This is a genomic window from Marinobacter sp. B-21 (assembly GCF_056857895.1).
This window is the reverse complement of sequence record NZ_JBSXNZ010000068.1, coordinates 1-55,756: the sequence shown is the minus strand read 5'-3', so window position 1 is coordinate 55,756 and position 55,756 is coordinate 1. Positions and strand designations below refer to the sequence as shown.

The following is a 55,756-nucleotide window of genomic DNA, read 5'->3' as shown; positions in this document are numbered from 1 at the left end:
TGACAAAAATGGACGTCAATACCGCTGTGATCGGACTGGCAAGGGCAAAAAGTCAGAAAGCAGCCGCGGGCCGGATGCTTGAGGACCGGCGACTGGAACTGGCGGAAGTGCTTGGGGTGGATCCCCGGCTCCCACTTGATGTCAGGGGCGACTTCAGTCCGACATTGACCGATCTCCCGGAGGAGGATCGGTTGATAGAGGTGGCCCTGCAACAGCGAGCGGACCTTCAGGCAGCCGCGAAACGAATTGCCGCCAACGAGTCAGCACTGGACATCGCCGAAAGCCTGACAATACCCAACCTGGAGGTGTTTGGCTTTTATCAGCGCGATCTGGGAGACAACGTGGTGGGTGGCGGAGTATCGATTCCGCTGGCCATCACGCACCGTTACAGGGGGGAGCGCATGGATGCCGCCGCCGGACTGCAAACCGCCGAGATTGAAGCGGAAAGCCTGAAGTTATCGATAAAGCGCAGCGTGTTGTCGGCAATCGCTCAGTACAAGGCGGCAAGAACTCAGCTTGAGCAGATGAGCGAATCGATCCTGAGGCGCTCCGAAGAGACCTTGCAACTGATGCAGCAAGCGCTTGCCGCCGGCAAGGTCGGCGCGGCAAGCCTGTTGTCTGCCCAGGATAACCTCCTCGCGGTACGCAACGAATACATCCAGGTTCAAAAAGATTACATCCGGGCAACGCAAGCTCTGGAGATCGGCACTGGCGGGGCGGTTTCCATGGGCGTATCACCTTAGCGGGCCCTTGTCGTTTACCCATCTCAAGTTCCAACTTTTCCCAAGGGATAATCTTATGCTGCAGAAAAAAATCGTTACCTGTCTGACGGCCGTCCTGCTGGCTCTGGGTTTGCCGGCGACAGGATATGCACAAGAAAGCAATCATCAGGATGCAAAAAGCGAGCAACACGAGCCCGCTGGCGCAGACGAACATGCGGGTGAGGAAGCCCAGGACAAAAGGCGCGTCCACCTGACCTCTGAACAGGCTGCGCTGCTTGATATTGAAACCATGCCGGCGCCCTCCGGCCGCGCCGAGTCTCTGGTTTCAGCTCCGGTTGAAGTTCAGTTTGTTCCCAGCCAGGTCGCAACCGTTGGTCCGCTACTGGAGTCCAAAGTGGCCGAAATCAAAGTCGATCTCGGCGATAAGGTCCGTAGCGGGGATGTGCTGGCGATCCTATCAAGTGTCGAACTCGCGGATATTCGTTCCAGGCTCAAGTCGCTGGAAGCCCGCAAAGTGACAGCCGAAGCCGAATTCAAACGGGAAAAAGAACTTGAGGAACGGGGAATCTCCAGTGAAGAGGACTACCTCTCGGCAAGAGCGTCGTACCTGACTACCGTTGCGGAACTTGAAGCAACCCGGGAAAAGCTGAAGATCTTCGGAGACAGTGCCGCGGGCAATGGCGGGCTTGCCGGCTACGCTCTCAGGTCTCCGATATCCGGCGTCGTTGAAAAGCTGGATGTCAGTATCGGCCAGACACTGACACCAACCGATACACCCTTCATGGTAGTGAATACCTCCTCTGTCTGGGCGATGATCAAAGTCAGCGAGACCGACATTGGCCAGGTGAGCCCCGGAGACGAAGTACGGGTTACGATCAGTGGCAGGTCGGAATCCCATCACCCCGGAAAGGTGACGTGGATTTCAAGCGTTCTGGATCGCGAGTCTCGCACCATAGCTGTCCGCGCCGAAATCAAAACCCCGGACTCCAGGCTACGGCCCTACAGCTTTGCAACGGCCGAAATCATGACACAGCCGGAAAGCACGGTCCCGCTGGTTCCCCGGGATGCCGTGCAGACCATTGATCAGCAGGACGTTGTTTTTGTGCCGGGAAAAGAGCGGGGAGAGTATGAAGCCGTCCCGGTCACGCTTGGCGATGAAGCCAATGGCTGGATAGAAATCCGCTCGGGAATTGAACCGGAAACACCGGTTGTATCCTCGGGTGCTTTCGATCTTATGTCCGCCATAACGTCCAGCGGTCGCAGCGCAAGCCATGGCCACTAAGCCGGAGAACCTATGATCAACGCTATTGTAAACTACGCACTGAACAACCGGCTGATGACAATCGTGGCTGCTTTGGCAGTTATCGTGGCCGGCTATTTTTCATTCAATAAATTACCGGTGGATGCGTTTCCAGATGCCACGCCAACCATGGTGCAAGTCTTCACAACCAGCCCGGGGCTGTCTCCGGTTGATGTCGAAACACTGATTTCCTACCCGATTGAAATCAGCATGTATGGCATTCCCAAACTGGAAAAGGTGCAGAGTACCTCTATCTTCGGCCTGTCCCGGGTGACCATCTATTTTGAGGATGGTACTGACATCTATTTTGCCCGCCGGCTCGTTATGGAACGCCTGGCGGAAGCAAAAAGACAGATACCCGAAGGGATGGGTGAGCCTGAGTTAGGGCCTATCACCACCGGGCTTGGCCGGATTCTGATGTATTCGCTTGTTGAAGAAGAAGGGAAAAACTTCAGCCTGCAGGAGATGCGCACGATTCAGGACTGGATTATCAAGCCCCAGTTACGGACGGTGCCGGGTGTGACTGGCGTACTGTCGATTGGCGGTGACGTCAAGCAGTATCAGGTCAATATCGATGCCAGGGCCCTGCAGGCACGAGACCTGACAGTCGCGGATGTGCGCCAGGCGCTGGCGGGCAACAACCGGAACGTCGGCGCCTCATTCATAACCCGGGGTGGCGAAGAATATATCGTTCGTGGCTACGGGTGGATCAGTCCCGGAAAGGAAAACCTCGACGACATCCGGAATATTATCGTATCGAGGCCTGATGACACGCCCATCTATATAAAGGATGTTGCCTCAGTCGCCCTGGGGCCGGCCATCCGCCGGGGCGCTCAGGTTTCCGGCGGAAAGGAGTCGGTTGGCGGCTATGTCATGAAGCTGATTGGAACCAACACGAGCAAGGTGCTGGAAGACGTCGACAAGAAGATTGCCGAACTGAACGAGTCGTTGCCCGAGGGCCTGTCCATAAAGCCTTACTACTCGCAGGCAACGCTGGTCGAAAAAGCTATTGGTACCGTCGAAAAGGCACTGCTCGAAGGCGCTATTTTTGTTCTGGCATTTCTCTATCTTTTCCTTGGCAACATCCGCTCCACGCTGATCGTTGTGCTGACACTTCCGCTCTCGGTACTGATCGCATTCATAGCAATGAGTTTTACCGGCTTGTCCGCAAACCTGATGAGCCTGGGCGGGCTCGCAATCGGTATCGGCATGATGGTCGATGGCGCCGTGGTAATGATCGAGAATATATTCCGGCACCTTGAGGAGCGATCAACCGAGCAGATCAGCATCGCACGCCTTGTGGGTGAAGCTGCACGGGAGGTAGCGCGGCCTATCGTTTTTGCCATTGGCATCATCATCATTGTCTTCCTGCCTCTGTTTACCCTGCAGGGTGTGGAAGGGAAGCTGTTTTCCCCGATGGCCTATACCATCAGTTTTGCCCTGATCGGCGCCCTGATCCTGGCGCTTACACTGGTGCCCGCGCTGGCGTCGCTTGCGTTCAAAATGGGTGTCGTACACAAGGAGCCACGTTTGGTGCAGGCCCTGGGCCGGCTCTATGAACCGGTGGTCAACACCGTGGTAAAGGCCCCCAAGCTGGTGATGGGCATTGCTGTTCTTGCTTTCGCCGGGAGCCTGTTTCTCTTTCCGTTCCTGGGCAGCGAGTTTGTACCAACCCTTCGCGAGGGCACGTTTCAGTTGCGCTCCACCCTGCCGCCAGGTGCCAGCCTGGACTCAGCCATCAGTTATGGGAAACGCATTCAGGAAGTTCTCGAGGATTTCCCCGAGGTAACGGAGAGCTACGCACGCGTGGGTCGGGCAGAAGTTGGTGGTGACCCGGAGCCGGTGAATGTTGTGGCAACCCTCATAACCCTTAAGCCCCTGGATCAATGGCCGGACGGTTTGAGCTATGAGGAGTTACAAGGCCGAATAGCGGAAGCGTTAAATGAGAAAATACCTGGCCTCGCGAATAACATGTCGCAGCCCATTCAGCTCAGGACAGACGAACTTTTGTCCGGTGTGCAGGCGCAATTGGTCGCGAGTATTTTTGGCGACGATCTCAATGAACTGTCCCGAATCGGCAAAGAAGTCGAGGCCCTGGCCAAGGAAGTACCTGGCGCAACCGATGTTCGATCTCAGCAGATGGCGGGGAAAAAGCAGATTGTAATCCGTCCGGATCGTAATGCCCTGGCGCAATACGGCATCAGCGTTGATCATGTGATGGAAACCGTCGAACTGGGTATCGGTGGCGGAACCTCCGGGCTGGTGTTTGACGGGGTTCGCCGGTTCGAGATCTATGCGCGCCTGCAGGAACAGTTCCGGGGTTCACTTGATGAGATTCGCGAGCTGCCTCTGCGGGGCGCCAGCGGCGAAATGATTCCGCTGAAACGTGTTGCAGACGTGACCACCTACGCGGGGCCGAAGAAAATCTCGCGCTCAAACGCCAGCCGCCGGCTTTATGTTCAGATGAATGTGCGCGGCCGTGATATGGGCGGGGTTGTTGAAGAATTGCGTGCCCGGATCAAACAGCAGGTTGAAATGCCCCCGGGCTATTTCGTGGAGTTCGGTGGCCAGTTCGAAAATCAGCAGCGGGCGATGGCGCGCCTCCAGGTTGTGGTGCCAATTACCCTGGCGCTGATATTCCTGCTGTTATACTCGGCCTTCGGCAGCCTGCGCTATGCCACGCTTATTTTTCTCAACGTACCATTCGCCGTCACTGGCGGAATCGTTGCCCTGTTTGTGACCGGACTGTACTTGTCGGTGCCGGCGGCGGTCGGCTTCATCGCCGTATTCGGTGTCGCCGTACTGAATGGCGTGGTGATGGTGAGTTACATCAACCAGTTGAGAGACCAGGGCTACGAAGTGATGGAAGCCGTGAAGCTGGGAGCCAAGCGCCGCCTGCGCCCCGTTCTGATGACGGCATCCGTCGCGATTCTCGGCCTGGTGCCGCTTCTGCTGGCGGACGGAATAGGCTCAAACGTCCAGCGCCCTCTTGCGACAGTCGTGGTCGGAGGGTTGATTACGTCGACCTTGCTGACGCTTGTCGTGTTGCCAAGTATCTACCAGTGGTTTGCAATGAAGCGTGAGGAAGTCGACCTTTAACGGCAAGGAGTGATTCAGATGTACGAAATAAAAGCTTATGTTCGTAAAGCCATGAGCGAACTTGTCATAGATGAAGTGGCTAAACTGGCCGGGGTTGCCAGTATAGCCGTTGTGTCACTGAGCGAGTTTGGCCACACTGTCAATGACGGCAGCGAAATGGCGAAAGTCGAGATGGTCAAGCTGGAAGTGGATGTTGATAGCGAGTCAGCCGCCGATACGGTGGCTGATACCATTGTTCGGGCTGGCCGCACTCAGGAAGGCCACCCCGGAGATGGCAAGGTCCTGATTTCCAGGCTGGCAAAAGCAATACGCATCGATGACGGTGTATCAGGGCCGGAAGCTCTCCGGGCCCGGTCAGTGTAGAAGCAGGACAGGGACTGAAGGCTGAAAACCTTCAGTCCCTGTATTTTAGATAGTTTCCGGTATTAATCCGCTTCCCTCCGTATTCATATGCAACACTCCTGAAACCCCATGCGGTGCTCTCCAATGAAACCCCCGAAAACTTATAAGCGCCTACAAGATAACATAAGCACTTTTCGTAACTGGTGGGGGCGCCGCTCAATCAGAAAAACGCTTTTTTCCTACCTTTTTCCAATGGGCCTTGCATTTATGCTTGTGGTATGGATCTCCCATCAGCTTCTCATTGGTTATTTACATGAAGAATTGCATCGAAGCAGGCTGGAAGCTCAACTCTCTCAGTTCACAGAGCTACTGGCTGGCTCGGGCCAGCTGACTGACAATAAAATAAAGCAGATCGTCAATTCGGGAGACCAGGGGAGTTATATTTTTTCAGTAAACTCCGGAGAGAGTATTGTTGTCTCTGAGAAGACATTCCTGGATGTTGTAAAAAACATCCTGTCAGGTGATGAGCGTGGAATAATACATTATAACGATAAAGACCATACATTGCTGGGGATCGCATCGGAAATCGACATAGGCGGCAAAAAAATACAAATTTTGGTTCTGGAAAAAGAAAATTATAAGCCAGCTATTTCGGATGATGTGCATTTAGTCATTGGGGTTGTCGCACTCGCATTGTTTTTTTCCATTATTTTTTTCATATATCTGAGCGTAAATACCGCCCTGAAACCACTGGGGGATTTGAGTGTTCAGTTGTCTGAGTTAAAGAATGGTCGCCGGACACGCCTGGCGGAGGATTCACCCGTGGAGTTCAGAGAGGTTGTAGTTGATTTCAATCATCTTCTTGAGGTTCTGGACAGGCGTCTGAAGCGCTCCAGAAGATCAATGTCCGATCTCTCGCACAGTATCAAGACGCCTTTAACCGTTGCTATCGCGATCACAGGCGATCAGGAAACCCCCATCGAACACGATGACCGGGAATTTCTTCATGCCAAATTATCCGAACTTCGGAAAATCATTGACGCCCAGATGAGAAGAGCCGAGATGTCGGGGCAATATTCAGGAAAGCCCATAAAGGTTGTGGAAAAGGTTGAGGCAATCATTGATGTTGTGCGGAGAATCTACCCACGGAAAAGCTATTTATTGAAAAAAGACTTGCCTGATGATTTTTTCTGGCCAATCGATGAGCATGACTTTAATGAAGTAGTTGGCAATATTCTTGATAATGCAGCAAAGTGGAGCGATGGCAGGATCGATATAACATTGGCCCAGGAAAAAAATATGTTTAAAATAATGATAGAAGACGACGGGCCGGGCGTTGCGCAGGATAATCTGGACCAGTTAACAAAGAGAAAACGGCGGCTTGATGAGCAAACACCTGGCTATGGCCTTGGGTTGTCCATCGTAGATGAAATCGTGGACAATTACTCCGGTAAACTGATTTTTTCAAAGTCGAAAATGGCAGGGCTTAGAGTGGAGGTAATATTTTCCGCCAGCAAGCTCAATCCGGCTTTCTCATAAGGGGGTAGAAATAACGCCCATGTTCTGGCGTATTACCATGAGGCATTGGCACCCCTCAACGGATGAACATTTAAGGAGCTTCTGGTTAAGGCTCATCCGGATCGAAATAATAGCCTTGTCCGCGAAGGGTTTTTATTTTCGATTTCCCAAGCAGTCTTCTAAGCCGCGTTATGTAGACCTGAATCACATTATTCCCCGGGGACCTGTCGATATTGTATAAAAGATCCACAAGGTCATCCTGGGAGAACACTCTTCCGGGCGAACGCAAAAAACACTGAAGCAGGCGGAACTCAGTGGCCGTCAACCGATGGTCCTCACCTGTTGGGGTCGATAATGTCCTGCAGTCGTTATTCAACTGGTATCCACCAACCCCAATCTCGTTTGTAGAGCGCCCTTCTTTTCTTCGGATGATGGCGTTCAGTCTGGCCTGCAACTCTTCGAACTCAAAGGGCTTTGGCAGATAATCGTCAGCACCGGCATTTAAACCCTGAACTCTTTCCGACCAGTTTGACCTGGCCGTCAGGATAAGTATCGCATCATCTCGTCCGGTTTTGCGCCACTCCCGCATAAGCGACAGGCCATCTTTATCGGGCAATCCGATGTCGAGGACTATTCCCTCATACAAACTTGTACCGACAAAAAAGTCGGCTTCTTCGGCGTTCCTCGCAATATCAACAGCATAATCAGATCTTTCAAGCCAGTTTGAGATTCTTTCTGCCAAAAAGGCATTATCTTCGACAATCAGAATTTTCATCTCGATCTCTCAAAGCCGGTATTTGGCCACGGCGGTTACTTTATATGCACCCAGGATAATTCATCAGGCTCCATTGTCCGATTTTACCAGTCACGGCCCATACTTATCAGTCGACAAGCGAAATTGATACAAATTATTTGCCAGGAAACCTCCGGGGAACCACTGATCACCACTCAGCCGTCCGGACTATGTCGGCGTTGAGGCATTGCTCAGCGACACGGAGGCGGGCCGACAGGCTTTCGGATTTAACGGTTACAGGCAGGAATCAGTGTGGGAGACCCGGAATCAAGGGACAGGTGCGGATCTGTGGGCGCTTACCCTGAATGATTTGGGGGGCCTTCGCAGGATTGGAAAACAAAATCCGGAGCCATCGGCTTTTCTGGCGTCAGGCTCCAGTGTGCAGGCTACTCACTCCCGGGGCACGGAAAAACGGCCCTAAAAATCAGAAGAGGTACGCGCCGCCTATATTGAGCTCATTATAGTCGGAATCGTAAGTGTTCCCCTCTTTGTCGTTACGACGGAGGGCTTCGACATACACATAAAGGTTGTCAGAAACGCTATGCAATGCCTGGGCAGTGATGTTGGTGGATTCCCGCTTGCCATCACCGGCTCCGTCCACATCGTCTTTTTCCATCTCGTAAGACAGGGTGAAGCGCGATGCACCAATAGCGTAGATACCCTGGACACCAAACAGGTTCTCACCCAGGCCGGTACTGCCTGCCACTGTCCCATACGACTCGAAAGACGTAACAGGGTTGTCCCTGACCCCTTCTCCGACAGCTGCCACGGCCTCGTCGCCTTTCTGGGTTGAATAGAAGGCGTTCAGCGACAATGCGCTGTTGACAGTGTAATCCACCCGGGCGCCATAGGTGTTCTCGTTGTTCGCGGCACCGTCATTGGAGTCCATGGCAAGCACGAGGGCAAAGCGGTCGCGCTGATATTTTACCCCAAGCTGATACGGATACCTGTTCTGGCCATCACCGCGCTCGGTGCTCCCGTCAATCTGTACAACACCATGAAGGGTAAGCCCCCCGAAGCTCGGTGACACGTACTGAATCAGATCATCTTCACCGGTCGTCCAGTTGGCATAAAAATTGGACTGAGCCACTTCGTAATACCAGTTGCCGTAATCTCCAATTAACACCTCGTACTGAGAGTCATCCGAGCCGACCCATACCTCGCCGAAATCTCCCCGGATGCCGAAATACGCCTCATCGACTTGAATGGACGTATTCGAAGACTTTTCCGTCCCTTCCGTCGGCGAAAAACGTTGCAGCTCCAGCTTCCCAAAAGCCTCAACACCAGGCAGAATTTCGTGGCTGTGCCGGACCCCGAGCGTCGAGTATCCGTAGTCCGTCAACTGGCTTCTGCCACCCCCGAACCCTTCTTGATCGGCATTGGTATACATCATCTGGACATTGCCATAGATTTCCGGCAGCGCATCCATGCGGGCAGTCAGCCTGGAAACTTCCGATCCGGTCTCCGGCACGACGTTGGCAGCCGATGCCAATGCCGGAGCAACCGCCATTGATGCGGCAATGGCCGATGCAAGAGCTGTTTTTTTCATGTTGCGTCTTCCTTTTTTTGAGTTAACTCAGGTTTTAGCGACGGGTTCTTATCCCGATTTTATAAGGCCTCATCCCGCCAGGCGGGTGAGGCCGGTTCTGCATTACCCCTATGTCATTTTTTTTGACACAGAGACAACTTTTCTTCTTTTTTTGAGAAAAACCATTCGCAATCGGATCTTTGCGGTTCAATCAGTTACAGAGCATTCTTAAAGCCCTGAATGATGAAGCAGTTTTAATACAACGATTCTCACTTTGTAAATTATTGGAGGTGTATTTTTAGTGCTTATGGCCCCAGAAACGCAGGTGTTTACGCTTTAAGGCGCTCACGGGCTCCGTGGCAGTTGCACATCAATTCCAAGGCCAGATTTACATTAACTCTTTATTATCAGATTGTTAAAGCCTCGGGGAAACAGACTCCTGTTTACACCCGCCGGTATTCGCCGGCATCTTTGCACCAGCAGGAATCGGGCGCGGAGCAGACGCCCAATACCAGTGCAAGCACTTATTCTGTTCCCTGCCCGCTCTCGAGCAGGAACGTCACCGGGCCGTCATTCACCAGACCGACTTTCATATCGGCACCGAATTTTCCCTCACCCACGTTTTCCGGCCCCAGCGCGGAAACAGCCTCTGCCACAAAGAGCCGGTATAGGGCGTTCGCCTCTTCAGGCCCGGCGGCAAGCGAAAACCCCGGTCGCGTACCGGATGAGGTATCGGCAGCCAGCGTAAACTGTGGAACAACAAGGAGGGAGCCCCCGACATCGAACAGACTTCGGTTCATCCGGCCGGCGGCATCGGGAAAAACACGATACGTGAGAATTTTTCGGCACAGCTTCCGTGCTTCTCGCTCGCCATCGCCCTTCACAACACCCAGCAACAGCAGCAGGCCGGTTTCTATCGAGGCTATCTGCTCACCATCCACCGCAACACTGGCTTTCGAAACTCGCTGGATCAGTCCTTTCATTCAATTCTCTGAGGACGCATAAACAGGAGGAAATTAAATCCGGGCGAGAGTTTATCCACGGTAATGGCACGCCGCAACCCTCAAAAAGGATTCAGCCAGCACTTTTCTCAGTTTTCGCGATCACGGATTCAACGCCACGAATCAGCGCATCGACAATCGCCGGTTCAGAGGCGGAATGGCCAGCATCCCGAATGATCTGCAGCTCCGCCTCCGGCCAGGCCCTGCTGAGTGCGAGCGCATTTTCCAGCGGGCAGACCATATCGTAGCGACCATGGACAATAATGCCCGGAATCTCCGACAGTCTGCCCGCATCCCGCAGGATCTGATCAGGCTCCAGGAACGAGGAATTCATGAAATAGTGGCATTCGATACGGGCCAGGGCGATGGCAACATGGGGATGACCAAAATGCTCAACCACCCTCGGATTCGGATGCAGGGTTGCGCACCTCCCCTCCCACACAGACCAGGCCTTGGCGGCCTGAATCTGCTCCAGCTCGTTGCTGCTGGTGAGCCGCTGATAATAAGCGGCGACCAAGTCGCCACGCTCCGCCCCGGGAATCTGTGCCTCAAAGTCTGCCCAGTAGTCCGGGAACACCCGGCTTGCGCCATCCTGGTAAAACCAATGAATATCCCGGGGGCGACAGAGAAAGATGCCTCGCAAAACCAGCCCCAACACCCGCTCAGGGTGGGCCTGGGCATAGACCAGGCTCAGGGTCGAGCCCCAACTGCCACCGAACAGAAGCCATTTGTCGACACCAAGGAAGGAGCGCACAGCCTCCATATCTTCAACCAGCTTTCCCGTGCTGTTGCCTTCAAGTTCCGCCAGGGGCGTCGACCGGCCGGCACCACGCTGGTCCATCAGAATGATCCGGAAACGCTCGGCATCGAAGAAGCGCCGGTGGTAATCCTCACAGCCTCCGCCAGGCCCGCCGTGGACCACAAGAACCGGGATGCCATCCGGGTTGCCGCTTTCTTCAACATAGAGCTCGTGCGGCGCATCAACCGCAATACGGTGCTGGGCGTTGGGTTTGATTTCAGGGTAAAGGGTAAGCATGGGGCGCTCCGGAACAGGGTTATCCCGGAATTCTGGATGAAGATGGGGTCAGATGAAAGCTTTCATCTGACCCCACGAGAGGCTTCGAGCCGAGAGGTAAAATCGGGGTCAGATGAAATCGGGGTCAGATGAACTTTCATCTGACCCCATGTTCAGGTTACTTCTTATTCGCACGCTTGCGATCATTTTCGGTCAGAAATTTCTTCCGCAGGCGAATCGATTTCGGGGTCACTTCAACCAGTTCGTCGTCATCGATGAACTCCAGCGCCTGCTCAAGGGTGAACTTGATGGGCGGCACCAGCCCGATGACTTCATCCTTGCCGGAAGCTCGCATGTTGTCGAGCTTCTTGCCCTTAGTGGGGTTAACCACCAGATCATTGTCACGGCTGTGAATGCCGCAAAGCTGGCCTTCGTAGATTTCCTGGCCCGGGTCCAGGAACAGCTTGCCACGGCTCTGCAGGGTTTCCAGAGAATAGGTCAGCGCTGTTCCGGTTGCCATGGAAACGAGGACACCATTCTGGCGACTGGTGACATCGCCAACCTTGATGGGGCCGTAATGACTGAAGGTCGAGGTCAGAATACCGGTACCCGAGGTCATGGTCAGGAAGGTATTGCGGAAACCGATCAGGCCCCGTGCCGGAATGGTGTACTCAAGACGCATCCGCCCCTTGCCATCCGGCACCATGTTGGTCAGGTCGCCTTTACGCAGCCCCATCTGCTCCATGATCGGGCCCTGGTGCTGCTCTTCAATGTCGACGATGACATTTTCATAGGGCTCCTGCTTGACGCCATCCACTTCACGAATGACAACTTCAGGCCGCCCGACCGCCAGCTCGAAGTTCTCGCGGCGCATATTCTCAATCAGCACTGACAGATGCAGTTCACCACGGCCGGATACCTTGAACTTGTCCGCCGAATCGCCTTCTTCAACGCGCAGCGCCACGTTGTGCAGCAACTCCTTTTCCAGACGCTCCTTGATGTTCCGGCTGGTAACGTACTTGCCTTCCCTGCCGGCGAAAGGCGAATCGTTTACCTGGAAGGTCATCGACACGGTCGGCTCATCCACCGTCAGTGCCGGCAGGGCCTCAACGTTGGCCTGGTCACACAGGGTATCGGAGATAAACAGCTCATCCATACCGCTCACGCAGACGATATCGCCAGCCTGTGCCTCATCCACTTCAACGCGCTGCAGGCCTGAGTGCCCCATGATCTTGAGGATTCGACCATTGCGCTTCTTGCCACTGGCACCAATCGCGGTCACCGGCGAATTGGTTTTGATCTTGCCGCGTGCGATGCGGCCAATACCGATCACGCCCAGGAAGCTGTTGTAGTCCAGCTGGGAGATCTGCATCTGGAACGGACCGTCCATATCGACGTTTGGTGCCGGCACATGATCAACGATCGCCTGGAACACGGCATCCATGTTGTCGTCCAGGTTTTCATGGTCCATGCCGGCAATGCCGTTGAGGGCACTGGCAAAAACAATGGGGAAGTCCAGTTGCTCGTCGGTCGCACCCAGGTTGTCGAACAGATCAAACACCTGGTCTACAACCCAGTCGGGCCGTGCACCGGGACGGTCAATCTTGTTGACCACGACAATCGGGCGCAGGCCGGCGGCAAACGCCTTCTGGGTCACAAAACGTGTTTGCGGCATCGGGCCATCAATGGAATCAACCACCAGCAACACACAATCAACCATGCTCATCACTCGCTCAACTTCGCCACCGAAGTCAGCGTGGCCCGGAGTATCAACGATGTTGATGTCGTAACCGTTCCATTTCAGGGCCGTGTTCTTGGCCAGAATGGTAATGCCACGCTCTTTTTCCTGGTCATTGGAATCCATGACCCGCTCGTTCTCCAGCTCTTTACGATCCAGCGTGCCGGACTGACGCAGCAGCTTGTCTACGAGCGTGGTTTTACCATGGTCAACGTGGGCGATAATGGCGATATTACGAAGTTTTTCAATCACAAAAATAATCCTGCGGCATGCACTCAATGACCTGAGAGGGTCGTTCGCAGGGAAATCCCCACACATGCCGTCTCAAATCCGTAAAATGAACTCATTTACCGGAACTGGCTGCCCGGCACCCTGCATGGAGCTTTTCGATCCGGGATCTGAAAATGGCAGGGTGAAAATGAAGCGGCGCGTAGTATAGCGAAAAGTCTGTGTCGTTAATATGAAGAAAAACGCCTACCCTATTTAGGTTTAGGCGATGCTTTGCACTTATTTAGCGCACCCAGTCAATTAACGCACCAATTGTGTGCGCCAACAAAGCGCAAGAACCAGCCTGGTAAAAATGCCTTTGCCCTGAACATGCCCCAAACCCTGGCAGTTGCGCCGTTCTGGAGCATGCCCTGAAAATTGGCAAGCGCCTTGCTTTATCGAAAGCAGCCGAAATTTGCAGGTAAGACGCACTGGCATTTGCTAAGCTGCGCAGACCTGAGAAACAGATCGGAACTCAGTACTCTGAGCGATCCGGCACCACGAACATGAATACAGCCGCCTGTGCGGTATAACTTACGGAGCATGCACAATGTCCAAGACAGTTGATTTGATCAAAGAACACGAAGTCAAATGGGTTGACCTGCGCTTTACTGACAGCCGCGGTAAAGAGCAGCACGTGACGCTGCCCGCCACCGAAGTAGATGAAGACTTTTTCGCAGACGGCAAAATGTTTGACGGCTCCTCCATTGCCGGCTGGAAAGGCATCAACGAATCCGACATGATCCTGATGCCGGACGACGCGACCTCTGTACTCGATCCGTTCACTGAAGAAACCACCGTTAACATCACCTGCAACATCGTAGAGCCTTCTACCATGCAGGGTTATGAGCGCGATCCGCGCTCCGTTGCCCGTCGTGCCGAGGAATACCTGAAGTCCACCGGCATCGCCGATGGCGCCCTGTTCGGCCCGGAGCCGGAGTTCTTTGTCTTTGATTCCGTTAAATGGAGCGTCGACATGCAAGGCTCTTCATACCACATTCATTCTGAAGAGGCCGCCTGGGTATCCGGCGAAGACTTCGACCGCAACAACATCGGCCACCGCCCGGGGGTCAAAGGCGGCTATTTCCCGGTTCCGCCGGTTGACAGCCTGCATGATCTGCGTGGCGCCATGTGTGCGGCCATGGAATCCATGGGTCTGGAAATTGAAGTTCACCACCACGAAGTGGGCACTGCTGGCCAGTGTGAAATCGGCGTTGGCGCCAACACCCTGACCCGCAAGGCTGACGAAGTTCAAATCCTCAAGTACTGCGTACACAATGTGGCGCACGCTTATGGCAAAACAGCCACCTTCATGCCCAAGCCGGTAGTTGGTGATAACGGTTCCGGCATGCACGTACACATGTCACTGAGCAAAGACGGCAAAAACCTGTTCGCAGGCGACAGCTATGCCGGCCTGAGCGAAGCCGCCCTGTACTACGTTGGTGGTGTTATCAAGCACGCCAAGGCCATCAACGCCTTCACCAACCCGGCAACCAACAGCTACAAGCGCCTGGTTCCGGGCTACGAAGCACCGGTCATGCTGGCATACTCCGCCCGTAACCGTTCGGCCTCCATCCGAATCCCTTACGTGAACAGCCCGAAAGCGCGTCGTATTGAAGTTCGCTTCCCTGATCCGGCTGCCAACCCGTACCTGGCTTTCGCTGCCCTGATGATGGCCGGCCTGGACGGCATCCAGAACAAGATCCACCCTGGCGATGCCATGGACAAGGATCTGTACGATCTGCCCAAAGAAGAGGCCCTGAGCATTCCGAAGGTTGCCGAAACCCTGTCTGAAGCTCTGGATTGCCTGGAAGCGGACCACGAGTTCCTGACCCGCGGAGGCGTGTTCACTGAAGACATGATTGCCGGCTATATTGATCTGAAGCGCGGTGAAGTTGAGAAGCTGAACATGACCACTCATCCGGTTGAGTTCGAGCTGTACTACTCCTGCTAAAACCTCTCTCCAGAGAGTTAAAGAGCAGCAAAGCCCCGCCCCGTGCGGGGCTTTTTTTGTGCGCAAAAGCACATTGCCTGCAGCCCTTAACGATATGTAACCAACATCCCGCCCCACAGGCGTTGAAATGCCCCCGGGCGCCGCCGATAATCGGGAAAACCCAATGACAGGTGAGCTTATGAATCCGAAGTCTGGATTGGTTGCCGGCCTACTGTTTGCTCTGGCGGTCCCGGCCTCCGCCGAGGTCTACCGCAACGTCGATGCCTACGGCAACGTTACGTTCTCCGATGAGCCGAGCGAAGGCGCTGAAGCCGTAGAGGTCAAACCGGTTACTACGATCACTCTGCCGAAGCCCGAGGTGGTTCAGGAAACCAAGAAGCTTCGTGAAGAGGTTCAGAGGGAGGGTGCAGCGTACGAGAGCGTCTCCTTTGTGTATCCGGATAACGACCAGGCCTTCTACAGTGGTAGCGGTGATATCCAGTTCGAGGTTCGCAGCACGCCGGGCCTGCGGCCTGGTCACAAGTATGAAGTAACCCTTGATGGCCAGCCGGTTGGCCAGAGCACTTCCGGTTCGGTTACCGTCAGCAACGTCTATCGTGGCACCCACCAGGCCCGAGTGCACATCGTGGATGAAAACGGCGTACAGGTAAAAACCGGTACGTCCATTTCCTTCACCGTTCACCGCCCCTCCGTGGCAAACTAGCCAAACCACCCAACTATCCAGCTGCCCAAACTGCCCGCACCAGTTTGGTGCGGGCGCACCAGAAAAAAGCCATACTCTGACCAGCAACGGGGCGAATTTTCCGGGCTGGTCAAGGGCTTGTCCCCGTTTGCACCAGCTTACGGCACATTTCAACGCCGATACGGCCCTATGCCCGTACTTTGCCCACTCATTTCTGAACCTGGCGCAAAGTGGTTCGCTTTTTGCAAAACTCCAGAGGTCAAACTATGTCGAACCAACGGAAATCACGCATGGCACTGCCTTTGGCCCACGCAATCGGATACAGAAGCATTCTCGACAGCCTCACCACGGCTGTCCTGGTGCTGGAAGATAACCTGAACATACGATATCTCAATCCGTCCGCCGAAAGCCTGTTCGAAACCAGCATGACACGCAGCCACGGTCAGCCTTTCCGCGACATCCTTGTCGATTCCGAAGATGCCCTGAAAACATTGTTTGCCGCCGTGGACAACGGCCAGTCCTACACCCGCCGTGAGGCCGAATTCCTGTTAACCAGCGGCTTACGCCTCACCGTGGATTACTCAGTCACCCCAATCAGTCTGGATCCGACCGAATTACTGATCGAAATCCAGCCAAGGGACCGGCTACTGAGGATCAGCCGTGAAGAGGACATCATCTCCCAGCAGGAAACCACCCGCATTCTGGTCCGGGGTATGGCCCACGAGATCAAGAATCCGCTTGGGGGAATCCGTGGCGCCGCCCAGCTTCTGGACCGTGAGCTCAACAGCGAGGATCAGCGCGAGTACACCCGGGTAATCATTGATGAGGCTGACCGCCTGAGAAGCCTCGTAGACCGGATGCTAGGCCCGAACAAGGCACTCAAACTGGCACCGACGAACATCCATGAGGTGCTGGAACGGGTAGGCACCCTCCTGGAAGCCGAGAGCAAAGGCCGCCTCCATTTCAGCCGGGACTACGACCCCAGCATTCCCGAGTTCCGGGGCGACAAGGAGCAGCTGATTCAGGCGTTCCTGAACATTGCCCGCAATGCCATGGAGGCCGCCTTTGAAAACCAGGGCGGCCAAAGCCGCGAAGAGCCGCCAACCATTACCTTCCGGACCCGCACTCTGCGGCAGTTTACGATTGGCCATCGGCGCCATCGCCTGGTGTGCCGGATAGACGTTATAGATAACGGCCCGGGCATTCCGCCGGAGCTGCTGCAGAACATTTTCTATCCGATGATCAGCGGTCGTGCCAGCGGCACAGGCCTGGGCCTTTCCATTACCCAGAGCATCATCGGGCAACACCATGGACTGGTTGAATGCGAGAGCGAACCAGGACGAACCGACTTCATCATCTTCCTGCCCCTGGAGGACACCCCATGAGCCAACCGGCAAACGTCTGGATCATCGACGACGACCGCAGTATTCGCTGGGTGCTGGAGCGCGCCCTTAACCAGGCCGGTATGCAGCCCCGCGTTTTCGACAGTGGCGAAAGCATCATGATGCGGCTGGAACACGAGCAGCCGGATGCCATCGTCAGCGATATCCGGATGCCCGGCGTTGACGGCATCACCCTGCTTTCCCAGATCGTGGATGTCCATCCGGACGTGCCCGTGATCATCATGACCGCCCACTCTGACCTGGAAAGCGCCGTCACCAGTTACCAGACCGGGGCCTTTGAATATCTTCCCAAGCCGTTCGATGTGGACGATGCCGTGGCACTGGTCAAACGTGCTGTTGCCCACAGCCACGAAAAACGTGCCAGCGCCGAACCGCCGGCGGAAAGCGCCCAGCGCGCCGCCGAAATCATCGGTGAAGCGCCAGCGATGCAGGAAGTTTTCCGGGCCGTTGGCCGGCTGTCCCATTCCAACATCACCGTACTGATCAATGGCGAAAGCGGCACCGGCAAGGAACTGGTGGCCCAGGCGCTGCACAACCACAGCCCCCGAGCCAAACACCCGTTCATTGCCCTGAACATGGCCGCCATCCCGAAGGACCTGATTGAATCCGAACTGTTCGGCCACGAGAAAGGTGCTTTTACCGGCGCCGGTGCCGCCCGCCAGGGCCGCTTTGAACAAGCCAATGGCGGCACCCTGTTCCTGGATGAAATCGGGGACATGCCCGCCGATACCCAGACCCGCCTGCTGCGGGTACTGGCCGATGGCGAGTTCTATCGGGTTGGCGGCACCACCCCGATCAAGGTGGATGTCCGGATCATCGCCGCCACGCATCAGGACCTGGAAAAGCTGGTTCAGGCCGGCAGCTTCCGGGAAGACCTTTTCCACCGCCTCAACGTTATCCGCGTGCATCTGCCAAAACTCGCGGAACGGCGGGAAGACATCCCCCGGTTGATGCAGCACTTCCTGAAAAGGGCCGCCAAGGAACTGGCCGTGGAGCCGAAAATCCTGCGCCCCGAAGCGGAGGAATACCTCACCACCCTGCCCTGGCCCGGTAACGTCCGCCAGTTGGAGAACACCTGTCGGTGGCTGACTGTCATGGCCAGCGGCCGGGAAATCCACATTGATGACCTGCCCCCGGAACTGCTGCACCAGGCAGAGGCACCCGCCACCGGGGCTACCTGGCAGGAGGGCCTGAAAAACTGGGCGGAACAGGAGCTTAAACGGGGCAAGAAAGGCATTCTCGACAGCGCTGTTCCGGAGTTCGAGAGAATCATGATCGAAACCGCGCTGAAGCACACCGGCGGCCGGCGCCGGGATGCGTCAATCCTGCTGGGTTGGGGCCGGAATACGCTGACCCGGAAGATCAATGAACTGGGGATGGATCACCCGGAGCATGAGGACGATTGACGATTGGGGTCCTGAAAATGGGGTCAGATGAACTTTCATCTGACCCCATTTTTACCTTTTGATTCAGCGAACCTCCCGCCAATAGATGACCCGGTCGTGGCCCCGGTAGACGCCGAAGGTGGCGAGAGCGGATGGCGCTTCCAGTGTGCCGTCACCGTCGAAATCGCCGGTCAGCCAGAGCGGCACCGAGAATGTGACCGGGACGTTGCCTCTGTTTCCCTCGCCCGGTGCCGACAGCACCAGCCCACTTCCCGCCGGGGGCGCCCCTGCCGTCAACGAATCCGACACGCCCACTACGGAGGTGCTGCCTCCGGTTAGCGCCGTCTGGTCCAGCGCAACGTCTGTCCCGGTGGCATAGGTCCAGCAGCTGTCCGCGATGTTCGGAATGAAGCCGGCCACCGTGAAGTAGTAGGCCCCGAAGGGTATTTCCAGACCCGATGTCTCCGGCCCGTAGGCATTCTCCAGCTGCAACCGGCCATATCGCATTTCGAGTGGGAAAACCGGATCAATGGCAACCGGCAGCTGTGGCGAGCTGACGCCATCGGCATCAACCAGTTGCGACAATTCGATTCGGTAGTCCGGCGAAAACGGCGGTATCCGGCTTTGGACGTTTTTTTCATACACCAACTGATCGGACGAGGAAAACAGGTACTGCAACTGCCCCGGGGCGACAATCGTCAACGCAGGAGGCGTGCTCAGACTGGCGGAAACAGACAACGGGTTGCCATCGGTATCCAGTGCGGAACGATCAGAACTACCCGGTAGACGGGACAGGCCACCGACTGACAGACGCTGGAAATCACCCAGGGTGTAATTCTGTGTTACCTCACCGTTGGAGTTTAACGGCTCTAGCGTAAGCAGCGGTTCCAGGCCAGACCGCCAGCTCAGGCTCTGGCCGGTGTAGGCAAAGGCCGTGGAGGACTCACAGAAAGGCTTCACTTCCCCCCGCTCTGATACGGTCACCCTGAAGCGGTCCGGAATAAAGCGACCAACGTAGCTGAGAGGATCGCCGACGACATCGGCCGTGCCAAGGTAATTGCCGCTGGTAAGGGACGGCGTGATGCGGATGATGCCGACTTCGGGCCACTGGAACCGGCCGCAGGCGGTTCCACCGGGAGCAGAGGCGCCAGAGCAATCCTCGCCGAACGAACCCAGGGCCCCGGATAGTGCCGGAGAATCCCCTCCCGCCGGCGCGACCAGCGAGGCATCGAGCTCAACCGCCTCCGCCGGTGTTTCTCTGCCAAAATTCGGCGTGACATTGCCACTGGCATTGACTGACGATACCCAGATCTCAAAATCGGTACCGGCGGCAACAAAGGTATTGCCATCCTGAACCGAGGTCGCCGCCGGGTTGCCCGGTACGTGCAACTCGAAGTGGTCCGGCCGTACAACGAATGTTCCATCTCCGGACATGACCAGACCGGCATCGTCGCCGGAGCCCTGGTAACGGGCATTCAGACGCAGGCGCCCCACGTCGGGGTAACGGATGTCCGCTGTCGCCACGCCATTTGCATCAAACCCCAGAGAGGAGGTCGCGCCCGGTGACCCCGGGACCGGATTTCCTTCGACAAACAGATCCAGGGTACCCGAGGCCGGATTGACGTAACTGGACCAGAGGGCAACCGCTTTGGTTTCGTTCGAAAAGGCGGGCACGCACTGCTCGGAAACATTATCTTTGCGAACCGCTGCAATACTGGCGGAAACCACGGTGTCGGAAACATGGTCGGGTACCGAAATATCGAAGCCCGTGTCGAAGAACGTCAGGTCACATTTGTCCGGTGCCAGACCGCCGGTTCCGTTGTCACACAATGTCTGGGAGAAGGCGATGGTGCCTGGATCGGAGCCGGGCACCCCAAGCGTCACGGTTGCCGGGCTGGTAACCCGCAGGGCGCGGGTGGCTGCACCATTGAGGGTAAAGGTATCGCCGCCGACCCAAGCTGACGGGGCCATGGTCACCTCAACGGGATCGGGAAACAGTTGGCTGCAATCGGCATTGCCGCAGGCGCGGATGGTAACCTCCGCGGGTTGACAGGTCAGTCCGCTGCCGCTGTGCTCCAGTTCGAAATGATCGACAAGCGCCTGCACCGCTCCGATTTTATCGGCACAGACCTGCAGGTTATCGAGTTCGTGAATATTGGTGGAACCGCCGGTGGACCCGGTCAGCGAGAGAAACAGGTTTTCCGGAATCTCCGGCTGACCACTCAGGGTTTCCTGAATCAGGGTCTGGAAGGTGTTTCCGGTACCTCGCCCGTTTCTCTCAACGGTAAGTTCAGGGGTCTTTCCGCCCCTCGAGTCAATCGTTATTCTGTATCGGTAGGGGTTATTATCATTGTTCGAATCGATCCCGGGAGACAACCCGCCCGAATCCGCGATGTAGGCATAGTCCGGTGCCGAACCACGCACAGCGACAGAATCGAGGGTGCGGCCAGTGTTGCCCCCTACCCGGCCTTCATTATTGTTGGAGAAGTTTCCGTACTCATCCAGACCAATTCCCAGCCAGCCGCCAGAGAACCCTCCACTGCCATCGGGCTCCTGGGCGTAGCCGAGTGATCCGCCGTAACCCCCGGCCTGGGGAGTGACCGAGGCATCGGAAAAAACCACGGCAAGGCCATCAGCGCCCGTTCCTCCGTACGCATAATAGTCGAACTCGATCTGAATCAGGTTGTCCGCTCCGGGAAACAGTCTCTGGTAGGTTGCGGCAGTCGCCTGATTGCCCACGGCCTCGGTCAGACGCAAGCGGCCACTGACAATTTGAGGTGTGAAGTTGCCGCTTGATCGGGTAGTCACCCAGTCGGGACCAAGACCTGAGCGGTTGAACTGGTCAGGCTCACAGGTAAAAGAGAGCGCTCTCAACACCACGTCGTCAATATGCCAGAAATCGTAGCCGTCTCCGCTTCCCCGCTGCTGCTGAAACCGAAACTGGAAAGCCGAATGGAAGGCACCGGAAGGTAACTCAAACTGCGTTGCCCCGCTTTGTCCTGGCGTCCCATCGCCCGCCAGGGACTCAATTTCGATCCACCGATTCCGATCATCCAGAAATTCAACAACCAGGTCTTCGTTTCTGTCCGGGTTTTCACTGAAGGCGTCATCACCACGCCGCCACCAATACTCAAGACTGCCCGAGGTTGAGCCGGAGAGATCAAAACTGGGTGAGGTCACCGAGACACCGCCACTACTGGTGAACAACGACAGGTTTCCACTGTTACTGGTTTGCCCGCCAATCCCCGCTTGGCCACCTCTGAACGGATCAACATCCCAGCCATCGCCGGCAAGCGTTCCGGAATCGAAGTCATCGCAGAACAACGCCGTGACGCCGCTGCAAAATGTCGTTGGCCGGATCAGGCGGCCGCTGCTATTCGCCTCAAAGGCGAACCAGCTCACAGCTTCCTCCAGACCGGTTCGCTCCGAATCGTTGACCTGATCCTCGTCGATGTGAACGGAAAAACCGGAAGGTGATAACTCACCACCACAAAAGCGAACCCAGCCACCATTGCGCCCCGCCATGGTATTGTGACTGACCACCACATCAGGAGCCGCAGCAAAGCCGCTCAGAGGATAGCCCTGACACTCATCCTCATGGCGGTCAACGTCCCGCCCGGCTGACTGTCCGGCGACATAAGGACGCCCGTTATTGACACCAACCGCAGGCTCAACGGCAACCCAGCCAATCACCTCTGCGCCATGGCCGGATGCAACCTCTGCTCCTTCAAGCGCCAGACTCATTGCCGATGCCCCCGGTCTCAAGCGAGTATCGTTCCCACTTCCCCAGGAGGACGATGTAATCCAGCCGGAGTCATTGAAGGTGTTGACAGCGTGAAGCACAACGGGTGACGAAGAAAAAGCCTGCTGGAAGGTTACCGTGTCAACCGCTCCCGAGTACCCTGCCGCCGACCGGACGGTTGAGGTGGACAGCCGGCCGGCTTCCAGAAGCGTACCATCGGGAAACTCCCAGACGCCCTCTTCCACCACCCAATACCGGATGGCCTCGGCCTGCCAGCCCCCAGGCGGCGGGCATTGGGCTCCTCCGGGCGCACTCGCACCAGCGCTCTCACAGGGACTCTGAACGCCGACCTGGAATCCCGCAGGGGACACATTCCGGACCCTGGCACTCAGGGAAAGGTCATTGTCATGGGATACCGGACCAACGATCACGACCGGGTTGGAATAGGTTTCCCGGAGCGTAACAGTCTCCCAGTTGCCCGCATCAATCGAACCGGAAACGATAACGGAACCTGTTTCGAAATAAGCGTCCTCACCCAGAGCTGCCGGCGCGAAAACCAGCGCCGTCATTGCAACGATGAGTCTGCAAACACTGTTCAAGGTTGTTGAGCTGCCCCTCTGCCTGCTACCCACGCGTCACCTCGGATTTGAGCTCGGCGTTTATCGACGATCCGGTCAGTCTCATCGCACACGTACCTCTACCGAGCGATTGGCCAGATCACTTCCGGAGCCACATTGCCCGTCGCTGCGCACCGTAAACACCGTCTCCTCAGCGGGCCCGCCATCAATGTCGGCAGACACCGAATTACAGAACATAGCGGACTCGCAGCCGCTCAGCCCGTTCGCCGAAAAGGTCACAGACCCCGTGACAGCACTGCAATCGCCCGCGGCGAGCACCTCGGCGACGGCGACCTGCGCGCCACTTTCCGCTGCGAAAAACGCCCGTTGGGACTGGATCTGGAGGCTTACGGATTCACTGCCTGCCTGCTGCAACTGCGCCATGCCAGCCACCAGCAGGGTCAGAACGGTAATGATGAAGAGCGCGATCGGCAGTCCCGCGCCTTGCTGCAACCTTGCCATGGAAGTTTCATGGAACATTTCGGACCTGCACCTCCTGGCTGATGGATGTTGTTTCACCCGAATCCGGGCTCTCGAGATCGAAACGGAATGAAACGACCGCACCCCGTTGAAGGCTCGGCGGGGTAACCCGGAACACCAGAGAATTACTGACCAGCTGTGCAGCCATCACCTCGCGCCCCGGAAAACCACCAGGCAAACCGGACGCGGGCGAACTATTGATACCATAGTTCCGGTAACGGTAGAGAAAGCGCCCTTGCTGACACACTGATACCGGGTCTCCGACAATGTAGAACCGGCGCGCAGGGGATTTCGCCGCAAAGCGGTGAGTCGCCCCGCCGTTGAATGTTACCGTAACCGGCGGAGCTCCGGCAGGCATGCTCGCGGGCGGGGAGAGTGGCCCCGGGCTTCCCGGGCTATAGACATCGGATCCGTAGCCGTAAACCACAACCCTTCCCGTTGCCGAAGCTCCGCCAGGCAGTGGCACCGCTTCAAATGAGCCGGGCGATGGCCCCTGGGGAAGGCTCAGATAATTCGATGCCGCCTCAATCGGCATCCACTCCAGGCAGGTTCCTGAAGCATTGGTCCGAATGGACGTTGGCAGTGCCTCCCGGAGTTCCCGACTGATCTGTTCACTGATAACGACGCCGGCCAGGGATCGCTGCTGGCGGGCACCGACATCCAATGCTCCCCGCGTGGACAAACCAACAAACCGGACCGAGATCGTGGCCACGATGGCCAGCAGCACAATCACTATCAACAGTTCAACGAGGGTGAATCCACCGGCCCTGCGCATCAGAAATTCGCCCTGTAGGCCGCGAATGAAAACGACTGGTTTCCGGGCGCGGTGATGTCAAGATCAATCCGTTTGGCTTCGGCCGCAGGCAAGCCCACCTCGGTGCCCGCACAGGAAACGGTGATCGAAACCGAGAACCCGGAATAGCCACTGAGCGCGGCGCCGGTGGCGGTTGAGGGCGCACCACTCAGACCGTCATAATCATCGACATCGTCAAACGCAGTCCGCCCCTCCCCCTCCGCACCAATGGAGCAGGGACCAGAGTACTTGGGAAATCCGCCCTGGGGGGTCAGTTCATCGTACTTCCGGGTCAGGATTTCATCCATATAGAGCTGTGCGAGCTTGACAGCGCGGGTCTGATTGAGCGGATCGGCACTTCGCCCCGCAATCAGTGAAAATGCGCCAACAACCCCTGCAATGGCAACACTGATGATCACAATCGTGATCACCAGTTCCACCAGGGTTGCACCGGATTGATTGACTCTCACGACTGGCAACTCCCGGCGTATACCGCGCCCAGGGAACTGAGGCAGGTTCGAAACGTGCTGTCACCGGAAAAGGTGAATTGCAGGCTGGCGCCGGTTGCGGGTGCGCCTTTTGCGTCAAATGTCAGGGTAAGGGGAAGACCGCCGGCAACCGAGAGACTGGCGCCTTCGCGCGATATTTCAAACGTGCGTGGAGTGCCACTGCCGCCACCCACGATGAACCGGAACCGGTCGGCATTCTGCTCAATGGTAAGTGTGTTGGCCGGATTCCCCGCCAGCGCTGCCTGCTGGGCAAGCAGCGTGGCGGAGGCGAGTTGCTGGGTGGCCAGCAGGGGGGAGAAGGCCGAGCGGCTGGCGAACAGGCCAACACCCACCGCGGAGAGCACTCCGATCAGGATGATAACCATGACCAGTTCCACGAGAGTGAACCCCGATGACCCCGGAGTGGCTATCACTTTCATATCCCCTCCCGACAGCCAGAAAAAGCAGGCCGGCTTGGCAAAGCCTCACCCGACGCACGCCCAGTACTCGTACCTTTGTCGGATGATGCTTCGCTAGCCCAATCTACAACTCTTTTACAAATCCGACCTTGAACACCAGAGCTTCTTAATCAGCATCCAGAATCGTCAAGGGCAATGTCAGGAGCATCGGTAGCGCCAGTCGCTTCTACAAACGTTACTTCACAAGTACCAGGCGCATTGTTTGCTGCAATAGTTCCGGCAGTAGTTGTATCGAAATCGTTCGCATCAATCTGCGCAGCGGTCAGAATACTGGCCTGTGTTGGATAGCCATAGGCCAGGGCAACAGCTTGTCCTTCCAGTGTCACGGATTCGCCGGTACTTGCTGTCTGGTCACAGCCCGAGTCCGCAAGGCAGGCGGAACGGACTATGGCATTGGCTGAACGCACAGCTCCATAAACGCCCTGAATGCTTGCGGCACGAGCATCTCCACCCAAATCCGCAAACCGCGGCAAAGCAAACGCCGCCAGAATGCCCAGAATGACAATCACCATAACCAGTTCGATCAGGGTGAAACCTTGCTCTTTTCTTGTTGCAATCGCTGTCATCGCTTTCATGGTAGTACTCCGTTCTTGGTTGCCGGTTGGCTTTTGGGTTTATCAGTTAATGACTGTGGTTATTTCGCCGGTATCAGCATCGTAGGCGATGGTGCTGCCCTGGTCGTCCGGTTGATAGGTGAACAGGCAATCGCCGCTGATGATTGAAGTGGTGTACTCTGTCTGCGCGGATGTACTCACCGTCGGCGCGTTTGACTGCAGGACGCCGTACCAGACTTCCTCGCATTTGGTTGCGTTCATGGCCGTGCCTGTGTCGTTTGAGAGAACCGAGGTCGGCCAGCCGTCGGCGCTGACATCCACGTCGTCGTTGCCAAAGCCGACCACATTTGTCTGCGCCGTGGTGAATCCGTTGGAAACCCACTGGGTTTTGGCAAGGGCGACGCCCGCCGCCAGGGCACCGGCCGTGGCGCGGATACTGGACTGATGCGCCTGCTCGGAAAGCTGGGCAAATCGCGGCAGTGCAAAGGCAGCCAGAATCGCCAGGATGGCAATAACGACCACCAGCTCTATCAGGGTGAACCCCTGCTGTTTATTGGTACTGTTGTTCCCCGTCATAGGTCAGCCTCGCTACGGTTTCTTTCTTCCGTCTGATCAGCGTTGCGCATCCTGCGTTTGCGCTGCTTCTTCTGTCAACGACACCGGGGACAATCGGAGCCCCGTCAGTCGCTCTTCCTGCTCCCGCATGCCATTCCCGTTGCGGTCCGCAAATTCCGTTGTCACTTCCCAGGCCAGAGGCTGCGCCTCATAAGCTTGCCGGCGGTCTACAGTTATCGGCTGCCTTGGGTTATAAATTAACCAACCTTTGGGCCCGTTTACTGTTTCTTTTTGTTGTTCGCTTTGTTGTTCAATAGCCTGGAAGCACCAGCCCCCCGGCTCCGGCCGAGAATTCTCACAGCGGCCCTGGTAGTTCCCCCACTGATGCTCAATCAGCTCAAAGGGGTTGATACCACGGTGCTCAGCCAGGCTGCCATAACGGCTCAGCATCACCTCGGCCCCCTTGATCACCAAAGCCGACCTGAGCTGACCGATCACCATATTGGCGGCCCGCTCCTCGGCATTTCGCGTCTCCCGCTCCAGCACTCCGAGCAGGAACCACCAGAGCACTCCCAGCACAACCAGCACCACGGCCAGCCGAAACTTCCGGGTCTGGCCCAGCCCGTTGGCATCCGTCGGCCATGCCGGTGGCACTCAGCCCCGCCCCATGGCGGCGGCCCCCAGATCCCAGATCGGCAGGAACACGCCCAGCGCCAGGATCAGAACCAGGATGCCCATGGCCACAATGAGTATCGGCTCGATGGATTCTGCCAGTCGCTTGAGCCCGTAATCCACGTCCTCATCGTAAAAATCCGCCACGTTGTTGAGCATGTCATCCACGGAACCGGTTTCCTCGCCAACCGCAATCATCTGCAGAATCAGCGGCGTGAACATCTCACTGTGCCGGGCGGTTCTGAGCAGGCTCTCGCCGCGCTCAATGCCAGTGCGCATGTCCTTGATATGGATCGCTATCCAGGCGTTGTCGGTGGCATCCGCCACCACCGTCAGGGCCTGGGTCACGGGCATGCCCGCGGCCAGCATGGTAGCAAAGTTTCTCGCAAACCGACTGAGCGTGATCAATTCCAACAGCGGCCCGATAACCGGCATCCGGAGCTTGTAGCGGTCCCAGGTCAGCCGGCCCTGTTCCGTCTGCTTCCACTGCCGAAGCAGCAGCCCGCCGGCTGCCGCCGCAAACAGCATCACGTACCAGTAGCCCAGAAGGAAGTTTGAGGTACCCACCAGAACCTGGGTCAGCAACGGCAGATCCGCACCCAGCTTGTTGAACACCGCGGCAAACTTCGGGATTACCAGGAAGTTCACCACCATCAATGCCGCCAGCAACGCAATCATCACGAACATCGGATAACGCATGGCCTGCTTGAGCCGCCGCTTGGTATCCCGCTCCAACTCCAGAATTTCCGACAGCCGCTTGAACGCATCGTCCAGCATCCCGGTGTTCTCACCCACGTGGATCATGGCAATGAACAGTTCCGAGAAGACCTTCGGATGCGCCTGCATGGCCGTGGCCATGGTGGTGCCGCCCTCAAGCCGCGTGGTCACATCCTCGAGCACTTCCGCGAGCACCGGCGATCGCGAGGTTTCCGCCAGCCCTCGCATGGTCCGGATCAACGGAATCCCGGCCTTGGTCAGTGCGTGCATCTGGCGGCAGAATACAATGAGTTCATCCAGTGTCACTTTTTTCCGGAATATCGGGAGCCGGTTAAGCCGGTCAATCACCGGGTCGGTCTGCTCCTTCTCGCGGATCATCAGAGGCGTAATGCCCCGGCGCATCAGTTCCGCGGCGGCCGCATCCACATTCGGGGCGCCAAGTGAGCCCTGCTGCACACTGCCGCGATTGTCCTTGCCCCGGTAACTGAACTGCATCAGGCGCCTCCCCCAACCGGCTCATCCGGGACAGGGATTTCATCGTCGGGGGAGAGATCACCCTCGGATGTCGCCGCCACCCGGGCCACTTCTTCCAGCGCTGTCACACCCTGAAGTGCGTAATCCATTGCGCACTGCCCGAGCGGCCGGTAAAACTCGCTTTTGCGGGCTGCCCGGGTAAAGCCGGAGACATCCTGCCGGCGCAATGCATCCAGCATCGCCTCGTTCATTTCAAGCATTTCGTAGACGCCGACCCGCCCCTTGTAGCCGGTATTGCTGCATTGGTAACAACCGCGGCCGTGAACAAATCCGGCTTCGATATCGAGTGGATCAAGATCAAAGGTGGCCAGCCACACCCGCTCCTGATCCGTTGGCTGATAGGGTTCCGAGCAGTTGTCGCAAACCCGGCGCACCAGGCGCTGGGCGACCACGCCCAGCAGCGAGCTGGCCACCAGAAACGGCTCCGCGCCCATATCAATCAGGCGCATGGCGCTGCTGATGGAATCGTTGGTGTGCAGGGTGGAAAGCACCAGGTGGCCGGTCATCGCCGCCCGAAGGCCGATTTCAACAGTCTCACGATCCCGCATCTCACCGACCAGGATCACATCGGGATCCTGGCGGAGGGCCGCCCTCAGCACATTGGCGAACTCCAGCCCTATTTTAGGGTTCACCTGTACCTGGGTAATCCGGGGCAGGCGGTATTCCACAGGGTCCTCGGCGGTGATAATTTTCACCTCCGGGCGGTTCAGTTCCGACAGCGCTCCATACAGCGTTGTGGTTTTACCGCTACCGGTAGGGCCGGTCACAAGGATCATCCCGTGAGGTTTTTTGATCATCCGCCGGAACTGCTCGAGCAGTTGTGCGGGCATGCCGGTAACATCCAGGTTCAGCATGCCCTGGCTCTGATCCAACAGCCGCATGACCACCGATTCGCCATACTGAACCGGCATGGTCGATACCCGGACATCGATGCTTCGGCCCTTGACCCGGATGTTAAAACGCCCGTCCTGGGGCATCCGCTTCTCGGAAATATTAAGGCCGGCCATCAGTTTCAGGCGAAGAACCAGTGCGGCATTCACCCGCTTCTCTTTCATCACCTGTTCCTGAAGCACGCCATCCACCCGTTGCCGGATACGAACGACCGTCTCGTCCGGCTCGATGTGAATGTCCGAACTGCGGGCCTGCATGGCGTCTTCAAACAGGGTCTGAAGCAGTTTGACAACCGGCGCCTCGGCGCTCTCGGATTCCGCAGAAAGGTCGGCCAGATCAAAGGCATCGTCACCCAGTTCGTCTTCCAGCTCTTCCGCCAGGGAGGCAATTTCATCGGTGCGCCGGTACACCAGGTCCAGCGTGCTCAGCAGCTCGCTTTCCCGAACGACCGCTTGCCTGATGGGCTGCCGGAGGATGCGCACCAATTCGTCGTAGGCAAAGATATCGAGCGGATCGGCCATGCCCACCAGCAGTTCACCACTCTTCTCGGCCAGAACAATACTGCGGAACCGTCGTGCCATCGCCTCGGGCAGCTTTTTTACCAGCTCGTTATTGAACTGATAATGACGCAACTGCACAAAGGGCACATCCAGCTGCCGGGACAGGATATTGAGCAGGCTGTCCTCGTCGACATAGCCAAGATCGGTCAGGGTCTTACCCAGTTTCCGCCCGGTGCTTTTCTGTTCACGCAGGGCCGTCATCAGCTGCTGTTCAGTAATGACATCATTCTGAACCAGCAGGTCACCTAACCGGACTTTCTTTTTCGGCTCTGTCGTCATCATCCTGCCTGCAGCGTTTTCAGTCGTTCTCGAACATAGTCCGCCAGGGACGGCGAAAGGCCGGGCAACCGGGCGGCCTGACCATAGGCTCGAACTGCGCCCTTAACCTCACCACCGGTTTCCAGGGCAATGGCCAGCCCCACCCACCATGTGGCACGGCTGTCGTCCCGGGCAATGAGGACCGACCAGTGCCGTGCGGCTTCGGTGCTGCGGCCGGCCTGCTGCAGCAAGGTGGCCAGCGTCACCCGGTATTCTGTGTGCTGCCCATCGGTGGGCACTTGCCGCTCAAGCGTGGCAACGGCTCCGGACAGATCACCCCTGGCATGAAGGGCTCTTGCCCGGAGTAGACGCAACCCGGCATGGGCGTCAGCGACTGGTTCCGGCAACCATGCCAGGGCCCGGTCCGGCATGCCCTGAACCAGCATCCGACGGGCGAACACTTCCCGGCTGGCCATTGCGGGCTGAGACGCTGCCAATTCCCGCAACCTCTGTTCGGCTTCGCGGGTTTTACCAGACCGGAGCAGTGACGTTAATTCCCGGCTGACCCTGAGATCAATGGCTTCCGGCGTCTCACGAACCTGCTTCACCTTTGCTGCCGGCTTTGCTGCCGGCGTACCGCTCGACAGGATCGCGGCAGTTTCCGCAGTACGTTCTCCAACCCCGGCCCCGGCCTCTGGCTGCCCGATGCCTGCCACCGGCTGCCCGGGGGGCGCTTGTTTTGCCGGCGTTGGCGTTGATGGCTCAGACGCTTCGGCAATGTCTGCCCCTGGCTCAGGTTCGGGCTCAGGCTCAGGCTCAGGTTCGGGTTCGGGTTCGGGTTCGGGTTCGGATTGAGCTTCAGGTTCAACAGGTGGCACTGGTTCTCTGGGCAGCCCGCTCTCACCTTTCGCAAGAGCGGGCTCTGCGGTAACGTCCGGGGCCTCCGGCGCCGGCTCGACGACTGGAGCGGCGCTGACCACGGCGGGTGCTGCCTCGCCCCTGCCCTGAGCCTGAAACCAATAACCGAAACCGGCGACCACACCGCCCACCAACAAGAGCACAACGGCCCACAGCCAGAAGTTTACCCGCCCTCCGGCCGGAACCTGCCCGGTGTAGGCACCCGCCACGCCTGGCCGGTTCTGCCGTTGCTCGGCGGCACGCAAGGCATCATTGAGCAAGCTCATAGCCACCTCGCAATCAGGCCGGGAGAGCGGACGCTTTCGGTATCACGTACCGCCTGCAGGGCATGGCCACGCTGAACCAGACGATCACCCTTGCCCCAGGCCGCCAGCATGGACTTGTGGGCAAGAATATTGACCAGCCGGGGAATGCCACCGGAAGCCCGGGTAATCAGGCGTAAGGCACCGGGAGCGAACAGATCCGCTCCGTTGTAACCGGCCTGCGCCAGTCGATGACGCAGGTACTGCGCAACCGAGTTTTTGTCCAGGGGTGTCAGGCGATAATGGAAAGTGATGCGCTGGTTCAACTGCCGGAGGCTCTGTTTCTGCAACAGCACATCCAGCTCCGGCTGGCCGAACAACACCACCTGCAACAACCGGACACTTTCCGTTTCCAGATTTGTAAGCAGCCGCAATGCCTCAATGGTTTCCTCGGGCATGGCCTGGGCCTCGTCGATCACCAGAACCACCGGCGTCTGCGCCGTGGCGTGGGCAATAAGCCGCTCGTTGATGGCTTTCAGAACCTGGTGAGGATTGGCACAACCGGACACATCGACACCCAACTCCTCGGCCACCGCCTGGTAGAGCGTATCAGGTGTCAGACGGGGGTTGGGTAAATACGCGGTGCACGCCCGCGGCTCCAGTTCGTTGAGCAGCAACCGGCACAGCAGGGTCTTGCCGGTGCCCACTTCACCGGAGATCTTGATGAAACCCTCACGCTCCTTCAGGGCCACCAGCAGCAATTCCAGCGCATCGCCATGGCTGGGTGCCCGCAGGAAGTAACGGGTATTTGGCGTCAATGCGAACGGTGCTTCCTGCAGTCCGAAATGGGATTCGTACATGCTAGCGAACGGCTTTCTCCGGCTCAGGGGTAACGGATTCGGACGACTCCAGCAGCTCCCGGAGTACACTTATGCGCTCGCGGCTGGCCGCGACATCGGCATCCATCTGGGTCGACCCCGCCATCACCGGGCGCAACAGGATCACCAGTTCGCTCTTGCGGGACTGGAATTTTCGCTGCTTGAACAACTCCCCGACCAGAGGAATGTCGCTGAAGAAGGGAACGGCCGAGTTGTTGTCCTCACTGCTGTTCTGAATAAGACCACCGATCACGACAATCTGCCCGCTCTCGGCGCGAATCACGCTGTCGGTCTCACGCACGGTGCTGCTGGCCAGGGGCAGGGTTACATCCTGCTCACCAATGGTAACGACCTTTTCCTGATCGGTCACCTCACTCACCGACGGATGAACGTGTAAGGTGATAACGCCACTCTCGGAAATCTGCGGGGTTACATCCAGGGAAATGCCTGAGAAAAACGGCGTAAGCTCAACGGATGTCGAATTCGTGTCCGTTACCGTCAGGGCGGAGTTGTTGTTATAAAAATCGATATCCGTCACAAAGAACTCATCGGTACCGACCTTGATGACCGCCTTCTGATTATTCACCGTGGAGATGCGCGGGCTTGAGAGAATCTGCACATTGCCCTGCCCTCCAAGCAACTCGATCAGGGCGGTAAAACTGCCTTCCCTGATAGTGGCCGAAAACAGTCCACCAATATCGGAGGTCTGGATAGCCTGACCTGCCAGGGCCTGCGCGGTAAACTCCGCTGGCAAGCCATCACTGGCCACCACCGATGACGCACTATGGATATCTGACCAGTTAATGCCCTGCTGATAGCTTTCGTTCAGGGCAATTTCCAGAATCTTGGCTTCCAGGATCACCTGACGCTGCATGATCAGCTCGGTACGGCGCAGGTACTCTTCCACCAGTTCCAGGTCTCTTGCGCCGGCGCGCACCATGACCAGCCCGGCACCGGGGTTAACGATCACCTGCTCACCATCACCGTCAACAATCATGCTCAGCGCGTTTTGAATGTCCTGCCAGAAATCGGAAGCCGTTTCCGTGGAAATGGTTGTTCCCACCAGACTGCGGGTCTCCCTGGAACTGTTATTGCTGCTGTCGCCGGCACGGTCGTAGTTTCCGCTACGGGTACCGGTTGAGCGACCGGAGTTGTCGCGGGAACTGGTGACCTGACCGGAGCTGACCCGGGTCTCGGAGCCGCCCCGGCGCTTGAAGTGCAGATAATCAATGGGGAACAGGCGGGTCTGAATCTGGTCAGCCTGTACCCGGAACAAGCGGCCGGTGCGCCGGATATCCAGCCCGTAAAGGTCTCCGGCGATGTCCATGACCTCTGGCACGGTGACATCGTCCAAGCGCAGATCAATACTCGCATTCACCCCGGGATGAACCACAACGTTGTAGCGGGTGCCCGCTACGAGCGCTTCAAAAAAGCTGCCTGCGGGAATGCCACGGGCATTGACATCAAAACGCTCATCAAGATCCGCGGGCCCGGACAGAGGAGGCAGCAACGCCGCACTGACATCCGCGGGCAGAGGGGCGGCTTCCTTCTGCGCCCCGGGTTCCGCCGGAGAGTTTTGCCGGGCGTCTTCCAGCGCCTGATCAATAGCGTCCGCCGCATCAGTCGAGGTCGCCGTCGCAGAGCGCATCAGCGGGTTGTTGCTACACGCCGCCAGCACAAGGCTCAGGGCCAGCAAGCCCGTTATCCTGATTTTTGTCATGAGTATCCGGTTATCTGTCATTGAGTTCCCCGGACCTGCGGGAGCCTCTCCAGGTATAACACCCGTTCGCGGCCGCTATCCGTTACCAGAACACGATTGTCGTAAATCCGGATAACCCGCAGGCTGTCAACAGCCTGGCCTTCCCTGAGGGCCTCGCCATCAATAATGGCGACACGTCGGTCCTTGCTGTAAAGAATTGAGTCCAGCAACAAGTCTCTCTCCGGCACTGGTGTCACAACCGCCACTTCAAAGCCCGGTGGCCGGGTCGGATCCTGCAACGCAGAGACCGCCCCTGGAAACAAAGTCAGCGCGCCCGCGGCCAGGCAGGTCCATGGACAGAACAATATACGCAAGCGTTTACTCATGTCATACTCCTAGCCAGGCCTGATCCACACTCAGTGTTCGCACCCGAATGACGGCTTCACCGGAAGGCCAGTCACCGGCGCTGTACTCCAGCATGATCCATCCCAGACGTTCGTCCATTGCCTCAAGTCGCTCTAGGTAGTTCAACACGTCGAGGTAACTGCCCTCAATGTGCAACTCAGCATCATGGGCATAAAGCAGGGGCTCTTCCGCCGCCTTCGGCTCTTCCGGAGGTTGTGAGCCTGGCTTTGGCGCAAAGACCGGCGTTGGCGTTTTCAGCTCCATGCCCTGCAGCACCAGCGAATCCTGGGCGGCCAGTATATCCCGCAACAGCGTCACCATCGCCCTGGGTGCAATCAGTTGCCCGGTGGTATCCGCAATCTGCCGGTTCAGCCTGTCCAGCCTCTGTTGCCGGGCGCTCAATTGGTTTTGCAATACCCGGGACGGGTCGGTGGCCAGTTGCTCATCAAGCAACTGCTGCTGCGCCAGCAGGTCGTCCCGACTGGCGGACAATGCCTGAATCCGGCTCGCCAGTCTCTGCTGCTCCTGTTGCAGCGGAGAAACTGCAAGCTCCCAACCGACAAAGATCACAAGCACCAGAGCCGTGAACAGAATCAGTGTCCGCTCGCGGATCGGACGCTGGTTGTACCAGTTCGCGGCCCGGGCAAACGAGTTTTCCGGGGAGCCCGCCATCAGCTGTCCTCCCCTGTCCGCCGGGTCGACACCCGGAAATCAATCCAGTGGCCTTGTTCTGGCCGCGACAACCGGAACGCTCCAAAGGTTCTTCCGGTAAACGCCGCTTCCTCACCAAGGTTCTCAAGGTACAGGGGCACCAACGCACCCGAACGACTGCGCCCTTCGATGGTTACCTGGCTGGGCTCTGATTGCAGGGTAACCCCCGTCAACCAGACATTTTCGGGAATCTGCCTGGCCAGCGCAGCCATCTGGGGCGAGAAACGGCCACCCTCGGAAACCACAAGGCTCTCCACTTTATCCAGCAAACGCCGACGCCGGGAAAGGGCCTCGGTGACCCGGGCCAACGCTGCCTCTACCTCTGCATCTGGTTGTCTGGACCGAACGGCCTCCGAAAGCTCAGCCACCACCTGCTCCAGACGCGTATTCTGTTGCTCCAGAGTTGCGGCCTGCTTTGCCATCCCGGCATTCTGGTAGCCAACGACGCCAGCCAACAGCGCCACCAGAACCACGCCGAGGGCCAGGACTGCGAGCGCACCCCCCGCCTGAAGCCGCTCCTGGCTCGGCCGCAATTCCAGGGTGTAAAGGTTGACCTGCTGGATCATGTGTGACCATCCTCCGGCAAGGGCAGGCCAGCACTCCAGGCCGGCAGGCAGCGACTGTCCAGATCCGCTTCGAGGCCGACCGAGCCCCAGCCCAGGGTTTCAATGCCTGCGGAAACATAGGAAGACAGCATTGAGGCCAGAGGCAGGACACTGTCCCGGGCAACCAGACGAATCATTGCAGGCGGCACCTGGCCCAGTTGGCTCTCGTAATAATCCAGTGAGCGCTGCATTTCCAGAGCCAGGGACTGAACCGCCGATTCCTGCCGGGCCGCGTCACGCAGGTCTTCAGACGTCACCTCAAGGCGACGGGACAGGTATAGCATGTTGTCTTTGCAGATGACCATCTGGCCGTAGCTCTCTTTCAGGTGAACCAGAGCGGCACCGCGCCTGTTGTCGTCCAGCCGGCATACCAGATTGCGCAGGGCCAGTTCGGCGATATCGATACGATCCAGCTCCAGGCCGGATTCCTGAACCAGCGTCACAAGCTCGGAAACCAGTGATTTCCTGGCGGCGACGACGTTCACCAGTTCTCCGCGGCCACGGGAAGCATCCTCTGGAAACGGGAAAACATCGGAAACGGCCTCTGAAGGGCTGAAACCAAGAAAATCCTTGAGCTTCCATTTTAGTGCATCGCCCAGCTCCGATTCCTCGATGCCCTCCGGGCGATCCATCTGGAAAACCTGGTACTGGTCCAGGGGCAAAACCAGCGTTGTTGCGGCGCCCGCCCAGCCATGCTCGTCAACCAGTTCCTGGAGAACTGACTGGCGCTTTGCCGGCAGGCATTCAGCGAACCCGAAGCCATCCGCACCGGGGGTTCCCCCGACGGCCCAGGCAACGCCATCAGGGCGCACCTCCAGACAGACGCGCGAACGCGCTCCGGAGCGCCTGAACATCCCGGTCAGCTTATTCAGTAAGGAAATCTTAGTCATCGGGCCCGTTAATTAAACTGGAATCGGAGGCACTCGCAGGCCTCAGGTTTTTGTTATGCTGCCTGAAATCACAGACTCTTTTGACAATCGCCAACATGATAGATGAGAAAGTGAACGTAACTCCACGCTTTTTTCGCTGATTTTACATCGTTTTTTCAAGTCCGTAACAAAAGCCCCCGCAAAGCGGGGACTTTCTCACATCGGATATCCGTTACCCCCCGAAAAACGGCGTACCTAGAACGGAATGTCATCATCGAAATCGTCCACCGGCTCCGGCATACTACCCTGAGACGGCTGGCTGCCATAGCCGCCCGACTGCTGCTTCGGTGGCGGATTGTTCTGCTGCCCGCCCTGGGCGTTATAGTCAGACTGCTGCGGCCGCCCCGCGGGGGCGCCCTGGTTCGCGCCACCTTCGGCACCACGGCTGTCGAGCATCTGCATCTGGCCATTGATATCCACCACCACCTCGGTGGTGTAAACGTCCTGGCCTTCCTTGTTCTGCCATTTACGCGTCTGCAGCTTGCCCTCAATGTAGACCTTTGAGCCCTTACGCAGGTACTGGCCGGCAACTTCGGCAACCTTGCCGAACATCACGATCCGGTGCCACTCGGTTTTCGGCACCAGCTGGCCGGTTTGACGATCCTTGTAGCTCTCGTCTGTCGCAAGATTCAGATTCACCACGGCATTGCCGTTGGGGGTGTAGCGGGTATCCGGGTCCTGCCCCAGATTGCCGATAAGAATTACCTTGTTTACGCCTCGTGCCATGTTCTGCTCCTGACTCTGTTTTCAGGGACAACCCGCACTCCCTGCGGGCTTCCGGATTTCAACAATTGCTAGCCTGCCGGACAAAGGAAAAGTCCGCAAGTAACGCTTCATCAAATTGCTGACGATCCACCTTAAGATAGGCGGTAGCAGCGTCTTCAACAATGACCACATCCTGCACACCCGGCAGGCGACGGAGGTGGCCATCAATATCGTCGTACTGGTTACCCATAACCTTGTGCAACTGTACCACGAAACTGGTGGTATAGCCGGGCGAAGGCATGGTCAGGGCAACCAGCAACCAAAGACCAAGCACGACAACCATAAACCAGAGGACACCCTCAGTACCGGACTGTTCTAACAGGAAGCCGCCCAGCGAACCGCCAAGAAACGCGCCCATGAACTGGGACGTGGAATAGACACCCATCGCCGTCCCCTTGCTGGCCGCTGGCGCCTCCTTGCTGATCAGCGAGGGCAGGCTGGCTTCCAGCAGGTTGAACGCCATGAAAAAGAAAAACAGCCCAACCCACGCAGCCACCAGGCTGGCGGACACCCCTGTCAACCCGGCGGTGGCCAGGGTCAGCAGGGTGATGGCCCCACACAGAACCGGTTTCATCTTGCGTTTTTTCTCGCCGATAATGATGAACGGCACCATGGCAAAAAAAGACGTTACCATCACGCTCAGGTAAAACCACCAGTGCGAACTGCTGGCAAGCCCCAGGGTATCCCGCAACATCGAAGGAAATACCAGAAACAAAGCAGTCAGCACCAGGTGCAGGGCAAAGATCCCGAAGTCCAGCCTGAGCAGGCGGCCATCGGAAACCACACGGCCCAGCATATCCCTGGCCGGATGAGTATCGGCACTGGTTTTGTGCTGATGGGGGGTAGGTACCAGACGATTTACAATCACCAGCGCCACAACGGCCAACGCCGCGGTGACATAGAAAATACCGGACAACCCCCACCAGGCACCAAGAAGGGGCCCCAGAACCAGAGAAACCGAGAACGACAAACCAATGGTGATCCCCACCGTGGCCATGGCCTTGGTTCGCTCCTCTTCCCGGGTCAGGTCACTGAGCAAGGCCATCAGCACACTGGCAATCGCCCCCGCCCCCTGAAGAATCCGCCCGGCAATCACAACGTATATGGAATCCGTGGCGCCAGCCAGAAGGCTACCCGCAGCAAACAGCACGAGACCGATATAGATCATGCGCTTTCGCCCGACCCGGTCAGAGAGCATGCCAAAAGGAATCTGTAACAAGGCTTGGCTGAGGCCATAGGCGCCCATGGCAAAACCGAGCAAGGCGGGCGTGGCGCCTTCAAGCTCGCTACCGAGCAGCATGAACACCGGCATCACCATGAACAGTCCGAGCATGCGCATGGCGTAGACTGACGCCAGGGCCGATACGGAGCGTTTTTCCAGCGTGTTCATGGCAGTTATGTACCTCAGCCGGGGGTTGAAAGCAGTCAGATTGAGGGCACATATCCCTCGCAGGCGGCGCATTGTAACAGAAGGCGCCGCAACGGGGGACCGGTCACTGCGCCTTGCCCCCTACACCCTTTTCGCCGTGGGGGACCCAACGCGGTATAATTTTCGTTTTTATCCGAGCGAGGTGTTATGGACCATATCCAGATCAAAGGGGCACGAACCCACAACCTGAAGAACATCGACCTGGATATGCCTAGGGACAAGCTGATTGTGATAACCGGCCTTTCCGGTTCGGGCAAGTCATCCCTGGCGTTTGACACGCTCTATGCCGAAGGCCAGCGACGTTACGTGGAATCCCTGTCCACCTATGCCCGCCAGTTCCTGTCCATGATGGAAAAACCGGATGTGGACCACATCGAGGGCCTGTCACCGGCGATTTCCATCGAACAGAAATCCACCTCCCACAACCCTCGCTCCACCGTGGGCACCATCACCGAGATTTACGATTACCTCCGGCTGCTCTTCGCCCGGGCCGGAGAGCCCCGCTGTCCGGACCACGGCCAGCCCCTGGAGGCGCAGACCATCAGTCAGATGGTCGACCAGGTACTGGCGATGCCGGAGGACAGCAAACTGATAATCCTGGCACCGGTCATTCGTGACCGGAAAGGCGAGCACCTCCAGGTGGTCGAAACCATGCGCAGCCAGGGGTTTATTCGCCTTCGGATCGATGGCACGGTTTACGACATCGACGACGCCCCCGCCCTGGACAAGAAACGCAAACACCAGATTGATGTAGTGGTCGACCGCTTCAAGGTCAAGCCGGGTCTGGAGCAGCGCCTTGCCGAGAGCTTTGAAACCGCTCTGGAGCTGTCGGATGGCATTGCCCTGGTTGCTCCGATGAGCGGTGAAGGTGAAGAACATACCTTCTCCGCCCGCTACGCATGCACCCAGTGTGGCTATGCCCTCAGTGAACTGGAACCCCGTCTGTTCTCGTTCAATAACCCGGCCGGCGCCTGCCCGACCTGCGACGGTCTGGGTGTAAAACAGTTCTTCGATCCGGAAAAGATTGTCCAGCACCCGGAAGCAACGCTGGCCGCCGGTGCCATCAAGGGCTGGGACCGGAGAGCTGTCTACTACTTCCAGATGCTCGGCAGCGTAGCAGAGCATTATGGTATCGATCTGGAAACGCCCTGGGCGGAGCTGTCTGAGGAATTTCGCAACGTGTTGCTGTTCGGCTCCGGCAACGAAGACATTCCGTTTCGTTATGTGAATTCCCGGGGCCATATCATGGAAAAGGCTCATCCGTTCGAGGGCATTCTGCCAAACCTGGAGCGCCGCTACCGGGAGACCGACTCCCAGAGTATGCGGGAGGAACTTGCCCGCAACCTGAGCACCCAGCCGTGCAAGGATTGCCACGGCTCACGTCTGCGCCGCAGTGCCCGCCATGTATTTATCGAAGATCACAACATTTCAGACGTAACCCGGCTGCCCGTGGGCGACGCGCACAACTATTTCGAGACCCTGGCCCTGCCCGGGCAAAAAGGGGAAATCGCTGAGAAAATCCTGAAGGAGGTGCGGCAACGCCTGCAGTTTCTGGTGAATGTCGGCCTGGAATACCTGACTCTTGAGCGTAGTGCGGACACCCTGTCCGGCGGGGAAGCCCAGCGGATCCGTTTGGCCAGCCAGATTGGCGCGGGGCTGGTGGGCGTCATGTACATCCTGGACGAGCCCTCCATCGGCCTGCACCAGCGGGATAACGACAGGCTGCTGGCCACCCTCACCCACCTCAGGGATCTGGGCAACACCGTTATTGTGGTTGAACACGACGAGGACGCCATCCGTGCCGCCGATCACGTGATCGACATCGGCCCGGGTGCCGGCATCCACGGGGGGAAAGTCATCGGACAGGGCACTCCTCAGCAGATCATCGACAATCCTGACTCGCTCACTGGCCAGTACCTTAATGGCACCCGGGAAATTGCGATTCCCAAAGAACGACACAAGGGCAACGGTCAAACACTGACCCTGTCCGGTGCAACAGGAAATAATCTCAGGGATGTCACCCTTACCCTGCCCCTCGGGCTGATGACCTGCATCACCGGTGTATCAGGTTCGGGCAAGTCAACCCTGATCAACAGCACCCTGTATCCGGTGGCTGCCACCAAGCTGAACAAGGCCTCAAGCCTGAACCATTCGCCCTATCAGTCCCTGAAGGGCCTGGACCAGCTAGACAAGGTCATCGATATTGACCAGAGCCCCATCGGCCGAACTCCACGCTCCAACCCCGCCACCTATACCGGCCTGTTTACTCCTATTCGGGAACTCTTCGCCGGCACCCAGGAGTCTCGCTCCCGGGGGTACAAACCCGGGCGCTTCTCTTTCAACGTCAAAGGCGGCCGCTGCGAGGCCTGCCAGGGTGATGGCGTAATAAAGGTAGAGATGCACTTCCTGCCAGATGTGTATGTTCCCTGCGACGTCTGCAAGGGCAAACGCTACAACCGTGAAACCCTGGAAGTCCGCTACAAGGGCAAGAACATCAACGAAGTCCTGCAAATGACCGTTGAGGAGGGCCGGGAATTCTTCGATGCCGTGCCGTTCCTCGCCCGCAAACTCCAGACCCTGATGGACGTGGGCCTGTCCTACATTCGCCTGGGCCAAAGCGCCGTCACCCTCTCCGGCGGCGAAGCCCAGCGGGTAAAACTTGCCAAGGAACTGTCCAAGCGGGATACCGGCAAAACCCTGTACATCCTGGACGAACCGACCACCGGCCTGCACTTCTATGACATCCAGCAGCTGCTCAATGTACTGGAACGCCTGCGGGATCACGGCAACACCATTGTCGTGATCGAACACAATCTGGACGTGATCAAGACCGCCGACTGGATCATCGACCTGGGCCCGGAAGGCGGTTCCGGTGGCGGACAGATTATCGCAGAGGGTACACCCGAAGAAGTTGCAGATAGCCCGGCTTCCCACACGGGTCGTTACCTGAAACCGATGCTGGGGAGATGAACATGGGGTCAGATGAAAGCTTTCATCTGACCCCGCTGTCACGGGCAAACACGGGGTCAGATGAAAGCTTTCATCTGACCCCTTTTTCATTCCAGGCACAAAAAAACCGGAAGACTTGACCCTTCCGGTTTTTTCGAACCAAGCCGAGGCGATTAATCCTCGTCTTCGTCCACTTCTTCCGCCTCAATATCCAGTGGGCGACCAACCAGCTCAACAAATGCCATGGGGGCATTGTCGCCGGCACGGAAACCGCACTTCAGGATACGAAGGTATCCACCCGGACGCTCGCTGTAACGGGGACCAAGCTCACCAAACAGCTTGGCAACCGCTGCATCGTCGCGCAGGCGTGAGAACGCCAGACGACGATTCGCGACCGAATCATTCTTGGAAAGCGTGATCAAAGGCTCAGCTACCCGGCGAAGCTCTTTGGCTTTCGGCAGCGTTGTTTTGATCAGCTCGTGTTCAACCAGTGACGCAGTCATGTTACGGAACATGGCCTTGCGATGCGCACTGGTCCTGCTGAACTTACGACCACTCTTACGATGACGCATTGCTCTGATTCCTTACCTTAAACCAATCGGCGATTAACCGCCCAGAACCCGGTCGTCGCCACGAAGGCTAGCCGGTGGCCAGTTATCAAGACGCATACCCAATGACAGACCACGGGACGCCAGAACGTCCTTGATCTCGGTCAGCGACTTTTTACCAAGGTTAGGCGTCTTCAACAGCTCAACTTCTGTGCGCTGGATAAGATCGCCGATGTAGTAAATGTTCTCAGCCTTCAAGCAGTTAGCTGAACGCACTGTCAACTCCAGATCATCAACCGGGCGCAGCAGAATCGGATCGATTTCTTCCTCTTCTTCAACGCGCTCGGGTTCTTTCTCATGATCGAAATCGACGAACACCGCCAGTTGCTGCTGGAGAATGGTAGCCGCCCGGCGAATTGCTTCTTCCGGGTCGATGGTGCCATTGGTCTCCAGGTCAATAACCAGCTTGTCCAGATCGGTCCGCTGCTCTACCCGTGCACTTTCCACGGCATAAGCCACACGACGAACCGGGCTGAACGTTGCATCCAGCTGCAGGCGTCCGATGGCACGAGTTTCGTCCTCGTCAAGACCACGCTGGTCTGCCGGCTCATAGCCGCGACCACGGGCAACGCGGAGCCGCATGTTCACTTCACCTTTCTCGCTAAGGTGACAGATCACGTGCTCCGGGTTAGCAATCTCGACATCATGATCCAGCTTGATATCACCGGCTGTCACAACGCCCGGGCCTTTCTTGCTGAGCGTAAGCTCGGCATCGTCCCGACCGTGCATTTTTACGGCGACGCCCTTGAGATTCAGAAGAATCTCAATCACGTCTTCCTGGACACCCTCAATGGCACTGTACTCGTGCAGGACACCGCCGATCTGCGCTTCAGTCACGGCGCAGCCCGGCATCGAAGACAAGAGAATCCGGCGCAGTGCACTACCCAGGGTATGACCAAAGCCCCTTTCCAGAGGCTCAAGCGTAACCTTGGCACGTGTGGCGCTTGATTCCTTCACGTCAATGGTACGAGGTGTCAATAACTCATGTACTGAACGCTGCATAGACGCCCCTATCTGCTATCGTTGCTACTTACGTTGCAAATCAGGCTTTACTTGGAGTAAAGCTCGACGATGAGGTTCTCGTTGATGTCGGCCGGCAATTCAGTACGCTCGGGTACTGACCTGTAAACGCCGGACATCTTGTTGGCGTCGACCTCTACCCAGCTCACCGGTGCACGACTTGCAGACAGATCCAGTGCGCCTTTGACACGCAGCTGGTTTCTGGCCTTCTCACGCACACTCACAACATCACCCGGCTTGACCTGATAGGAAGCGATATTCACTACCTTGTCGTTTACCAGGATGGCTTTGTGAGAAACGAGCTGACGGGACTCTGCACGGGTAGAACCAAAGCCCATGCGGTATACAACGTTATCCAGGCGGCCTTCCAGAAGCTGCAGCAGGTTTTCACCGGTTGCACCTTTGATTCGGGCTGCCTCTTTATAGTAGTTGCGGAACTGCTTCTCCAGTACGCCGTAGATACGACGAACTTTCTGCTTTTCACGAAGCTGTACGCCGTACTCGGACAGACGACCGCGACGCGCGCCGTGCATACCCGGCGGAGTCTCGATGTTACACTTTGAATCGAGCGCGCGAACACCGCTCTTCAGAAAAAGATCTGTCCCTTCACGACGAGACAGCTTGCACTTCGGGCCTATATAACGAGCCATAATTCACTGTCTCCTGTGTTAGACGCGGCGCTTTTTGGGCGGACGACAGCCGTTATGGGGAATCGGCGTCACATCTGTGATGTTGGTGATCTTGTAGCCACACGCGTTCAGCGCGCGAACTGCAGATTCACGTCCGGGCCCAGGACCCTTAACCTCTACGTCCAGGTTTTTAAGGCCGTATTCAGCAGCCGCATTACCGGCTCTTTCAGCTGCTACCTGCGCAGCAAAAGGTGTACTCTTGCGTGACCCACGGAAACCGGAACCACCGGAGGTGGCCCAGGACAGGACGTTGCCCTGACGGTCAGAAATGGTCACGATAGTGTTGTTGAAGGACGCGTGAATGTGCGCGACGCCATCAACAACCGTCTTTTTCACCTTTTTACGGGTACGTGTACCTGGCTTTGCCATGATTGCCTACCTGTTACTTACGAATAGGTTTGCGAGGACCTTTACGGGTGCGTGCGTTGGTCTTGGTGCGCTGGCCACGGACCGGAAGGCCATGACGATGACGCAGACCACGGTGACATCCGAGATCCTTCAAACGCTTAATGTTCATCTGTACTTCACGACGCAGATCGCCTTCGACAGACACCTTGCCCACTTCAGTACGAAGTGCTTCAAGCTGCTCGTCGCTCAGGTCCTTGACCTTGACGTCCGGCTTGACACCGGTTGCGTCGCAAAGCTTCTGGGCTGTTGTCTTGCCAACACCAAAGATGTAGGTCAGCGAGATAACAGCATGTTTGTGATCGGGTATATTGACACCGGCTATACGTGCCATCCAAATTACTCCGCGTTCAAAGCTTTGCTGTGTGAATTTTCCGCCACTATAAAAGGGCGCGAAATAATAGCGCCTGACCCCGGCTGGGGTCAAGCGCTATTATTCGTACCCTCTACAATGTCAGTTCCGGATCCGATGCGGATCAGCCCTGGCGTTGCTTGTGACGAGGCTCCGAGCAAATGACCCGTACCGAGCCATTGCGACGAATTACTTTGCAGTTACGGCAAATTTTCTTTACCGAAGCGCGTACTTTCATTGTCGACTCCAGTTTTCAAGGGGAACGGGATTAACCGTTCCGACCATAGCCCTTGAGATTGGATTTCTTCATCAGCGATTCATACTGATGGGACATCAGGTGCGACTGAACCTGCGCCATGAAATCCATCACCACGACTACAACAATCAGCAGTGAGGTACCACCCAGATAGAACGGTACATTCCCGGCCACCATCAGGAACTGAGGAAACAGGGACACTGCTGCAATGTACATTGCACCGAACAACGTCAGGCGGGTCAGCACACCATCAATATACTTGGCGGTCTGATCACCAGGACGGATGCCCGGAATAAATGCGCCAGAGCGCTTGAGGTTATCCGCAACTTCTTTCGGGTTATACATCAGGGCTGTGTAGAAGAAGCAGAAAAAGACCACTGCTGCTGCAAACAGAATAATGTACAACGGCTGGCTGGGAGCAAGCGCCTGCGACACATCGCTGAGCCATTCCATGCCCTCGCCCTGACCAAACCACTGGCCGATCGACGCCGGGAACAGCAGGATGGAAGACGCAAAGATGGGCGGAATAACACCGGCCATGTTCACCTTGAGCGGCAAGTGACTGGATTGCTGGGCGAACACCCGACGACCCTGTTGCCGCTTGGCATAGTTAATGGTCAGCCGACGCTGCCCACGCTCCATAAAGACCACAAAGCCAATCACAGCAATCGCCAGAACGCCAATACCAAGAACCACCAGCAGGCTCATCTCACCGTTCCGCGCCTGTTCCAACGTCTGACCGATTGCTCCGGGCAGGCCGGCCACGATTCCTGCGAAAATCAACAGTGAAATGCCGTTGCCTACGCCGCGCTCGGTGATCTGCTCACCCAGCCACATCATGAACACCGCGCCACTGACAAAGGACACAACTGCCACAAAGTGGAAGCTGAAGCTATCATTGAAAGTGACACCCTGCGATGCCAGACCGACAGAGATACCAGCGCCCTGAACCAGGGCGAGGATAACCGTACCATACCGCGTGTACTGGCTGATCTTGCGCCGACCAGCTTCGCCCTCTTTCTTCAGCTGCTCAAGCTGCGGACTGACCGCAGTCATGAGCTGCATGATAATCGAGGCCGAGATATACGGCATGATACCGAGAGCGAAGATACTCATGCGCTCAAGCGCACCACCGGAAAACATGTTGAACATACTCAGGATTGTGCCCTGATTCTGCTCAAACAATGCCGCCAGACGGTCCGGGTTGATACCCGGCACCGGAATGTGGGCACCGATCCGGTACACCAGCAATGCCAGGAAGACAAACCAGAGCCGCGATCGCAGCTCTGCCAGTCCTTTACCCGCGCCCGCAGGCAATGATGCGTTCTTGGCCATTTAGTCCTCGACTCGCCTTAGTCTTCGACTTTACCACCCGCGGCAGAAATTGCCTCGCGCGCGCCTTTGGTTACCCGAAGTCCCTTGACGGTTACCGCACGGCTCAGTTCACCGGACAGGATAACCTTGGCTTCGCGAATTTCTTCACGAATGATATCTGCCTTCTTCAGGGCTTCGAGATCAACCACATCGCCTTCGACCTTCGCCAGTTCGTTCAGGCGAATTTCGGCAACATAACGCTGCTGGCGAGACGTGAAGCCGAACTTCGGCAGACGACGGGCCAACGGCTGCTGACCGCCCTCAAAACCAGGTGCTACGCTGCCGCCGGACCGGGCCTTCAGACCCTTGTGACCGCGACCACCGGTTTTACCGAGACCACTACCGATACCACGACCAACGCGCCTGGCGGCCGGACGTGAACCGGGTTCTGGACTAAGTTCGTTCAGACGCATCTTAGTTCTCCTCAACCCGAACCAGGTAATCAACCCGGTTGATCATGCCGCGGATGGAAGGTGTATCTTCCACTTCCACGGTGTGACCGATTTTACGAAGACCCAGGCCCTTCACACACAGTTTGTGCTTGGGCTGGCAGCCGATGGGGCTGCGGGTCAGAGTTACTTTGATCGTTTTTGCGTTCGCCATGACTTCAACCCAGAATCTCTTCCACGGTCTTACCGCGCTTGGCTGCAATATCTTCAGGCGCCTGTGTCGCCTGGAGACCCTTGATGGTGGAACGTACAACGTTCACCGGGTTGGTAGACCCGTAACACTTGGACAGTACGTTCTGAACACCCGCAACTTCCAGTACCGCACGCATCGCACCGCCGGCGATGATACCAGTACCTTCGGACGCCGGCTGCATGTAGACCTTGGAGCCGCCATGCTGAGCCTTGACCGGGTATTGCAGAGTGGTGCCGTCCAGCGGAACCTCTACCATGTTTTTGCGTGCAGCTTCCATGGCCTTCTGGATAGCAACCGGCACTTCACGCGCCTTGCCACGACCGAAACCAACGCGACCTTTACCATCACCCACTACAGTCAGTGCGGTGAAGGCGAAAATACGGCCGCCTTTAACCACCTTGGCGACGCGATTGACCTGAACCAGCTTCTCCTGGAGCTCAGGCGCCTTCTGTTCGTTAACGCTCATCTTCTCCACCTCTTAGAATTGCAAGCCAGCTTCACGGGCTGCGTCGGCCAACGCCTGGACACGGCCGTGATAACGGTAACCGGAGCGGTCAAAAGCAACCTGCTCAACACCTGCCGCCTTGGCACGCTCAGCAATCAACTGACCGACCTTCTTGGCAGCGTCCACGTTACCGGTTGCACCCTGGCGCAGTTCCTTATCCAACGTGGAGGCAGTGGCAATAACCTTGCTGCCATCTGCAGTCGTGACCTGGGCGTACATGTGACGCGGTGTGCGATGCACGCACAGGCGATTGGTACCCAGCTCACGGATCTTCATGCGCACTTTGCGTGCGCGACGCAATCTTTCGTTATTCGCGCTCATAGTCCCGCCTTATTTCTTCTTGGCTTCTTTGCGTCTGACCTGCTCATCCGCATAACGAACACCCTTGCCCTTATAAGGCTCGGGCGGACGGAACGCGCGGACTTCCGCAGCGACCTGGCCAACCTGTTGCTTGTCGATACCGCGAATCACAACTTCCGTATTGGACGGAGTTTCTGCGGTAATCCCCTCGGGCAGCTCATACTCGACCGGGTGCGAAAAACCCAGTGTCAGGTTGAGCTTCTTACCTTGCGCCTGGGCACGGTAACCTACGCCCGTCAGCTGAAGTTTACGTTCCCAGCCTGTGGAGACACCGGTCACCATGTTGTTGACCAGTGCACGAGTAGTACCAGCAAGAGCGCGGGACTGTTTAGCACCATCGCGAGCCGCAAAGCGCAGAACATTTTCTTCCTGCTTTACTTCAACCGCCTGGTGAATGGTGATTTGAAGCGCTCCCTTGGAGCCCTTCACATTGATTTCCTGTCCGTTCAGCTTAACCTCAACACCGGAAGGCAGCACGACAGGATTATTGGCAACCCTGGACATGTGGTTCTCCTAGAATACGGTGCAGATGACTTCGCCACCCACGCCAGCAGCACGTGCGGCGCGGTCTGTCATAACGCCCTTGGACGTTGAGACAATCGCGACTCCCAGACCACCGGATACTTTCGGCAGTTCCCCAGCGCCTTTGTACTGGCGCAGACTCGGACGGCTGACCCGCTTGATCTCTTCAATAACCGGCTTGCCACCGAAGTACTTCAGAGTGATCGTCAGCTCGGGCTTCGCGTCGGCTGAAACGGAAAAATCGTCAACGTAACCTTCATCCTTAAGGACCTGGGCTACGGAGATCTTCATCTTTGAAGACGGCATCGCAACGTCTGCTTTTGATGCCATCTGTGCATTACGGATACGAGTGAACATATCCGCAAGCGTGTCTTGCATACTCATTGGTATGAGGCTCCTGATCTTTTTAGTTGTGCAGCGGCGTGCCGCACCGCTTACCAACAGGCACCTGACCGGAGTCAGGGTACCTATCTTACCAGCTTGCCTTGGTCAGGCCCGGAACGTCACCACGCATGCCGTATTCACGGAGTTTGATCCGTGAAAGCTCGAACTTGCGCAGAACGCCGTGCGGCCGACCAGTCACCTGGCAACGATTACGAAGACGCGAAGGGGACGCATCGCGAGGAAGCTGCTGAAGCTTCATCTGTGCATTCCAACGGTCATCATCGCTGGTATTCGGGTTCTTGATAATCGCCTTGAGTTCAGCACGCTTTGCTGCAAATTTCGCAACAGTCTGCTCGCGCTTGAGCTCACGGTTCTTCATGGAAACCTTAGCCATTACACTCGTTCCTTATTTCTTGAACGGAAAGCCAAAGGCTTTCAACAGTTCGCGACCTTCATCGTCGGTACCGGCAGTGGTGGTAATGGTGATGTCCAGACCACGGATCTTGTCGACTCTGTCGTACTCGATCTCGGGGAAAATGATCTGCTCACGCACACCCATGCTGTAGTTACCACGACCGTCGAACGACTTGGGATTCAGACCCCGGAAGTCACGAATGCGGGGAACCGCAATGTGAACCAGGCGATCAAAGAAATCCCACATACGTTCGCCACGCAGGGTAACTTTACAACCGATAGGCCAACCTTCGCGGATCTTGAAACCCGCAACGGATTTACGTGCCTTGGTAACAACCACTTTCTGACCTGCCAGGCGCTCAAGATCCGCCACGGCATTTTCAATCAGTTTTTTGTCACCAACCGCTTCGCCGACACCCATGTTAAGGGTGATCTTTTCGATACGCGGCACCTGCATCACGTTCTTGTAGCCGAACTCTTTCTGCAGGGCGGGTACCACTTCCTTACTGTACTGCTCTTTACTGTTAAGCATCGTAACCACCACCGCTTACTGGTTATCGACAGCTTCGTTCGTGGACTTAAAGATCCGCACTTTCGCGCCGTCTTCCCTGGTCTGGAAGCCTACACGATCGGCTTTGCCGGTCTGCGGATTAAAAATAGCCACGTTGGAAGCCTGGATAGGTGCTTCTTTTTCGACGATGCCACCTGGGGAGCCCAGCATCGGGTTTGGCTTGGTGTGCTTCTTCATCATATTGATGCCAGAAACAACCATACGGCCATCATCCTGAACCTTCAGGACTTTACCACGTTTGCCTTTATCTTTCCCCGTAGTGACGATTACTTCGTCATCTCGTTTGATCTTTTTCATAACCGGCCTCTGGTCCTTTAAAGTACTTCGGGTGCCAGTGAGATAATTTTCATGAACTTCTCATTACGCAGTTCACGGGTAACCGGTCCGAAGATACGGGTACCAATAGGAGCGTCCTGATTGTTCAGAAGTACTGCCGCGTTTCCGTCGAAACGGATCAGCGAACCGTCGGGACGGCGAACACCCTTGCGGGTGCGCACCACGACAGCTTTCAGGACCTGGCCTTTCTTCACTTTACCGCGGGGGATGGCTTCCTTGACGGTCACCTTGATGATATCCCCTACGCTGGCATAACGCCGGTGTGAACCGCCCAGGACCTTGATGCACATCACCTGACGCGCACCGCTGTTATCCGCGACTTCAAGCATTGTTTGAGTCTGAATCATGGTTGTTCTCCGGGCGAATTACACCTTGGATGCACGTTCGGTGACTTCCACCAGGGCCCAGCTCTTGGTCTTGGAGACCGGACGGGTTTCCTGAATGGTCACAGTGTCGCCGATGTTGCACTGATTGCTCTCATCATGAGCATGGATCTTGGTTGAACGCTTCATGTACTTACCGTACAGCGGGTGTTTCACCTGACGTTCGACCAGCACCACAATGGATTTCTCCATCTTGTTGCTCACGACCTTGCCGCTCAGAGTTCTGGCAGTTTGGGTAGCTTCAGTCATGTCACTGTCCTGCCTTGTCATTCAATACTGTTTTCACGCGAGCGATGTCGCGCTTCACCTTAGCGAGAAGATGAGACTGATTCAGCTGACCTGTCGCCTTACGCATGCGCAGGTTGAACTGCTCCTTCAGGAGGTCGATCAACTCTTTGTTCAGCTCCTCGACGGATTTTTCACGCAGCTCTGTTGCTTTCATCACATCACCGTCCTCGTTACAAAGGTGGTCTGTACCGGCAATTTGGCCGCAGCGAGCGTGAAAGCTTCGCGTGCCACGTCTTCGGCGACACCTTCCATCTCGTAGAGCATGCGGCCTGGCTGGATTTCAGCCACCCAATACTCGACAGAACCCTTACCTTTACCCATTCGAACTTCAAGCGGCTTTCCGGTGATCGGCTTGTCCGGGAAGACCCGGATCCAGATCTTACCGCCCCGCTTGATGCGACGAGTCATGGTACGACGCGCTGCCTCAATCTGGCGCGCAGTTATACGCCCACGGCTGGTCGCCTTCAATCCGTATTCACCGAAGCTCACCTTGTTGGCGCGGTGAGCAAGACCGGTATTACGGCCTTTCATTACCTTGCGAAATTTGGTGCGTTTTGGTTGCAGCATAAGAGTGCCCCTTTACTTAGAACCTTTCTTCCCAGAGGCTTTCTTGTCAGCACGGACCTGCTCCATACCACCAAGAATCTCACCTTTGAAGATCCATACCTTGACGCCGATTACGCCGTAAGTGGTATGCGCTTCGTAGGTTGCGTAATCAATATCTGCACGCAGAGTGTGCAGAGGTACACGACCTTCGCGATACCACTCGGAACGCGCGATTTCAGCACCCCCGAGACGACCGCCTACCTGGATCTTGATACCCTTGGCTCCCTGGCGCATGGCGTTCTGTACCGCACGCTTCATAGCGCGACGGAACATCACACGACGCTCCAGCTGGCCGGCAACGTTTTGCGCTACCAGGCGGGCATCCAGGTCCGGCTTGCGGACTTCTTCGATGTTGATATGCACAGGCACACCCATCATGTCGCTTACTTCGCGACGCAGACGATCAACATCTTCACCCTTCTTACCGATAACAATACCGGGACGGGCAGTATGGATCGTGATACGGGCGTTCTGAGCAGGGCGCTCGATCACAATCTTGCTGACAGACGCCTTCACCAGGCGCTTGTCGAGGAATTCGCGAACCTGAATATCATTCAACAGGTTTTTCGCGTATTCCTTTTTGTCGGCATACCAGACTGAGTTGTGCTCTTTGATCACACCCAGGCGCATACCGGTTGGATTTACTTTATGACCCATCTGAGCATCTCCTACTTGTCGGCGACCTTGACGGTGATATGGCAGGTGCGCTTGAAAATCCGGTCAGCGCGCCCCTTGGCTCGAGCTTTGATTCGCTTGAGCGTCGGACCCTCATCCACCATCACGGTGGAAACCCGCAGTTCGTCAACGTCCAGACCTTCGTTGTGCTCAGCGTTGGCGATGGCAGACTCAAGAGCTTTCTTGATGACTGTTGCCGCCTTTTTCGGGCTGAAAGTCAGAATGTTCAGGGCGTCCTCAACAGCCTTGCCGCGTACTTGGTCAGCGACAAGACGTGCTTTCTGAGCTGAGAGGCGAGCGCCCTTGTACTTGGCTGCTACTTCCATTTCTATTACCTCACAATCAGCGTTTAGCTTTCTTGTCGGCCGCATGACCACGATAAGTACGCGTTGCCGCGAACTCACCCAGTTTATGCCCAACCATATCTTCGGTGACATAAACCGGCACGTGCTGCTTGCCGTTGTGGACTGCAATGGTCAGGCCTACCATCTCCGGAAAAACTGTTGACCGACGCGACCAGGTTTTGATCGGCCGCTTGTCATTAGCTTCCAGAGCTGCCTCGACCTTCTTCAACAGATGCAGGTCTATAAAAGGACCTTTCTTCAAAGAACGTGGCACAGCAATTACCTCTATGTAGTCGTTTACTTGGCCGAACGACGACGTACTATCATCTTGTCAGTACGCTTGTTCTTACGAGTCTTATGCCCTTTGGTCGGAACACCCCACGGAGTAACCGGGTGACGCCCGCCAGAGGTACGCCCTTCACCACCACCATGTGGGTGGTCAACTGGGTTCATAGCAACACCACGTACGGTTGGCCGTTTGCCGCGCCAGCGTGATGCACCCGCTTTACCAAGCTGCTTGAGGCTGTGCTCGCTGTTGGATACTTCACCCAGCGTGGCACGGCAATCTACAAGCACCTTTCGCATTTCACCTGAGCGCAGGCGGATGGTGGCATAAGCACCTTCCCGGGCAACCAGCTGTACGGATGCGCCCGCGGAACGGGCCAGCTGTGCACCTTTGCCAGGTTTGAGTTCGACGCAGTGGACCACGGAACCGACCGGAATATTCCGGAGCGGCAGCGTGCTGCCCACTTTAATCGGCGCGTCGATACCGGAGCGCACAGGATCACCGATCTGCATACCCTTGGGAGCGACAATGTAACGACGCTCGCCATCGGCGTACTTCAGCAGTGCAATGTGCGCAGAGCGGTTAGGATCGTATTCCAGGCGCTCAATGACCGCCGGGACACCATCTTTGGTCCGCTTGAAATCGATAACACGGTAGTGCTTCTTGTGACCACCACCCATGTGACGGGTTGTAATGCGGCCTACATTGTTACGACCACCCGTCTTGTTCTTTCTTTCTACCAACGGCTCGTAAGGGCGCCCAGTGTACAGATCCGGGTTGTAAAGCTTTACAACGTGACGGCGTCCGGCAGATGTTGGTTTGGTTTTGACGATCGGCATATTACGACCCCTTTACCTTATTCCACATCCAGAAAATCGATGTCCTGACCTTCAGCCAGCTTTACGTAAGCCTTACGAATGTCATTACGCTTGCCGAACCCGCGGGTGGTGCGCTTGAGCTTACCCTTTCGGTTCAGAACCTGAACACCTTCTACGGTGACGTTGAACAGCTGCTCAACGGCCTTCTTGATCTCGGGCTTGGTGGCATCCGGGGCAACCCGGAAAACAACCTGGCCGTGCTCGGCCACCAGAGAAGCTTTTTCCGATACGTGCGGCCCAAGCAGGACCTGATAAATGCGTTCCTGATTCATCCCAGCATCTCCTCGATCTTCTTCAGAGCGGGAACAGTCACAACGACTTTCTCGAAGGAAACCAGGCTAACCGGATCCAGGCCAGCAATGTCGCGCACGTCAATGTGCGGGATGTTGCGTGCTGCCAGGTGCAGATTCTGCTCGACATTGTCGGACAGAATCAGTGCGTTGGTCACACCGATATCCTTCAGCTTGGCGTTGAATGCCTTGGTCTTGGGGCTGTCAACGTTCATGTCGTCAACAACAACCAGACGCTCCTGGCGAACCAGCTCGGAAAAAATGGAGCGCATCGCTGCGCGGTACATCTTGCGGTTAACCTTCTGCTCAAAACTACGGGGCTTTGCTGCGAAGGTAACGCCACCGGAGCGCCAGATCGGGCTACGGATAGTACCGGCACGGGCACGACCGGTGCCCTTCTGACGCCATGGCTTTTTACCGCCACCGCTGACTTCGGAACGCGTCTTCTGAGCCTTGGTACCCTGGCGGCCAGCTGCCATGTAAGCAGTAACAACCTGGTGAACCAGCGACTCGTTAAAATCTTTGGCGAATGCGGCCTCGGAAACAGAGATTCCCTTGCCGCTACCCGTAATAGTCAATTCCATCGCACCGCTCCTCAGGCTTTAACTGCAGGCTTGATGACAACATCGCCGCCAGTTGCGCCGGGTACGGCACCACTTACCAGCAGCAGGTTGCGCTCGGCGTCGACACGGACAATTTTCAGGTTCTGCACGGTAACCTGTGCGTTACCCATCTGGCCCGCCATCTTTTTGCCCTTGAATACCTTACCCGGAGTCTGGTTCTGACCAATGGAGCCCGGAGCACGGTGAGAGAGGGAGTTACCGTGGGTAGCGTCCTGCATGGAGAAGTTCCAGCGCTTAACGCCGCCCTGAAAACCCTTACCTTTGGACTGTCCGATGGCATCAACCACCTGACCGTCTTCAAAGACGGAGGCCGTAATCTCGCCGCCGGCAGCCAGGTCTTCACCTTCGCCATCAGCCAGGCGGAATTCCCACATACCACGACCGGCTTCAACGCCCGCCTTGGCAAAGTGACCAGCCTCACTCTTGGTTACACGGGAGGAACGACGGGTACCCACAGTAACCTGAACGGCACGGTAGCCATCGCTTTCAAGAGTCTTAAGTTGGGTAATCCGGTTGGGCTCAACCTCGATTACCGTTACGGGCAGCGCCTGCCCGTCTTCCGTAAAAATACGGGTCATACCGGCCTTACGACCGACAACACCAATTGCCATGTTTCACCTCTTAAGTGTACGGGGCTCTCACCCTCTATGGCCTTATGACAGTTACACAGACTGATACCGGGCAGGTATTAGCCGAGGCTGATCTGAACGTCTACACCTGCTGCCAGGTCCAGCTTCATCAAAGCATCTACTGTCTTCTCCGTCGGCTCGACGATGTCGAGCAGACGCTTGTGAGTACGAATTTCATATTGATCGCGCGCGTCCTTATTGACGTGCGGAGAGACCAATATTGTGTACTTTTCCTTCCGCGTCGGCAGAGGAATAGGCCCACGCACCTGAGCGCCGGTCCGCTTGGCGGTATCGACAATCTCCTGCGTGGACTGGTCGATAAGGCGATAATCAAACGCCTTCAACCGGATTCGAATTTTTTGGCTTTGCATGATGCACCAAACTCCACTCGTAGCAGCTACTAGTTAGCCGACCTTCAAAAAAAGGAGCCGCATTGTATGCATAATACCCAACCGTGTCAACTGCCATGCAGATTGACACGGTTGGGTAACATATGCGGCTTTAACAGAAAAAGGGGCTGATACTTCAGCCCCTTTTTCCCGGACCAAACGAGCGAATTACTCGATGATCTTGGAGACCACGCCGGCACCAACGGTACGGCCGCCTTCGCGAATCGCGAAGCGCAGACCATCTTCCATGGCGATCGGAGCAATCAGGGTAACACTCATCTTCACGTTGTCACCCGGCATAACCATTTCC

At 56.8% G+C, this 55,756-nt stretch carries 63 protein-coding genes (1 of these 63 cut by a window edge); 10 read left to right on the top strand and 53 right to left on the bottom strand.

What is annotated here, in order from left to right; translation table 11 throughout:
- From AC13C0_RS08670 to AC13C0_RS08650, 5 genes are all read left to right on the top strand, one after another.
- On the top strand, window positions 1-743 hold the 3' portion of the coding sequence (locus AC13C0_RS08670) for a TolC family protein (protein WP_341581332.1). Its footprint begins 559 nt before the window's first position; only the last 743 of its 1,302 coding nucleotides appear in the window; its start codon lies off the left edge, out of view; its stop codon occupies window positions 741-743.
- Window positions 744-798: 55 nt separating this feature from the next.
- Window positions 799-2,004, top strand: coding sequence for an efflux RND transporter periplasmic adaptor subunit (locus AC13C0_RS08665; RefSeq protein WP_341581331.1), 1,206 nt, complete (start codon window positions 799-801; stop codon window positions 2,002-2,004).
- Window positions 2,005-2,016: 12 nt separating this feature from the next.
- A complete protein-coding gene (locus AC13C0_RS08660) occupies window positions 2,017-5,121 on the top strand; it encodes an efflux RND transporter permease subunit (protein WP_341581330.1) in 3,105 nt (1,034 codons plus the stop codon).
- 18 nt (window positions 5,122-5,139) lie between these two features.
- Entirely contained in the window at window positions 5,140-5,484 is a 345-nt protein-coding gene (locus AC13C0_RS08655; RefSeq protein ID WP_341581329.1) for a P-II family nitrogen regulator, read from the top strand.
- A gap of 123 nt (window positions 5,485-5,607) precedes the next feature.
- Window positions 5,608-7,002, top strand: a complete 1,395-nt coding sequence (locus AC13C0_RS08650) for an ATP-binding protein (protein WP_341581328.1) — start codon at window positions 5,608-5,610, stop codon at window positions 7,000-7,002.
- Between the two features lie 85 nt (window positions 7,003-7,087).
- On the opposite strand, the gene AC13C0_RS08645 is transcribed toward AC13C0_RS08650, so the two are convergent.
- The 5 genes from AC13C0_RS08645 to typA all read right to left on the bottom strand — a co-directional run bounded on the left by AC13C0_RS08645 (window position 7,088) and on the right by typA (window position 13,308).
- Window positions 7,088-7,756, bottom strand: a complete 669-nt coding sequence (locus AC13C0_RS08645) for a response regulator (protein ID WP_341581327.1) — start codon at window positions 7,754-7,756, stop codon at window positions 7,088-7,090.
- A gap of 442 nt (window positions 7,757-8,198) precedes the next feature.
- Window positions 8,199-9,323 carry a porin gene (locus AC13C0_RS08640; RefSeq protein ID WP_341581326.1) on the bottom strand — a complete coding sequence of 375 codons (1,125 nt, stop codon included), beginning with the start codon at window positions 9,321-9,323 and terminating at the stop codon, window positions 8,199-8,201.
- A 503-nt stretch (window positions 9,324-9,826) separates the two neighbouring features.
- A complete protein-coding gene (dtd, locus tag AC13C0_RS08635) occupies window positions 9,827-10,285 on the bottom strand; it encodes a D-aminoacyl-tRNA deacylase (protein ID WP_117619498.1) in 459 nt (152 codons plus the stop codon).
- A gap of 91 nt (window positions 10,286-10,376) precedes the next feature.
- Entirely contained in the window at window positions 10,377-11,339 is a 963-nt protein-coding gene (gene pip, locus AC13C0_RS08630) for a prolyl aminopeptidase (RefSeq protein WP_117619497.1), read from the bottom strand.
- A 157-nt stretch (window positions 11,340-11,496) separates the two neighbouring features.
- A complete protein-coding gene (gene typA / locus AC13C0_RS08625; RefSeq protein ID WP_117619496.1) occupies window positions 11,497-13,308 on the bottom strand; it encodes a translational GTPase TypA in 1,812 nt (603 codons plus the stop codon).
- Between the two features lie 565 nt (window positions 13,309-13,873).
- Between typA and glnA the strand changes: the two genes are divergently transcribed.
- The 4 genes from glnA (at window position 13,874) to ntrC (ending at window position 18,768) form a co-directional block, all read left to right on the top strand.
- Window positions 13,874-15,277: a glutamate--ammonia ligase gene (gene glnA, locus AC13C0_RS08620; protein WP_117619495.1), complete on the top strand. Its 1,404-nt coding sequence runs from the start codon at window positions 13,874-13,876 to the stop codon at window positions 15,275-15,277.
- A gap of 178 nt (window positions 15,278-15,455) precedes the next feature.
- Entirely contained in the window at window positions 15,456-15,980 is a 525-nt protein-coding gene (locus tag AC13C0_RS08615; RefSeq protein WP_117620436.1) for a DUF4124 domain-containing protein, read from the top strand.
- Between the two features lie 269 nt (window positions 15,981-16,249).
- The gene (glnL, locus tag AC13C0_RS08610; protein ID WP_117619494.1) at window positions 16,250-17,344 is read left to right on the top strand and encodes a nitrogen regulation protein NR(II); all 1,095 of its coding nucleotides are present in this window, start codon (window positions 16,250-16,252) and stop codon (window positions 17,342-17,344) included.
- Window positions 17,341-18,768: a nitrogen regulation protein NR(I) gene (ntrC, locus tag AC13C0_RS08605; protein WP_117619493.1), complete on the top strand. Its 1,428-nt coding sequence runs from the start codon at window positions 17,341-17,343 to the stop codon at window positions 18,766-18,768. Before glnL ends, ntrC begins: the two co-directional genes overlap by 4 nt.
- Before the next feature lie 63 nt (window positions 18,769-18,831).
- Here the strand turns inward: ntrC and AC13C0_RS08600 are convergent, their stop codons facing one another.
- The 19 genes from AC13C0_RS08600 to AC13C0_RS08510 all read right to left on the bottom strand — a co-directional run bounded on the left by AC13C0_RS08600 (window position 18,832) and on the right by AC13C0_RS08510 (window position 38,629).
- Complete coding sequence (locus AC13C0_RS08600; protein ID WP_482954268.1) at window positions 18,832-23,058, bottom strand: DUF6701 domain-containing protein; 4,227 nt, start codon at window positions 23,056-23,058, stop codon at window positions 18,832-18,834.
- Between the two features lie 111 nt (window positions 23,059-23,169).
- Window positions 23,170-23,586 carry a hypothetical protein gene (locus AC13C0_RS08595; protein WP_341581322.1) on the bottom strand — a complete coding sequence of 139 codons (417 nt, stop codon included), beginning with the start codon at window positions 23,584-23,586 and terminating at the stop codon, window positions 23,170-23,172.
- On the bottom strand, window positions 23,576-24,361 hold the full coding sequence (locus tag AC13C0_RS08590) for a PulJ/GspJ family protein (RefSeq protein WP_341581321.1): 786 nt from the start codon (window positions 24,359-24,361) through the stop codon (window positions 23,576-23,578). The genes AC13C0_RS08595 and AC13C0_RS08590 overlap by 11 nt, the downstream gene beginning before the upstream one ends.
- Window positions 24,361-24,849, bottom strand: a complete 489-nt coding sequence (locus tag AC13C0_RS08585) for a prepilin-type N-terminal cleavage/methylation domain-containing protein (protein WP_341581320.1) — start codon at window positions 24,847-24,849, stop codon at window positions 24,361-24,363. Before AC13C0_RS08585 ends, AC13C0_RS08590 begins: the two co-directional genes overlap by 1 nt.
- Window positions 24,846-25,307: a prepilin-type N-terminal cleavage/methylation domain-containing protein gene (locus AC13C0_RS08580; RefSeq protein WP_341581319.1), complete on the bottom strand. Its 462-nt coding sequence runs from the start codon at window positions 25,305-25,307 to the stop codon at window positions 24,846-24,848. The genes AC13C0_RS08585 and AC13C0_RS08580 overlap by 4 nt, the downstream gene beginning before the upstream one ends.
- Window positions 25,308-25,456: 149 nt before the next feature.
- On the bottom strand, window positions 25,457-25,921 hold the full coding sequence (locus tag AC13C0_RS08575) for a type II secretion system protein (protein WP_341581318.1): 465 nt from the start codon (window positions 25,919-25,921) through the stop codon (window positions 25,457-25,459).
- Window positions 25,922-25,963: 42 nt separating this feature from the next.
- Window positions 25,964-26,476, bottom strand: a complete 513-nt coding sequence (locus tag AC13C0_RS08570) for a prepilin-type N-terminal cleavage/methylation domain-containing protein (RefSeq protein WP_341581317.1) — start codon at window positions 26,474-26,476, stop codon at window positions 25,964-25,966.
- A 36-nt stretch (window positions 26,477-26,512) separates the two neighbouring features.
- Complete coding sequence (locus tag AC13C0_RS08565) at window positions 26,513-27,109, bottom strand: hypothetical protein (protein ID WP_341581316.1); 597 nt, start codon at window positions 27,107-27,109, stop codon at window positions 26,513-26,515.
- Entirely contained in the window at window positions 27,110-28,339 is a 1,230-nt protein-coding gene (locus tag AC13C0_RS08560; RefSeq protein WP_341581315.1) for a type II secretion system F family protein, read from the bottom strand.
- Window positions 28,339-30,108: a GspE/PulE family protein gene (locus tag AC13C0_RS08555; protein ID WP_341582822.1), complete on the bottom strand. Its 1,770-nt coding sequence runs from the start codon at window positions 30,106-30,108 to the stop codon at window positions 28,339-28,341. The genes AC13C0_RS08560 and AC13C0_RS08555 overlap by 1 nt, the downstream gene beginning before the upstream one ends.
- Window positions 30,108-31,271 (bottom strand): tetratricopeptide repeat protein, encoded by a 1,164-nt coding sequence (locus AC13C0_RS08550; protein ID WP_482954267.1) that lies wholly within the window; start codon window positions 31,269-31,271, stop codon window positions 30,108-30,110. Before AC13C0_RS08550 ends, AC13C0_RS08555 begins: the two co-directional genes overlap by 1 nt.
- On the bottom strand, window positions 31,268-32,107 hold the full coding sequence (locus tag AC13C0_RS08545; protein ID WP_341581313.1) for an ExeA family protein: 840 nt from the start codon (window positions 32,105-32,107) through the stop codon (window positions 31,268-31,270). The genes AC13C0_RS08550 and AC13C0_RS08545 overlap by 4 nt, the downstream gene beginning before the upstream one ends.
- A 1-nt stretch (window position 32,108) precedes the next feature.
- Window positions 32,109-33,845: a pilus (MSHA type) biogenesis protein MshL gene (gene mshL / locus AC13C0_RS08540; RefSeq protein WP_341581312.1), complete on the bottom strand. Its 1,737-nt coding sequence runs from the start codon at window positions 33,843-33,845 to the stop codon at window positions 32,109-32,111.
- Window positions 33,846-33,862: 17 nt separating this feature from the next.
- Complete coding sequence (locus AC13C0_RS08535) at window positions 33,863-34,210, bottom strand: hypothetical protein (RefSeq protein WP_341581311.1); 348 nt, start codon at window positions 34,208-34,210, stop codon at window positions 33,863-33,865.
- Between the two features lies 1 nt (window position 34,211).
- Entirely contained in the window at window positions 34,212-34,901 is a 690-nt protein-coding gene (locus AC13C0_RS08530; RefSeq protein ID WP_341581310.1) for a type II secretion system protein GspM, read from the bottom strand.
- Entirely contained in the window at window positions 34,901-35,506 is a 606-nt protein-coding gene (locus tag AC13C0_RS08525) for a PilN domain-containing protein (RefSeq protein WP_341581309.1), read from the bottom strand. The genes AC13C0_RS08530 and AC13C0_RS08525 overlap by 1 nt, the downstream gene beginning before the upstream one ends.
- The gene (locus tag AC13C0_RS08520; protein ID WP_341581308.1) at window positions 35,503-36,435 is read right to left on the bottom strand and encodes a biogenesis protein MshI; all 933 of its coding nucleotides are present in this window, start codon (window positions 36,433-36,435) and stop codon (window positions 35,503-35,505) included. Before AC13C0_RS08520 ends, AC13C0_RS08525 begins: the two co-directional genes overlap by 4 nt.
- 234 nt (window positions 36,436-36,669) lie before the next feature.
- Window positions 36,670-37,200: a single-stranded DNA-binding protein gene (ssb, locus tag AC13C0_RS08515; protein ID WP_341581307.1), complete on the bottom strand. Its 531-nt coding sequence runs from the start codon at window positions 37,198-37,200 to the stop codon at window positions 36,670-36,672.
- 58 nt (window positions 37,201-37,258) lie between these two features.
- A complete protein-coding gene (locus AC13C0_RS08510; RefSeq protein ID WP_117619481.1) occupies window positions 37,259-38,629 on the bottom strand; it encodes an MFS transporter in 1,371 nt (456 codons plus the stop codon).
- 186 nt (window positions 38,630-38,815) lie between these two features.
- Between AC13C0_RS08510 and uvrA the strand changes: the two genes are divergently transcribed.
- Entirely contained in the window at window positions 38,816-41,638 is a 2,823-nt protein-coding gene (uvrA, locus tag AC13C0_RS08505) for an excinuclease ABC subunit UvrA (protein ID WP_341581306.1), read from the top strand.
- 152 nt (window positions 41,639-41,790) lie between these two features.
- On the opposite strand, the gene rplQ is transcribed toward uvrA, so the two are convergent.
- The 29 genes from rplQ to AC13C0_RS08360 form a co-directional block, all read right to left on the bottom strand.
- A complete protein-coding gene (gene rplQ / locus AC13C0_RS08500) occupies window positions 41,791-42,189 on the bottom strand; it encodes a 50S ribosomal protein L17 (protein ID WP_117619479.1) in 399 nt (132 codons plus the stop codon).
- A 33-nt stretch (window positions 42,190-42,222) separates the two neighbouring features.
- Window positions 42,223-43,227: a DNA-directed RNA polymerase subunit alpha gene (locus AC13C0_RS08495; protein ID WP_117619478.1), complete on the bottom strand. Its 1,005-nt coding sequence runs from the start codon at window positions 43,225-43,227 to the stop codon at window positions 42,223-42,225.
- Between the two features lie 47 nt (window positions 43,228-43,274).
- Window positions 43,275-43,895, bottom strand: a complete 621-nt coding sequence (rpsD, locus tag AC13C0_RS08490) for a 30S ribosomal protein S4 (protein ID WP_099619753.1) — start codon at window positions 43,893-43,895, stop codon at window positions 43,275-43,277.
- Window positions 43,896-43,913: 18 nt separating this feature from the next.
- A complete protein-coding gene (gene rpsK / locus AC13C0_RS08485) occupies window positions 43,914-44,303 on the bottom strand; it encodes a 30S ribosomal protein S11 (protein ID WP_007153992.1) in 390 nt (129 codons plus the stop codon).
- A 13-nt stretch (window positions 44,304-44,316) separates the two neighbouring features.
- Window positions 44,317-44,673 (bottom strand): 30S ribosomal protein S13, encoded by a 357-nt coding sequence (rpsM, locus tag AC13C0_RS08480; RefSeq protein ID WP_048497755.1) that lies wholly within the window; start codon window positions 44,671-44,673, stop codon window positions 44,317-44,319.
- A 142-nt stretch (window positions 44,674-44,815) separates the two neighbouring features.
- Window positions 44,816-44,929 (bottom strand): 50S ribosomal protein L36, encoded by a 114-nt coding sequence (gene rpmJ / locus AC13C0_RS08475; protein ID WP_008174902.1) that lies wholly within the window; start codon window positions 44,927-44,929, stop codon window positions 44,816-44,818.
- A gap of 30 nt (window positions 44,930-44,959) precedes the next feature.
- Window positions 44,960-46,282 (bottom strand): preprotein translocase subunit SecY, encoded by a 1,323-nt coding sequence (gene secY, locus AC13C0_RS08470; RefSeq protein WP_117619476.1) that lies wholly within the window; start codon window positions 46,280-46,282, stop codon window positions 44,960-44,962.
- A 17-nt stretch (window positions 46,283-46,299) separates the two neighbouring features.
- On the bottom strand, window positions 46,300-46,734 hold the full coding sequence (gene rplO, locus AC13C0_RS08465; protein ID WP_099619750.1) for a 50S ribosomal protein L15: 435 nt from the start codon (window positions 46,732-46,734) through the stop codon (window positions 46,300-46,302).
- A 1-nt stretch (window position 46,735) separates the two neighbouring features.
- Window positions 46,736-46,924: a 50S ribosomal protein L30 gene (gene rpmD / locus AC13C0_RS08460; protein WP_012139786.1), complete on the bottom strand. Its 189-nt coding sequence runs from the start codon at window positions 46,922-46,924 to the stop codon at window positions 46,736-46,738.
- A gap of 4 nt (window positions 46,925-46,928) precedes the next feature.
- On the bottom strand, window positions 46,929-47,429 hold the full coding sequence (rpsE, locus tag AC13C0_RS08455) for a 30S ribosomal protein S5 (RefSeq protein ID WP_008174892.1): 501 nt from the start codon (window positions 47,427-47,429) through the stop codon (window positions 46,929-46,931).
- A 12-nt stretch (window positions 47,430-47,441) separates the two neighbouring features.
- Complete coding sequence (gene rplR, locus AC13C0_RS08450; RefSeq protein WP_048497751.1) at window positions 47,442-47,789, bottom strand: 50S ribosomal protein L18; 348 nt, start codon at window positions 47,787-47,789, stop codon at window positions 47,442-47,444.
- Window positions 47,790-47,798: 9 nt separating this feature from the next.
- Window positions 47,799-48,332 carry a 50S ribosomal protein L6 gene (gene rplF / locus AC13C0_RS08445; protein WP_117619475.1) on the bottom strand — a complete coding sequence of 178 codons (534 nt, stop codon included), beginning with the start codon at window positions 48,330-48,332 and terminating at the stop codon, window positions 47,799-47,801.
- 9 nt (window positions 48,333-48,341) lie between these two features.
- The gene (gene rpsH / locus AC13C0_RS08440) at window positions 48,342-48,734 is read right to left on the bottom strand and encodes a 30S ribosomal protein S8 (RefSeq protein WP_117619474.1); all 393 of its coding nucleotides are present in this window, start codon (window positions 48,732-48,734) and stop codon (window positions 48,342-48,344) included.
- An 88-nt stretch (window positions 48,735-48,822) separates the two neighbouring features.
- Window positions 48,823-49,128, bottom strand: a complete 306-nt coding sequence (gene rpsN / locus AC13C0_RS08435) for a 30S ribosomal protein S14 (RefSeq protein ID WP_048497748.1) — start codon at window positions 49,126-49,128, stop codon at window positions 48,823-48,825.
- A 12-nt stretch (window positions 49,129-49,140) separates the two neighbouring features.
- Window positions 49,141-49,680: a 50S ribosomal protein L5 gene (gene rplE, locus AC13C0_RS08430; RefSeq protein ID WP_117619473.1), complete on the bottom strand. Its 540-nt coding sequence runs from the start codon at window positions 49,678-49,680 to the stop codon at window positions 49,141-49,143.
- Between the two features lie 15 nt (window positions 49,681-49,695).
- A complete protein-coding gene (rplX, locus tag AC13C0_RS08425; protein ID WP_117619472.1) occupies window positions 49,696-50,016 on the bottom strand; it encodes a 50S ribosomal protein L24 in 321 nt (106 codons plus the stop codon).
- Between the two features lie 17 nt (window positions 50,017-50,033).
- Window positions 50,034-50,402, bottom strand: coding sequence for a 50S ribosomal protein L14 (gene rplN / locus AC13C0_RS08420; protein WP_007154005.1), 369 nt, complete (start codon window positions 50,400-50,402; stop codon window positions 50,034-50,036).
- Between the two features lie 18 nt (window positions 50,403-50,420).
- Window positions 50,421-50,687, bottom strand: coding sequence for a 30S ribosomal protein S17 (gene rpsQ / locus AC13C0_RS08415; RefSeq protein ID WP_008174879.1), 267 nt, complete (start codon window positions 50,685-50,687; stop codon window positions 50,421-50,423).
- Between the two features lies 1 nt (window position 50,688).
- Window positions 50,689-50,880 carry a 50S ribosomal protein L29 gene (gene rpmC, locus AC13C0_RS08410; RefSeq protein ID WP_048497745.1) on the bottom strand — a complete coding sequence of 64 codons (192 nt, stop codon included), beginning with the start codon at window positions 50,878-50,880 and terminating at the stop codon, window positions 50,689-50,691.
- Window positions 50,880-51,293, bottom strand: coding sequence for a 50S ribosomal protein L16 (gene rplP / locus AC13C0_RS08405; RefSeq protein WP_048497744.1), 414 nt, complete (start codon window positions 51,291-51,293; stop codon window positions 50,880-50,882). The genes rpmC and rplP overlap by 1 nt, the downstream gene beginning before the upstream one ends.
- Before the next feature lie 12 nt (window positions 51,294-51,305).
- Window positions 51,306-51,989: a 30S ribosomal protein S3 gene (gene rpsC, locus AC13C0_RS08400; protein ID WP_048497743.1), complete on the bottom strand. Its 684-nt coding sequence runs from the start codon at window positions 51,987-51,989 to the stop codon at window positions 51,306-51,308.
- 11 nt (window positions 51,990-52,000) lie between these two features.
- Window positions 52,001-52,333 carry a 50S ribosomal protein L22 gene (rplV, locus tag AC13C0_RS08395; protein WP_048497742.1) on the bottom strand — a complete coding sequence of 111 codons (333 nt, stop codon included), beginning with the start codon at window positions 52,331-52,333 and terminating at the stop codon, window positions 52,001-52,003.
- Window positions 52,334-52,349: 16 nt separating this feature from the next.
- Entirely contained in the window at window positions 52,350-52,625 is a 276-nt protein-coding gene (rpsS, locus tag AC13C0_RS08390) for a 30S ribosomal protein S19 (RefSeq protein ID WP_007154011.1), read from the bottom strand.
- A 23-nt stretch (window positions 52,626-52,648) separates the two neighbouring features.
- Complete coding sequence (gene rplB, locus AC13C0_RS08385) at window positions 52,649-53,476, bottom strand: 50S ribosomal protein L2 (protein WP_117619471.1); 828 nt, start codon at window positions 53,474-53,476, stop codon at window positions 52,649-52,651.
- A 17-nt stretch (window positions 53,477-53,493) separates the two neighbouring features.
- Window positions 53,494-53,787 carry a 50S ribosomal protein L23 gene (gene rplW, locus AC13C0_RS08380; protein ID WP_117619470.1) on the bottom strand — a complete coding sequence of 98 codons (294 nt, stop codon included), beginning with the start codon at window positions 53,785-53,787 and terminating at the stop codon, window positions 53,494-53,496.
- Window positions 53,784-54,389 carry a 50S ribosomal protein L4 gene (gene rplD / locus AC13C0_RS08375; RefSeq protein WP_117619469.1) on the bottom strand — a complete coding sequence of 202 codons (606 nt, stop codon included), beginning with the start codon at window positions 54,387-54,389 and terminating at the stop codon, window positions 53,784-53,786. The genes rplW and rplD overlap by 4 nt, the downstream gene beginning before the upstream one ends.
- A gap of 11 nt (window positions 54,390-54,400) precedes the next feature.
- Entirely contained in the window at window positions 54,401-55,039 is a 639-nt protein-coding gene (rplC, locus tag AC13C0_RS08370) for a 50S ribosomal protein L3 (RefSeq protein WP_008174858.1), read from the bottom strand.
- 77 nt (window positions 55,040-55,116) lie between these two features.
- Complete coding sequence (rpsJ, locus tag AC13C0_RS08365) at window positions 55,117-55,428, bottom strand: 30S ribosomal protein S10 (protein WP_041341420.1); 312 nt, start codon at window positions 55,426-55,428, stop codon at window positions 55,117-55,119.
- Window positions 55,429-55,614: 186 nt separating this feature from the next.
- Window positions 55,615-55,756 (bottom strand): EF-Tu C-terminal domain-related protein (locus tag AC13C0_RS08360; protein WP_482953788.1); only part of this gene is annotated, 142 nt, incomplete at its 5' end.

What these genes read in the sequence shown, in the direction of transcription:
- AC13C0_RS08665 (WP_341581331.1), top strand. Translation starts at nt 799, where the DNA reads ATGCTGCAGAAAAAAATCGTTACCTGTCTGACGGCCGTCCTGCTGGCT.
- AC13C0_RS08660 (WP_341581330.1), top strand. Translation starts at nt 2,017, where the DNA reads ATGATCAACGCTATTGTAAACTACGCACTGAACAACCGGCTGATGACA.
- AC13C0_RS08655 (WP_341581329.1), top strand. Translation starts at nt 5,140, where the DNA reads ATGTACGAAATAAAAGCTTATGTTCGTAAAGCCATGAGCGAACTTGTC.
- AC13C0_RS08650 (WP_341581328.1), top strand. Translation starts at nt 5,608, where the DNA reads ATGAAACCCCCGAAAACTTATAAGCGCCTACAAGATAACATAAGCACT.
- AC13C0_RS08645 (WP_341581327.1), bottom strand. Translation starts at nt 7,756, where the DNA reads ATGAAAATTCTGATTGTCGAAGATAATGCCTTTTTGGCAGAAAGAATC.
- AC13C0_RS08640 (WP_341581326.1), bottom strand. Translation starts at nt 9,323, where the DNA reads ATGAAAAAAACAGCTCTTGCATCGGCCATTGCCGCATCAATGGCGGTT.
- dtd (WP_117619498.1), bottom strand. Translation starts at nt 10,285, where the DNA reads ATGAAAGGACTGATCCAGCGAGTTTCGAAAGCCAGTGTTGCGGTGGAT.
- pip (WP_117619497.1), bottom strand. Translation starts at nt 11,339, where the DNA reads ATGCTTACCCTTTACCCTGAAATCAAACCCAACGCCCAGCACCGTATT.
- glnA (WP_117619495.1), top strand. Translation starts at nt 13,874, where the DNA reads ATGTCCAAGACAGTTGATTTGATCAAAGAACACGAAGTCAAATGGGTT.
- AC13C0_RS08615 (WP_117620436.1), top strand. Translation starts at nt 15,456, where the DNA reads ATGAATCCGAAGTCTGGATTGGTTGCCGGCCTACTGTTTGCTCTGGCG.
- glnL (WP_117619494.1), top strand. Translation starts at nt 16,250, where the DNA reads ATGGCACTGCCTTTGGCCCACGCAATCGGATACAGAAGCATTCTCGAC.
- ntrC (WP_117619493.1), top strand. Translation starts at nt 17,341, where the DNA reads ATGAGCCAACCGGCAAACGTCTGGATCATCGACGACGACCGCAGTATT.
- AC13C0_RS08600 (WP_482954268.1), bottom strand. Translation starts at nt 23,058, where the DNA reads ATGACGGCGCTGGTTTTCGCGCCGGCAGCTCTGGGTGAGGACGCTTAT.
- AC13C0_RS08595 (WP_341581322.1), bottom strand. Translation starts at nt 23,586, where the DNA reads ATGTTCCATGAAACTTCCATGGCAAGGTTGCAGCAAGGCGCGGGACTG.
- AC13C0_RS08590 (WP_341581321.1), bottom strand. Translation starts at nt 24,361, where the DNA reads ATGCGCAGGGCCGGTGGATTCACCCTCGTTGAACTGTTGATAGTGATT.
- AC13C0_RS08580 (WP_341581319.1), bottom strand. Translation starts at nt 25,307, where the DNA reads ATGAAAGTGATAGCCACTCCGGGGTCATCGGGGTTCACTCTCGTGGAA.
- AC13C0_RS08575 (WP_341581318.1), bottom strand. Translation starts at nt 25,921, where the DNA reads ATGAAAGCGATGACAGCGATTGCAACAAGAAAAGAGCAAGGTTTCACC.
- AC13C0_RS08570 (WP_341581317.1), bottom strand. Translation starts at nt 26,476, where the DNA reads ATGACGGGGAACAACAGTACCAATAAACAGCAGGGGTTCACCCTGATA.
- AC13C0_RS08560 (WP_341581315.1), bottom strand. Translation starts at nt 28,339, where the DNA reads ATGCAGTTCAGTTACCGGGGCAAGGACAATCGCGGCAGTGTGCAGCAG.
- AC13C0_RS08555 (WP_341582822.1), bottom strand. Translation starts at nt 30,108, where the DNA reads ATGACGACAGAGCCGAAAAAGAAAGTCCGGTTAGGTGACCTGCTGGTT.
- AC13C0_RS08550 (WP_482954267.1), bottom strand. Translation starts at nt 31,271, where the DNA reads ATGAGCTTGCTCAATGATGCCTTGCGTGCCGCCGAGCAACGGCAGAAC.
- AC13C0_RS08545 (WP_341581313.1), bottom strand. Translation starts at nt 32,107, where the DNA reads ATGTACGAATCCCATTTCGGACTGCAGGAAGCACCGTTCGCATTGACG.
- mshL (WP_341581312.1), bottom strand. Translation starts at nt 33,845, where the DNA reads ATGACAAAAATCAGGATAACGGGCTTGCTGGCCCTGAGCCTTGTGCTG.
- AC13C0_RS08535 (WP_341581311.1), bottom strand. Translation starts at nt 34,210, where the DNA reads ATGAGTAAACGCTTGCGTATATTGTTCTGTCCATGGACCTGCCTGGCC.
- AC13C0_RS08530 (WP_341581310.1), bottom strand. Translation starts at nt 34,901, where the DNA reads ATGGCGGGCTCCCCGGAAAACTCGTTTGCCCGGGCCGCGAACTGGTAC.
- AC13C0_RS08525 (WP_341581309.1), bottom strand. Translation starts at nt 35,506, where the DNA reads ATGATCCAGCAGGTCAACCTTTACACCCTGGAATTGCGGCCGAGCCAG.
- AC13C0_RS08520 (WP_341581308.1), bottom strand. Translation starts at nt 36,435, where the DNA reads ATGACTAAGATTTCCTTACTGAATAAGCTGACCGGGATGTTCAGGCGC.
- ssb (WP_341581307.1), bottom strand. Translation starts at nt 37,200, where the DNA reads ATGGCACGAGGCGTAAACAAGGTAATTCTTATCGGCAATCTGGGGCAG.
- AC13C0_RS08510 (WP_117619481.1), bottom strand. Translation starts at nt 38,629, where the DNA reads ATGAACACGCTGGAAAAACGCTCCGTATCGGCCCTGGCGTCAGTCTAC.
- uvrA (WP_341581306.1), top strand. Translation starts at nt 38,816, where the DNA reads ATGGACCATATCCAGATCAAAGGGGCACGAACCCACAACCTGAAGAAC.
- rplQ (WP_117619479.1), bottom strand. Translation starts at nt 42,189, where the DNA reads ATGCGTCATCGTAAGAGTGGTCGTAAGTTCAGCAGGACCAGTGCGCAT.
- AC13C0_RS08495 (WP_117619478.1), bottom strand. Translation starts at nt 43,227, where the DNA reads ATGCAGCGTTCAGTACATGAGTTATTGACACCTCGTACCATTGACGTG.
- rpsD (WP_099619753.1), bottom strand. Translation starts at nt 43,895, where the DNA reads ATGGCTCGTTATATAGGCCCGAAGTGCAAGCTGTCTCGTCGTGAAGGG.
- rpsK (WP_007153992.1), bottom strand. Translation starts at nt 44,303, where the DNA reads ATGGCAAAGCCAGGTACACGTACCCGTAAAAAGGTGAAAAAGACGGTT.
- rpsM (WP_048497755.1), bottom strand. Translation starts at nt 44,673, where the DNA reads ATGGCACGTATAGCCGGTGTCAATATACCCGATCACAAACATGCTGTT.
- rpmJ (WP_008174902.1), bottom strand. Translation starts at nt 44,929, where the DNA reads ATGAAAGTACGCGCTTCGGTAAAGAAAATTTGCCGTAACTGCAAAGTA.
- secY (WP_117619476.1), bottom strand. Translation starts at nt 46,282, where the DNA reads ATGGCCAAGAACGCATCATTGCCTGCGGGCGCGGGTAAAGGACTGGCA.
- rplO (WP_099619750.1), bottom strand. Translation starts at nt 46,734, where the DNA reads ATGCGTCTGAACGAACTTAGTCCAGAACCCGGTTCACGTCCGGCCGCC.
- rpmD (WP_012139786.1), bottom strand. Translation starts at nt 46,924, where the DNA reads ATGGCGAACGCAAAAACGATCAAAGTAACTCTGACCCGCAGCCCCATC.
- rpsE (WP_008174892.1), bottom strand. Translation starts at nt 47,429, where the DNA reads ATGAGCGTTAACGAACAGAAGGCGCCTGAGCTCCAGGAGAAGCTGGTT.
- rplR (WP_048497751.1), bottom strand. Translation starts at nt 47,789, where the DNA reads ATGAGCGCGAATAACGAAAGATTGCGTCGCGCACGCAAAGTGCGCATG.
- rplF (WP_117619475.1), bottom strand. Translation starts at nt 48,332, where the DNA reads ATGTCCAGGGTTGCCAATAATCCTGTCGTGCTGCCTTCCGGTGTTGAG.
- rpsH (WP_117619474.1), bottom strand. Translation starts at nt 48,734, where the DNA reads ATGAGTATGCAAGACACGCTTGCGGATATGTTCACTCGTATCCGTAAT.
- rpsN (WP_048497748.1), bottom strand. Translation starts at nt 49,128, where the DNA reads ATGGCTAAGGTTTCCATGAAGAACCGTGAGCTCAAGCGCGAGCAGACT.
- rplE (WP_117619473.1), bottom strand. Translation starts at nt 49,680, where the DNA reads ATGCTTAACAGTAAAGAGCAGTACAGTAAGGAAGTGGTACCCGCCCTG.
- rplX (WP_117619472.1), bottom strand. Translation starts at nt 50,016, where the DNA reads ATGAAAAAGATCAAACGAGATGACGAAGTAATCGTCACTACGGGGAAA.
- rplN (WP_007154005.1), bottom strand. Translation starts at nt 50,402, where the DNA reads ATGATTCAGACTCAAACAATGCTTGAAGTCGCGGATAACAGCGGTGCG.
- rpsQ (WP_008174879.1), bottom strand. Translation starts at nt 50,687, where the DNA reads ATGACTGAAGCTACCCAAACTGCCAGAACTCTGAGCGGCAAGGTCGTG.
- rpmC (WP_048497745.1), bottom strand. Translation starts at nt 50,880, where the DNA reads ATGAAAGCAACAGAGCTGCGTGAAAAATCCGTCGAGGAGCTGAACAAA.
- rplP (WP_048497744.1), bottom strand. Translation starts at nt 51,293, where the DNA reads ATGCTGCAACCAAAACGCACCAAATTTCGCAAGGTAATGAAAGGCCGT.
- rpsC (WP_048497743.1), bottom strand. Translation starts at nt 51,989, where the DNA reads ATGGGTCATAAAGTAAATCCAACCGGTATGCGCCTGGGTGTGATCAAA.
- rplV (WP_048497742.1), bottom strand. Translation starts at nt 52,333, where the DNA reads ATGGAAGTAGCAGCCAAGTACAAGGGCGCTCGCCTCTCAGCTCAGAAA.
- rplB (WP_117619471.1), bottom strand. Translation starts at nt 53,476, where the DNA reads ATGCCGATCGTCAAAACCAAACCAACATCTGCCGGACGCCGTCACGTT.
- rplW (WP_117619470.1), bottom strand. Translation starts at nt 53,787, where the DNA reads ATGAATCAGGAACGCATTTATCAGGTCCTGCTTGGGCCGCACGTATCG.
- rplD (WP_117619469.1), bottom strand. Translation starts at nt 54,389, where the DNA reads ATGGAATTGACTATTACGGGTAGCGGCAAGGGAATCTCTGTTTCCGAG.
- rplC (WP_008174858.1), bottom strand. Translation starts at nt 55,039, where the DNA reads ATGGCAATTGGTGTTGTCGGTCGTAAGGCCGGTATGACCCGTATTTTT.
- rpsJ (WP_041341420.1), bottom strand. Translation starts at nt 55,428, where the DNA reads ATGCAAAGCCAAAAAATTCGAATCCGGTTGAAGGCGTTTGATTATCGC.